Below are 56,895 nucleotides of genomic sequence, written 5' to 3'. Positions count from 1 at the left end.
GTGCGACGTTCCGTCGCTCCCGATCAGCGTGAGTTCGCCATCGAGCGGATCGGCGCCCCACCCTTCGGCGGGTGGCCGCTGCCCGGCGCGCAGCGCATCTTCCTGCGGATCGACGCCGTGCTTGACGTAGCTGCCGCGCGTGCCATGCACGATGTATCGCGGCGCCGCATGGGCAGCGAGCGTGGTGGCGTGCAACACCACGCGCAAAGGCGCGTGGGGGCCGCTTTCGTAGCGCAGCACCGCATGGAAATAGTCTTCGACCAGCGCGCCGTCGCGCAACGCGGCCGTGTCGAGCTGCAGCGTGTCGGGTCTTCCGAAGAGTTGGACGGCCTGGTCGACAAGGTGCGAGCCGAGGTCCACCCAAAGGCCCGACCCCGGCACCGGCTGCTCTCGCCAGCGCTCCCGAACCTCGGGCCGGAAGCGATCGAAATGCGACTCCAGGTACACCGGCCGGCCCAGTTCGCCGCTCGCGAGCAGGTCCTTCAGCGTCAGGTAATCGGCGTCGAAACGCCGGTTCTGATAGACCGCCAGGACACGATTGTTGCGTCGAGCCAACGATTCGAGCTCCCTCGCCTCGGCCACATCGAGCGTGAAAGGCTTGTCCACCACCACGTGCTTCCCGGCCTCCAGGGCCGCCTTGGCGACCGGATGGTGCTGGGCGTTGGGGGTGGCGACCACGACCAGGTCGATGTCCGCACGGGCCACGAGCGCCGCCACGTCCGGGACCACGGCGACGCCGGGCCAGTCCGCGTGGACCTTGTGCGGCTGCGAACTCGCCACGGCTGCGAGTTCGAGCCCCGGAACCGCCGAAAGCACCGGCGCATGGAAGGTCTGGCCAGCAAAACCGTAGCCGACGAGGCCGGCGCGCAACGCTGTGGAAGTCATCTGTGGGCCGCTTTTCGCTCAAAACGGCCAGTATGCGATAATCGCTGGCTCCGCGAAAAGTGCAGCCGGGCGTCCTGCCCAGCGATCCCTTCACCCCGGGACAGCCGCCGACCCAGACCCGTTCGACAGTCGGCGTGCTTGTGGCTCTCGCATCGACCGCGCATTGATTCCAACAGCGCAAAAGGAAACACCATGGCAAAAGAAGGCATCCACCCCAATTACCGCGAAATCCTGTTCGTCGACATGTCGAACGGTTTCAAGTTCGTGACCCGTTCGTGCGCGAACACCAAGGAAATGGGCAAGACCGACGACGGTCGCGAGCTCCCCCTGTTCAAGCTGGACACCACGAGCGAATCGCACCCGTTCTACACCGGTACGCAGAAGTCGGTCGACAACATGGGCGGTCGCGTCGAGAAGTTCCGCAACCGTTTCGGCAAGACCACCGGCGCTGCTTCGAAGTAAAGCACGCGCTTTGGCGTCGAGGGCAGCCCGGTTTACCGCGCTGCCCTTTTTCATTCCGAATCTCCTTTCCCCCTCCTGTCCGCCTTCCGCCCTTTGAACCAGCCCACCCCCGCGATCGTTGCCCAGAATGCCGTGCGCCGGCTGCCGCGCATCGCACTGCTGCTGCTGTGCGCGGCCTACCTGCTGCCGGGCCTGGTCGGGCGCGGGCCGTGGAAGAGCGCCGACATCACCGCTTTCGGCTACATGGCCGAGCTGGCCCGCAGCACCGAAGGCATCGCGCGCTGGTTCGATCCGCTCTTGCTGGGCATGCAGCCCGAGACGCCCGCGCTGGTTCCTTACTGGATCGGCGCCCTGGCGATCAAGCTCGCCCCCGCGTGGCTGAACCCCGACCTGGCCGTGCGATTCGTCTTCGCGCTGCTGCTCTGGGGCACCTTCACCGCCACCTGGTACGCCGTCTACTACCTAGCCCGAACGGCACGCGCGCAGCCGGTGGCGTTCGCCTTCGGTGGCGAGGCACGCCCAACCGACTACGCGCGCGCCATCGCCGATGGCGGCCTGCTCGCGCTGATCGCCTGCCTGGGCCTCGCCCAGCTCGGCCATGAAACCACGCCGGCCCTGGCCCAGGTCTACTTCGCCTCGCACCTGTTCTACGGCGTGGCCGCTCTGCCGTACCGCCGCACAGGCCCGGTGATCGCGCTCGTGGTGGGCACGCTCGGCATGACGCTCAGCGGCGCCCCAACGGTCGGGCTGGCGCTGGCCACCGGCAGCGCGCTCTACATCGCGTACGAGCGGCGCCGCACCGTCAAGGCGGGAGCCGACGCCAGCACCGACGACGGCCCCGGCTACACCCGCGGCGCCCTCCTCACGACGATCGGCGTCACGCTGCTGGCGGCGGCGCTGGTGTTCGGCCTGGGCCTCTCGCAATGGAAGATCACGCTGGACGGCAACTCGCTCGGCGGCGAGATCCGCAGCCAGGCCAAGCTGCTGCTGTGGTTCACCTGGCCGGTCTGGCCACTCGCCATCTGGACGCTCTGGCGCTGGCGCCGGCAGCTCACGGCGCGCCATGTCGCGCTGCCGTTCTGGTTCGCGCTCGTGCCGCTGGCCGCCACCTGGACCACCGACTACTCCGATCGCTCGCTGCTGCTGGCCCTGCCCGCCTTCGCCACGCTCGCGGCCTTCGCGCTGCCGACCTTCCGGCGCAGCGCCGCAGCGCTCATCGACTGGTTCAACGTGCTCTTCTTCAGCGGCCTGGCCGTACTGGGCTGGCTCTACTGGATTGCCATGCTGACCGGCATGCCGCGCAAGCCTGCGGCCAGCGTCGCGCGGCTCGTGCCCGGGTTCGTGGCCGAGTTCTCGCCGATCGCTTTCGTGCTCGCGCTGGCCGCGACCATCGCGTGGTGCTGGCTCGTGCGCTGGCGCACCGGCCGCCACCGCGCCGCGCTCTGGAAGACGCTGGTGCTGCCGGCCGGCGGCACGGCCCTCTGCTGGATGCTGCTGATGACGCTCTGGCTGCCGCCCATCGACTACGCGCGCAGCTACCTGCCGCAGGTGCGCGCCGTCGCCGAGCGCGTGGGCCAGCCTAGCTGCATCGCCGAACTGGCGCTCAGCCGGCCGCACATCGCGGCGCTGCGCCATCACGGCAACTTCAACCTGCAGCCGTTGCTGCTGGGCACCGACTGCCCCTGGCTGGTGGTGAGCCCCGACACGATCGAGCGGCTGCACACCATCATCCCGCTCGAGAAGTGGCGTTTCAGCGGCACCCTTCGCCGCCCGAGCAGCGCGACGGACGACCTGCTCCTCTACCAAAAGATCGCGCCCTGACCCGTGGCGGGCGAACGGGGACTCATCGCACGCCACGCCGGCACGGTGCTGGTCGGCCAGTTGGCCGTGATGGCTTTCGGGGTGACCGACACCATCATCGCGGGCCGCTATTCGGAGCACGCGCTGGCCGCGCTCTCGGTCGGCGCGGCCATCTTCGTGAGCGTGTACGTCTCGCTGATGGGCGTGCTGCAGGCCCTGCTGCCCGTGTGGGCCGAACTGCACGGCGCGGGCCGCGGCGGCGAGGTGGGCCGCTCGGTGCGGCAGTCGCTCTACCTGGCGGGCATCGCCATCGCGGTGGGCATGGTGGCGTTGCTGCTGCCCGGCAGCGCGCTGCGCTGGACCCAGGTGCCGGCGGAGATGCGCGGCGAAGTCGAAACCTATCTCGCGGTGCTTGCTTTCGCGCTGGCGCCGTCTCTTCTCTTTCGCCTCTTCAGCACGCTCAACCAGAGCCTGGGCAAGCCGCAGCTCGTGACCTGGCTGCAGCTGGCGTCGCTGGTGGTGAAGCTGCCGCTGTCGATCTGGTTCACCTTCGGCGGCGCGGGCCTGCCGGCGATGGGCCTGGTCGGCTGCGCCTGGGCCACGCTGTGCGTGAACTGGGCAATGCTCGGCTGCGCGGTCTGGCTGTTGCGCAGCAGCGCCTTCTATCGCGGCTATGCGCTCTGGGAACGCATCGAGCCGCCCGACTGGCACCAGATCCGCCAGTTCGCCCGCCTCGGTGTTCCCGGTGGCCTGGCGGTGCTGGTCGAGGTGACCTCGTTCACACTGATGGCGCTGTTCATCGCGCGCCTGGGCACCACCGCCGCGGCTGCGCACCAGATCGCCTCGAACCTGCTGGCGGTGGCGTACATGATGCCGCTCTCGCTCGCCATCGCGACCAGCGCGCGCGTGAGCTTCTGGCTCGGCGCGGGCGATGCCGCGAAGGCGCGTCGCGCCTGCCGGCTCGGCTTCGAGCTGGCCATGCTGTGCGCGCTGGTCTATGCGGGTGCGATGGTCGCACTGCGCCAGCAGCTCGCCAACGTGTATTCGGACAACCCGGCCGTGATCGCGCTGGCCGCCTCGCTGCTGCTAGCCGTCGCGGTCTATCACGTGGCCGATGCCCTGCAGACGCTTTGCGTGTTCGTGCTGCGCTGCTACCGCGTCACGCTGGCGCCGCTGGTCATCTACTGCGCGATGCTCTGGGGCCTGGGCCTGGGCGGCAGCTACCTGCTGGCCTACCGCGGCCTCGGTCCCTGGGCAGCGATGCAATCGCCGCTGGCGTTCTGGATCATGAGCGCCGGCGCATTGGCGCTCACCGCCCTGCTGTTCGGCGCGCTGCTGCGCTGGACGATGAAGAAGCGGGCCGGCTGAAGCTCACTTCGCGAGCACGCGCGCCTCGCGCACCCGCGCCGCCGGAAACACCAGCGCGAACCGGCTCCCCTTGCCCACCGCACTCTCGATGCGCAGCTCGGCCCCATGCCGCTGTGCGATGTGCTTGACGATCGCCAGCCCAAGGCCGGTGCCACCGGTCTCGCGCGAACGGCTGCGGTCGATGCGATAGAAGCGCTCGGTGAGCCGTGGAATGTGCTCGGCGGCGATGCCGGGCCCGGTGTCCTTCACGGCGTACTCACCGCGCCCGTCGGGCAGCACCCGCCAGCTCACCGCCACCTCGCCGCCACCGGGCGTGTAGCGGATCGCATTGCTCAGCAGGTTCGACATGGCGCTCTGCAATTCGGTCGGCGCACCCGACAGCTCCGACTCGGCATCGATGGTGAACGACAGGCGGTGGCCCAGCGGCGCGAGCCGGCCCGAGAGGCCGCGCCCTTCGTCCTCGCACTGCGCGAGCAAGGCGCGGATGCGAATCCACTGGTTGCCCGAGGGCGACGCGCTGCCCTCCAGCCGCGACAGCGTCAGCAGGTCGTTCACCAGCGTTTCCATGCGGTGCGACTGCTGGCTCATCAGCGAGAGATAGCGCGTGCGTTCGTCCGCATCGAGCGGCAGGTTCTGCAGCGTCTCGACGAAGCCCGCCAGCACCGTGAGCGGCGTGCGGATTTCATGCGACACGTTGGCGACGAAATCGCGCCGCATCGCTTCGGCCTGCTCCAGCGCGGTGATGTCGCGCGTGAGCAGCATGCGGCGGTTGCCCGCGTAGGGATGCACCTGCACCGACAGCCGCACCGGATGGCTGCGCTGGTGCGCATGGCCGGGGCCGGATGCGTCGATGACGACGTCGCGGCTGTAGTTCCAGGAGGCCAGGTAGGCGACGAAGGCCGGGTCGCGCACGAGGTTCGCCAGGTGCTGCAGCAGGTCGCGCTCGGCGTCGATGCCGAATTGGCTGGCCGCCGTCTGGTTGCACCATTCGATGCGGCCCTGCTCGTCGAGCAGGATCACGCCGTTGGGAGACGCCTGGATGGCGGCCAGGAATTCCTGCAGCCGGTCTTCGGCCTGGCGGGTCTGCTGCTCGCGATCGCGCAGCAGCTTGCGAATGCGTTCGGCCAGCTCGCCCCAGACGCCGGGTCCGCGGGTCGGCAGGCCCGCAGCGTCGTTGCGCAGCACCTGCAGCAACCGTTCGGCGCGCCAGGCGTCGAGCGCGAGCCACAGCACCGCGCCCAGCCACGCGCCCAGCCACCCGAACTTCCAGCCAAAAATGCCGACAGCGCCCGCGCCTATTGCGAGGGACGCTATTAAAAAGGTAGCAATTCGGAAGGGCATGGCGGGCGATTATCCGCGCCCGCGGCCAAGAGACGCCACGGCGTTCAAACCGTGACTTGGGCGGTCAGGCGGTAGCCTGCTCCCCGGACGGTTTCGACCATCGGCGCCGCCGCACCCAGCGACTCGCGCAGGCGCTTGACGTGCACGTCGACCGTGCGCTCCTCGATGTAGACGTGGTCGCCCCACACCTTGTCGAGCAGCTGCGCGCGGCTGTGCACGCGCTCGGCATGCTGCATCAGGTAGGCCAGCAGCTTGAACTCGGTCGGGCCGACCTTGAGCGCGGCGCCCTGCCAGGTCACGCGGTGCGTGGAGGTGTCGAGCGCGAGCTCGCCGATTTCCACGCGCTCGGTCACCACCTCGGGGGCGCGGCGGCGCAGCACCGCACGGATGCGGGCCAGCATTTCCTGCGTGGAGAAAGGCTTGGTGATGTAGTCGTCGGCACCGGCATCCAGGCCGGCGACCTTGTCTGGCTCATCGCCGCGCGCGGTCAGCATCAGGATCGGGACGGCCTTGGTGCGCGGGTCCTTGCGCCACTGGCGTGCGAGCTGCAGGCCGCTCTGGCCCGGCAGCATCCAGTCGAGCAGGATCAGGTCGGGCAGGAAGGCGTCGATTTCGCGCTGCGCTGCGGCACCGTCTTCCGACCAGATCGGCTCGAAGCCGTTGTGGCGCAGGTTGACGGCGATCAGCTCGGCGATCGAGGACTCGTCTTCGACGATCAGGACTCGGGGTTTCTTCATGCTTTCTTGAGAGAGTCTTGCTCTCTGTTATTGCAGCGCGGACTCGATCTCCTGCATCGAAGTGTGCCGCACATCGGCGCCCTTGACGATGTAGATGATGAATTCGGCGATGTTCTTGGCGTGGTCGCCGATGCGCTCGATGGCCTTGGCCAGGAACAGCAGGTCCAGGCTCGCGGAGATGGTGCGGGGGTCTTCCATCATGTAGGTGACCAGCTTGCGCACGAACCCGTCGAACTCCTTGTCGATCAGGTCGTCGTCCTTCAGGATCGACAGCGCCGCGGCCGTGTCCAGGCGCGCGAACGCGTCCAGCGCGGTGCGCAAGAGGCCCGAGGCGAGGTCCGCCGCAATGCGCAGCTCGGTCGTGGGCAACTGGCGGGCCGAACCGCTCTCGATGATCGACTTGACCATGCGCGCGATCTTGTTGGCCTCGTCGCCCACGCGCTCGAGGTTGGCGGTGGTCTTGGAGATGGCGATCAGGAGGCGCAGGTCGCGTGCGGTCGGCTGGCGGCGCGCGATGATCGACGAGAGTTCGCGGTCGATGTCGATTTCCATCGCATTGACGCGGTGCTCGGTTTCCATCACGCGGTCGGCTGCCTCGGCGTCGAACTGCAGCAGCGCGTAGACCGCCGTGTGGATCTGCGACTCGACCATGCCGCCGAGCTCCATCACGCGCGACGAGACGCCGTTGAGTTCGCTGTCGAACTGGCTGGAAAGATGTTTCTCGCTCATGGTGTCTCCTTAGCCGAAACGGCCGGTGATGTAGTCCTCGGTTTCCTTGCGCTGCGGCTTGAAGAACATCTGTTCCGTCGCGCCGAATTCGATCAGGTCACCCAGGTACATGTACGCGGTGTAGTCGCTGCAGCGTGCGGCCTGCTGCATGTTGTGCGTCACGATGACCACGGTGTACTCGTTTTTCAGCTCGGCGATGAGCTCTTCGATCTTCGCGGTCGAGATCGGGTCGAGCGCGGAGCACGGCTCGTCGAGCAGGAGCACTTCGGGCTTGATCGCGATGCCGCGCGCAATGCACAGGCGCTGCTGCTGGCCGCCCGAGAGGCCCGAGCCGCTTTGCTGCAGCTTGTCGCGCACTTCGGTCCACAGGGCCGCCTTCTTCAGGGCCCACTCGACGCGGTCGTCCATTTCGCTGGCCGAGAGGTTCTCGAACAGCTTCACGCCGAAGGCGATGTTGTCGTAGATCGACATCGGGAACGGCGTGGGCTTCTGGAACACCATGCCGACCTTGGCGCGGATGAGCGCCACGTCCTGCTTGGAGGTGAGAAGGTTCTCGCCGTCCAGGGCGATCGTGCCCTCAGCGCGCTGCTCGGGGTAGAGCTCGAACATGCGGTTGAAGGTGCGCAGCAGGGTCGACTTGCCGCAGCCCGACGGGCCGATGAAGGCCGTGACCTTGTTCTCGGGAATCTCGAGGTTGATGCCCTTGAGCGCGTGGAATTTGCCGTAGTAGAAGTTCAGGTCCTTGACCGAGATCTTCGAGCGCGACGGTTGTGCGACGGTATTTGGCATTGCGAGCTTCTTCTTCAGTCAGTGTTTGGTGCGCGTGAGGACCCGCGCCAGGATGTTGAGGGCGAGCACGGCGACGGTGATCAGGAACACGCCGGCCCAGGCCAGCTGCTGCCAGTTCTCGTACGGGCTCATCGCGAACTTGAAAATCGTGACCGGCAGGCTGGCCATCGGCTGGCTCACGTCGGCGGTCCAGAACTGGTTGTTCAGCGCGGTGAAGAGGAGCGGCGCGGTTTCACCCGCGATGCGCGCCACGGCCAGCAGGATGCCGGTGACCACACCGGCGCGTGCGGCGCGCAGCGTGATGCTGATGATCACCTTCCACTTGGGCGTGCCCAGGGCGTAGGCCGCTTCGCGCAGGCCCGGCGGCACCAGCTGCAGCATGTTCTCGGTGGTGCGGATCACCACCGGAATCACGATCAGCGCGAGCGCCAGCGCACCGGCCAGGCCCGAGAAGGTCTTGAAGTAGGCCACCACCACCGCGTAGACGAACAGGCCGATCACGATCGAGGGCGCCGACAAGAGGATGTCGTTGACGAAGCGCGTGACCGATGCGAGCCAGCCCTTGGGGTTGTACTCGGCCAGGTAGATGCCGGCCATGATGCCGATCGGCGTGCCCACGAAGGTGGCGAGCATCACCATCACGAAGGAGCCGAAGATCGCGTTGGCGATGCCGCCCACTTCGTTCGGCGGCGGCGTCATCTCGGTGAAGGTGGCGAGCGCGAGGCCACCGATGCCCAGGCGCAGCGTTTCCCAGAGGATCCACACCAGCCAGAACACGCCGAACACCATCGCGGCGAGCGACAGCGTGAGCGCGATCTTGTTGACGCGGTTGCGCGAGGCGAACTTGGCCTGGCGCGTCTCGGTGAGCGCCTTGGCGTTGATAAGGTCTTGCGCTGTGCTCACGACTTGGTTCCTTCGCTCTTCTTCATCTTGGCCAACAGGATCTTGGAAAGCGTCAGCACGACGAAGGTGATGAAGAACAGCACGAGGCCGAGATACATCAGCGCAGCCTGGTGCAGGCCCGCGCCGGCTTCGGCGAATTCATTGGCCAGGGCCGAGGTGATGCTGTTGGCAGCCTCGAACACCGACAGCGAGTTGAGCTGGTTCATGTTGCCGATCACGAACGTGACCGCCATCGTCTCGCCCAGCGCGCGGCCGAGGCCGAGCATGATGCCGCCGATGACGCCGGCCTTGGTGTACGGGAGCACGACCTTGGACACGACCTCCCAGGTGGTGGAGCCGAGGCCGTAGGCCGATTCCTTCAGGAGCGGCGGCGTCACCTCGAACACGTCGCGCATCACCGAGGCGATGAACGGAATGATCATGATCGCCAGGATGATGCCGGCCGACAGGATGCCGATGCCCACGGGCGGGCCGGACACCAGGGCGCCGAGGTACGGCACGCCGGCGAGCAGCTTCTGCAGCGGCTGCTGCACCCAGGTCGAGAGAATCGGGCCGAACACCAGGAGGCCCCACATGCCGTACACGATGGACGGCACGGCGGCGAGCAGTTCGATGGCCGTGCCCAGAGGGCGCTTGAGCCAGTTGGGCGACAGCTCGGTCAGGAAAAGGGCAATGCCGAAGCTCACCGGCACCGCGATCACCAATGCGATGAACGAGGTGGCCAGCGTGCCGTAAATCATGACGAGGCCGCCGTACTCGTTCTGCACCGGGTCCCATACGCTGTTGGTGAGGAAGCCCAGGCCGTACTTCGAAATGGCGGGCCAGGCGCCCGCGACGAGCGACACCAGGATGCCGATCAGCATCGCGAGCGTCAGCAGCGCGGCGCCCTTGGCGGCCCAGCCGAAGATGCGGTCGGCCATGGGGCCGGAACGCGGCGCCTTCACCGGCGGTGGCGACACGGTGGCGCGGCCACGGTCGGCCGCGAGGTCGTACGCGGCGGCAGCAGGAAGAGTGGATGACAAGGGTCGCTCCGGCAAAGACGAAAGCGGCGCGTCCTCGAGCGATGTTCTGCTCATGGATGCGCCGTTCTGGACTGGTGGGTGGATGGCTTACTTGAACGCGACCGGCTTGCCCGATGCGTCCTTCACGTCACCCCATGCCTTGGCGATGGTGGCCTTGACGGCGTCGGGCATCGGCACGTAGTCCAGGTCGTCGGCAGTCTTGTCGCCGCCCTTGTAGGCCCAGTCGAAGAACTTGAGCACGGTGGTCGCGTTGGCGGGCTTGTCCTGCACCTTGTGCATCAGGATGAAGGTGGCGCCGGTGATGGGCCATGCGCCCTTGTCGGCCTGGTTGGTCAGCACCTGGTAGAAGCTCTTGTTCCAGTCGGCAGCGGCAGCGGCGGCCTTGAAGGCGCTGTCGTCGGGCGAGACGAAGTTGCCGGCGGCGTTCTGCAGCTGGGCGTAGGTCATCTTGTTCTGCTTGACGTAGGCGTACTCGACGTAGCCGATCGAGTTGGGCAGGCGGTTCACGAAGGCTGCGACGCCTTCGTTGCCCTTGCCGCCCGCGCCGGTGGGCCAGTTCACGGCCGTGCCTTCGCCGACCTTGGTCTTCCACTCGGCGTTGACCTTGCTCAGGTAGTTGGTGAACAGGAAGCTGGTGCCCGAGCCGTCGGCGCGGCGAACCGGGGCGATGGCGGCGTCAGGCAGGGCCAGCGAACCGTTCAGTGCCTTGATGGCAGGGTCGTTCCACTTGGTGATCTTGCCCAGGTAGATGTCGCCCAGGACCTGGCCGTTGAGCTTGAGCTCGCCCGGCTTGATGCCGGTGATGTTGACCACGGGGATCACGCCGCCGATGACGGTGGGGAACTGCATCAGGCCCTTGGCCTGGAGTTCGTCGTCCTTCAGGGGAGCGTCCGAGGCGCCGAAATCGACGGTCTTGGCTTCGATCTGCTTGAGGCCGGCGCCCGAGCCGACCGACTGGTAGTTGATCTTGACGCCGGTGGCCTTGTTGAAGTCCGAAGCCCACTTGGCGTACAGCGGTGCCGGGAAGCTGGCGCCGGCGCCGGTCACGTCTTGGGCAAGGGCGGGAATGGAGAACAGCGCGGCCACGAGACCGGCGGTTGCAAATTTGAACGTCGTTTTCATGAAGCTTCCTTTAGAAGTAAGAAGTAGTCCCTTTCGGGCTTGGGACGGACTCTAGAAAGCTTGTGTGACATCAATATGACACCCCGCTGTCGAGGGAAAATGCCGGTGTTTCCCTCCCCGGCCGTGTGACGCTGTCACACAACCGTCATGCACCGCGCCTAGCCTTCCCGACCTCGCCGCTGCGCGAATCGGGAGGCGGCGCGCCTGTCACGGCGCTACGATCAAAGACAACACCGCCCTCTCTCAGTACAACTACATGCAAAACGGCACCCGCCTCGCCGCAGTCGATCTCGGTTCCAACAGCTTCAGGCTCGAAATCGGCCAGGTCGACCACGGCCAGATCCACCGCACCGAGTACCTGAAGGAAACCGTGCGCCAGGGCAACGGCCTGGACAGCGCCCGCAATCTCACGACCGAAGCCATGCAGCGCGGCTGGGACGCGCTGGCGCGCTTCGGCGAGCGCCTGGCGGGCTTCAAGCGCTCCCAGGTGCGCGCCGTGGCCACCCAGACGCTGCGCGAAGCGCGCAACCGCGAGGAATTCTTGCTGCGCGCACGCACCATCCTGGGTTTCGGCATCGACGTGATCCCGGGCCGGGAAGAAGCCCGCCTGATCTACCAGGGCGTGGCGCACATGCTCCCGCACACCGACGCCTCCGACAGCGAACGCCGCCTGGTGATCGACATCGGCGGCCGCTCCACCGAAATGATCATCGGCCGCGCGCTCGAAGCCGAACTGGTGGAGTCCTACCGCGTCGGCAGCGTCGCCTGGTCGATGAAGCATTTCGCCGAAGGCCAGTTCACGCCCGCAGCCTTCCGTGCCGCCGAAGTGGCTGCCAAGGCGGTGCTCGACGACGCGCTCGGCAGCTACACGCGCGACCAATGGGACGTGGCCTACGGCGCCTCGGGCACCATCGGCGCGGTCGGCGACGTGCTGGCCGCATCCGGCGCGGAGCCCGGCCTCGTGACCCGCGAGGGCCTGGACTGGCTGCTGGACCGCCTGCTCAAGGCCGGCAGCGCCGACAAATTGCGCATCGACGGCATGCGCGAAGACCGCAAGGCCGTGATCGGCGGCGGCGTGAGCGTGCTGCGCGCGGTGTTCGACCTGCTCGGCATCGAGGAAATGAAAGTCGCCCAGGGCGCTTTGCGCCACGGCGTGCTCTACGAACTGCTCGAGCGCGACGAGAGCGTGGCCGACATGCGAACCGCCACGGTGGCCCGGCTCGCCACGCGCTTCGCGGTCGATGCCGCGCAGGCCAAGCGGGTGGGCGAAGCCGCCGCCGGCCTCTTCGTGCAACTCGCCCCTGCCGCACGCGGCGGCAGCACCTCCAACCGAGCGGGCCGCGCGTTGCGCAAGCTCGGCTGGGCGGCTCAACTGCACGAGATCGGCGCGCTGGTGTCGCACAGCGACTATCACAAGCACGGCGCCTACATCCTGGACAACACCGACGCCCCGGGCTTCGCGGTGAACGAACTGCACGCGCTCGGCCAACTGGTGCTGGGACAGCGCGGCAAGCTGCGCAAGCTGGAAGCGGCACTCGACGACGAGACCTTCGTGATGCAACTGCTCGCGCTGCGCCTGGCCGTCATCCTGTGCCATGCGCGCCGCGATCCCGATCCGCAAGCGCTGCACCTTGCGGCGCTGGGCGCGCGCGCATTCGCCATCGTGTGCGCGCCCGATTGGGCCGAGGCCTATCCGCAGTCGGCGCACCTCCTGCGCGAAGAAGTGCTGGCCTGGCAGAAGACCAACAACTGGCGCGTGGAGTTGAGCTGACCCCCAGCTTTCGCGCACTTCGTGTCGCTTCGCCGTCACCCTTGCAGGGGGCAACACCGACGGTGCGGCAAAGCCGGTTCCGTGGTGTTCGCTGAAAAGACAGCCCCCCTCCTCCCTCCCCCTCCCCCTTTCTTCAAGGGGAGGAAACCTCAGAGGAGTTCGGGCGATTGCACCGTCACCACGACGGTCTGCACGTCGCCGTCGCGCTCCCGCGTGCGGATCCACCACAGCGAGCCTTTGCGCACCGGGCAGCTGTCTTGCTTCAGGCCGAGCAGGAGCGAGATGGCCTGCCCTACCGACGGCTGGTGGCCGATCATCAGCACCACCGACTTGCCGTTGGGCCAGCCGGCCGCGCCCAGCAGCGCCTCGGCCGTGGTGTCGGGCGCCAGCTCGTTGCGCAGCTTGTACTTGCGGCCCAGCGCGAGGGCTGTCTGCTCGCAGCGCCGCGCGGGGCTGCAGATGATGCGGGTGCCGTCGGGCAGTTGCCGATCGAGCCAGCTGGCCATGCGCTTGGCCTGCTTTTCGCCACGTGCGGTGAGCGAGCGCTGCATGTCGTCGCAGCCCTCGGTCCAGTCCTCGGCTTCGGCGTGGCGCCAGAAGATCAAGTCCATGGTCATCGTCTTTCGAACATCAGTTGCTGGATGCATCATCGCGATGCCCTCGTGATGCATAACGGTTCATGAGTGCGGTCTGGGCACCGTGGGCCTCGACGGCGCGCGAGGCGCCCTCTTCGCCCGGGTGCGTGTCGCGGTCCACGCGGGTGTAGATGCCGTCGCCGCCCAGGTCCCAGGCGTCGCGACCGTCGTGCAGGTACGCCACCAGGCACTCGTCGATGAGGCGCTGGCGCAGGCCCGGGTCGGTCACGGGCCAGGCGAGCTCGATGCGCCGCATCATGTTGCGGTTCATCCAGTCGGCGCTCGAGAGGTAAAGCGACTCGTCCTCGCCGTTGCGGAAATAGAAGACCCGCGAATGCTCCAGGAACCGCCCGATCACCGAGCGCACGCGGATGTTGTCGGTGAGCCCCGGCACCTGCGCCGGCAGCGTGCAGGCGCCGCGCACGATGAGGTCGATCTTCACGCCCTTCTGCCCCGCGAGGATGAGCGCGGCGATCAGCGCATCGTCGGTCAGCGCGTTCATCTTGGCGACGATGCGCGTGGGCTCGCCGTTCGATGCAGCCAGGCCCAGCGCGTCGATCTGCGAGACCAGGTTCTTGTGCAGGTCGAAAGGCGCGAGCCACATGCGGTTGAGCTTGGGAAGGCGGCTCTGGCTCGCCAGGTGGACGAACACCGCCTCCATGTCGGCCGTGAGCAGCGGATCGGCCGTGAGGTGGCTGATGTCGGTGTACAGGCGCGCGGTGCGCGGGTTGTAGTTGCCGGTGGAGAGGTGGCCGTAGCGGCGCAGCTGCTTGCCCTCGCGGCGCGTCACGAGCAGCATCTTGGCGTGGGTCTTGAGGCCCACCACGCCGTACACCACCTGCGCGCCGATCGATTCGAGCATCTCGGCCCAGTTGATGTTGGCCTCTTCGTCGAATCGCGCCTTGAGCTCCACCACCACGGTGACTTCCTTGCCGCGGCGCACGGCTTCGCGCAGCAGGTCCATCAGCTCCGAGTCGGCGCCGGTGCGGTAGATGGTCTGCTTGATGGCCAGCACCTGCGGGTCCAGCACCGCTTCGCGCAGGAAGGCAAGCACGCCGTCGAAGCTCTCGAAGGGCTGGTGGATCAGCACGTCGCCGCGCTGCAGGCGCTCGAAGAACGACTGGGCGGGTGACAGCGTGACGGGAAACGATGCGGAATAAGGCGGAAAGCGCAGTTGGGGCTCGTCGATCAGGTCGATCAGCTGCGTGAGCCGCGCGAGGTTCACCGGCCCATGCACGCGGTACAGCGCTTCCGGCGGCAGGTTGAATTGCGCCAAGAGGAAGCTCGCGAGCGATTCGGCGCAACTGGCCGACACCTCCAGGCGCACGGCCTGTCCGTAGTGGCGGTGCTGCAGGCCCTGGCGCAGCGCGGTGCGCAGGTTCTTGACGTCTTCCTCGTCCACCGCGAGGTCGGAATGCCGCGTGACGCGGAACTGCGAGAAGTCGCCCACCTCGCGGCCCGGGAACATGCTCGAGAGGTGCGCGCGCACCACGCTCGACAGCGCCACGAACAGCGTCTTGCCGTCCGACACCTTGGACGGCATCTTGATCAGGCGCGGCAGTACGCGCGGCAGCTTGACGATCTGGATCGGGTTCTCGCGTCCGAAGGCGTCCTTGCCGCCCAGCCGCACGATGAAGTTGAGCGACTTGTTGGCCACCTGCGGGAACGGGTGCGCCGGGTCCAGCCCGACGGGAATCAGCAGCGGGCGCACCTCGCGCTCGAAATACTCGCTCACCCACTTGCGCTGCGCCGGATTGCGCTCGCCGTGCGAAATGATGTGGATGCCGTGCGTCGCGAAGGTCGGCATCAGCTCGTCGTTGTAGAGCGCGTACTGGCGTGCCACCAGCGTGTGCGCCGCCTCGGCCAGCTGCTCGAACGAATCGACGGTGTAGGTGCCCTTCTGGTCACCGGCGCTGCCGGCGATCAAGTGCGGCGCGGCGCGAACCTCGAAGAATTCGTCGAGGTTGGAGGACACGATGCACAGGTAGCGCAGCCGCTCGATCAGCGGGACCTCGGGCCGGTGGGCCCAGTCGAGCACGCGCTCGTTGAAAGACAGGATGCTGTGATCCCGGTCGAGCAGGGTGAACTTGGGCGCCGCAACGGCGAGCGACCGGTCTGCGGAGGCTGGTGACATGGACACAGATTCTGGAGCAAGCGGCACGGGAGCAGACGTAGGCTGAAATATGACAGTGTCGATGTCATTTGTGACAGTTGAATGACGCTCGCGTGACGCCGCATCCCCCGCCTTGTGCGGCTCCATCATGCCCGGAGAGAGGGCGGGCGGCCCGTCGTCAGGACGGACGCCCGCCGGTTTCATGCGCCGAGAAAGTGCTTGCGGTAGCGCGCCGGCAGGTCGTCGATGCGCATCAGCATCGGCAGGTCGGCGGCGTTGAAGTCCGGGTCCCATGCGGGAGCGCCCAGCACCTTGGCGCCCAGGCGCAGGTAACCCTTGATCAGCGCCGGCGGCTCCACGTCCAGGGTGCTGTCCAGCCGCTCGACCGGCAGCGGCAGGCGGGGTTGCACCTGGTACTGGATCGGCGCCATGTGGCTGGCCGAAACCTGCCGCCAGATGCTGGCGGCGGCGTCACCGTTCGTCACGCCGTTGTGTGACATCGGGATGCTCGCGCAGCCGATCATGGTGTCCAGCTTGTTGCGGTGCATGAAACCGGCGAGCGCGCCCCACAGCGCGAGGATCACCCCGCCCTGGCGGTGTTCGGGGTGCACGCAACTGCGGCCCAGTTCGACCATGCGCTCGCGCAGGTCGCGCAGGCGGGTCAGGTCGAACTCGGTGTCGCTGTAGGTGCTGCCGACGCGGCGCGCCTGCGCCGGCGTGAGCACGCGATAGGTGCCGATGACCTGGTTGGAGAGCTCGTCGCGCACCAGCAGGTGTTCGCAGAAATCGTCGAAAAGGTCGATGTCGTGGCCGGCCAGCGGCGAGGAGACGCGGGCGCCCATTTCGCCGACGAACACGTCGTAGCGCAGGCGCTGCGCGGCGCGCACGTCGTCCAGGTGACGGGCCCAGCCGACCGTGATGCCTTGCCTGGCTTCGACGGGCGGGGGAAGAATGACGGCGGGTGCCTGCGGCACCGACACACGGGCCGCGGTCGAAACGCCGGCGGCAGCAACCGTGGGCGCTGGCCACAAGGCCGCGCGCAGCCCGATCTGCGAAAGCGGAAACGTCGGGTTGGGCAGTTCTTTCATGGGGAACCCTTTCTGCCGAGGGAGTCTCCGCACCTGCGATGAAGCCGGCGTGTCAGGAAGATTGCACGCGCATGACGGTGTTACAGCCCGCATGGCGCACTTCGTCGTCTAATGCGGTGGATTCGAGATATGGAGCTTGGACCCATGGCCACCGCAGCAACCGGCACCGACAGCAGCCGCTTTCACCAGACCTTTCCCGTCCTCAGTGACACCGAGATTGCGCGCATCGCGCGCTTCGGCAGCGTGCAGCAATTCGCGCGCGGCGAGCGGCTCTTCACCGCCGGAGAAACCGGCCCCGGCATGTTCGTGCTGCTCAAGGGCGTGGTCTCTGTCACACAGCGCGACGGGCTCGGGCGCGTGGTGCCGATCGTGCGGCAGGGCCCGGGCGAATTCCTGGCCGAAGTCGGCCAGCTGAGCGGCCGCCCTGCCCTGGTCGACGGCCATGCCGACGAAGACGTGGAGGCGCTGCTCGTATCGCCCCAGCAGTTGCGCGCGTTGCTGGTGGCCGAAGCCGACCTGGGCGAGCGCATCACCCGCGCGCTGATCCTGCGGCGCGTCGCACTGATCGAATCGGGCGCGAGCGGGCCGGTGCTGATCGGCAAGCCGCAGTCGGCCGACATGGCGCGGCTGGAGAACTTCCTGCGCCGAAACGGCTATCCCTATCACCTGGTCGATGCCGCCGAAGACCCCGACGCGGCCGCGCTGCTCGATCAATATGGCACCTGCCAGCTGCTGGCGGTGTGCCCCGACGGCTCGGTGCTCGTGAATCCGGCCGAAGACGCGCTGGCCCGGTGCCTCGGCATGGTCGACACCGTCGAGCACAACGAGCTGTTCGACGTGGCCGTGGTCGGCGCCGGGCCCGCCGGCCTCGCCACTGCCGTGTACGCCGCCTCCGAAGGCTTGCGCGTGATCGTGCTCGACTGCCGCGCGTTCGGCGGACAGGCCGGCGCCAGCGCGCGCATCGAGAACTACCTGGGCTTTCCGACCGGCATCTCGGGCCAGGCGCTTGCCGGCCGGGCATTCGTGCAGGCGCAGAAGTTCGGCGTCGAGATGCTGATTCCAGCAAAAGTCGTGTCGCTGGACTGCTCGCGCGAGAACGAGCGCGAAAGCCTCGGCATCGCCCTGGCCGACGGCCGCACGATCCACGCGCGCACGGTGGTCATCGCGAGCGGCGCGCGCTACCGGCGCCCCGACGTTCCGCGCCTGGCCGAATTCGAAGGCCGCGGCATCTGGTACTGGGCCTCGGCCATCGAAGCGAAGATCTGCTCGCAGCAGGAAGTGGCACTGGTCGGCGGCGGCAACTCGGCGGGCCAGGCCGCGGTGTTCCTGTCGCGCCATGCCGCCAAGGTGAACGTGCTGGTGCGCGGACCTTCGCTGGCCGCCAGCATGTCGCGGTATCTCATCGATCGCATCGAGGCCACGCCCAACATCGAGCTTCAGCCCCACACCGAACTCGTGCGCCTGCATGGCGGCTCGGACGAGGGCCTCACGGGCGCGACATGGCGCTGTCACACCACCGGCAACGAGCATGACTGCGCGGCGCGCAACATCTTCTTGTTCGTCGGCGCCGAACCCGAGACCTCGTGGCTCCAAGGCTGCGATGTGGCGGTCGACAAGCACGGCTTCGTGCTGACCGGCGCGGCCGCGAGCAGCGGCTTTCCGGCACGGCCGGCCACGGCGCTCGAATCCAGCGTGCCGGGTGTCTTCGCCGTGGGCGACGTGCGCTCGGGATCGGTCAAGCGTGTGGGCGGCGCGATCGGCGAAGGCGCTGCCGCGGTGGCGCTGATCCACCAGCACCTGTCGCAGACAACGGCCGTGGCCTGATCGATATCTTTTTCAACCGTCATCAATCGAGGAGTTCTTCGGTGCCCATCAAAGCCTGCGACCACGTGCCTTCCACCATCGCGCAACCCCACACGCAGCGCGGCTGCGAGGACTGCCTGAAGACCGGCGACACCTGGGTCCACCTGCGCCTGTGCGTGCACTGCGGTCATGTGGGCTGCTGCGACTCGTCGAAGAACCGACATGCCACGCAGCATTCGCGGGCCGAGGGGCATCCGGTCATCAAGTCCCTGGAACCCGGCGAAGACTGGATGTGGTGCAACACGCACCGGCTTCAGGTGGGCTGAAGGGCGCCGCCGCAAAGGCGAAATTCCCGCCCCGTCACGGGTTTGGAGTGGCACGTATATGCTGCGTCCCTCCCATCACATCCCACCCCTGGAGCCCGCGACATGCCCGCATTGCCCATCGAGGTCTATTCCTGGCCCACGCCCAACGGACACAAGGTCCACGTCATGCTGGAGGAGTGCGGCCTGCCCTACCGCGCGCACCCCGTGAACATCGGCAAGGGCGACCAGTTCGCGCCCGACTTCCTGCAGATCAGCCCCAACAACAAGATCCCTGCCATCACCGACCCCGATGGGCCGGATGGCAAGCCGATCTCGCTCTTCGAATCGGGCGCGATCCTCGTCTATCTCGCGGGCAAGACCGGCAAGTTCCTGCCCACCGGCGACCGCGAACGCTACGACGTGCTGCAGTGGCTCATGTTCCAGATGGGCGGCGTGGGTCCGATGCTCGGCCAGGCGCATCACTTCCGCCTGTACGCGCCCGAAAAGATCGCCTACGCGATCGACCGCTACACCAACGAAGCCAAGCGCATCTACGGCGTGATCGACAAGCAACTGTCGAAGACGAAGTTCATCGCCGGCAAGACCTATTCGATTGCCGACATCGCCATCTTCCCGTGGCTGCGCAGCTGGGAAAACCAGGGCATCACCCTCACCGACTTCCCGCACCTGAAGGCCTGGTTCGACGGCATCGCGGCGCGCCCCGCCGTGCAGCGCGGCGTGAAAGTGCTGGCCGATCTGCGCCAGCCGATCACCGGCGACAAGGAGCGCGAAATTCTTTTCGGCAAGACGCAATACGAGAAACGCTGAGAAAGCCAGGGAGCCGGTCAATATCCGGGCTAGAATAGAAGGCTTGTCGGGGTGTAGCGCAGCCTGGTAGCGCATCTGGTTTGGGACCAGAGGGTCGAAGGTTCGAATCCTTTCGCCCCGACCAAGTTTTCTTTTGAGTGTTCTCGTTTTTGCTTCTGTCCGGCCCGGAATCTGCCCGTAGCTCAGTTGGATAGAGCACCTGCCTTCTAAGCAGGTTGTCGGGGGTTCGATCCCCTCCGGGCAGGCCAATCCCTCATTTCTTGCAGCTCCGCGCTGCCTCGGAACTCGCACTTCTCACAGAAGTGGCGGGTTTTTTTCTTTGCCTCCCGTGATCTCCGGGCGCGGCATCGAATCTCGTATTTCCATTGATCCCGCTGCGGCGGCATCCCGAACCACAGACCGGCCCGGGATTAAAGGCCGCCGGTTCGCGCCTCCTGCCGAGCACCGATCGCGCAAGCGTCGCCCCTTCGGAAAACATCACGACACGCCACGCGCGTTTGGTGCGTATCGGTCACCACCGTGATCCCGTTCGCGAGCCTACCGCCTCGCACCCCTCCTACCTACGATCAACGGCATGCGGCCTTCTGCCGTGATCCGTGCCAGACAACCCCGGGTGTTGAACGGCAATCTGCGGCCACTTGCCTGGCTGCTCTGGCCCGCGCAATCGGGCCGCCCTTTTGGAGATTTCAATATGTTTTCCGTAGATGAAGCCTTGCGCCCCACAGGCCAGTCGTCCAAGGACCTGGTCCCGTCCCGCTACGCGGTGAAGATCGGCGAGATCGACGCGCTGGTGGTCAGCGACGGCGTGCTGCCGCTACCGACCACGACGATGGCAACCAACGCCTCGCCCGCAGACCTGGCGAACTGGCTGGACCTTCAGTTCATGCCGCCGGACAAGTTCGATTGGCCGCTGAACGTGATGGTGGCCCGCAGCGGCGAGCAGACCATCCTCATCGACGCCGGACTGGGCGGCCAGTTCCCGGGCTTCCCGCGCGCCGGGCAGTTCCCCCAGCGACTGGCTGCGGCCGGTGTCGAACTGGAGTCGGTGACCGACGTGATCATCACCCACATGCACATGGATCACGTGGGCGGGCTGCTCGTCCCCGGCATCAAGGAGCGGCTGCGTCCGGACGTGCGCATCCACGTGGCGGCGGCTGAGGTCGAGTTCTGGATCTCGCCCGATTTTTCGCACACGGTCATGCCCAACCCGGTGCCCGAGGTGCTGCGCTCGACCGCCAAGAGCTTCTACAACGTCTACCGCGACAACCTGCGGACCTTCGAGACTACGCGCGAGGTCGCGCCGGGCGTGACGGTCCGCCGCACCGGTGGCCACACGCCGGGGCACAGCGTGGTCGACCTCGTCTCGGGCGGCGACCGACTGCTTTTTGCCGGCGATGCCATGTTCCCGGTCGCTTTCGACCACCCCGACTGGCAGAACGGCTTCGAGCACGACCCCGAGAAAGCGGCCCGTGTCCGCATCGGCCTTTTCAACGAACTCGCCCAGAACCGCGGGCTGCTCGTGGCTGCGCACCTGCCGTTCCCATCCGTCGGCCGGGTCGCGGTCGATGGCGACGTCTTCCGCTGGGTTCCGGTCATCTGGGATTTCTGACGACGTGCCGGCGGCCGGAGCCAAGCCACCGGCCGCCTGATTCTTGCCGGTCGCAAAGCCGGTGGCATCTCTTCCCGCGCAGGATCGGCGCGGCATCCGGTTCGGCCATTGCCGCGCCATCGCGGCCGGGCGGCTTCACGACCAAGCTCGCCCCGTACAGCTGGCGGTACTCGCCAACTATCTGAAGACGCTGCCTCAGGAGGCAGCCGCTGGGTGGCCGAGGCCAGGTCCTGGCCGGCGCAAACCGAGCGCGTCCGTGGTTTCGCAACAGCGCGCAGCGATGCAACATCGCAAGGACCACGAACGATCCTTACCGCCTGCGCAGGCGGGTGCCCTCGCATGACTCGGCAGATATGAAGCCGCACAAGCGCGAAAGCCGAACGTGGTCGGGTATGAGCTGCCCCAAGGTTTGTGCGCCTTCCCAAGTCGCCGAAGTCTTCGCGCTGCCCACCCTATGCCCCATGCGCGACGGGGACTAGCACCATGCCGCGCGGTCCCGGGCTACGATCTCAAACAGATACTTAAGTCCCAACGCATGGAAACCGTCGACCCGATCCGCCGCCCCAGTCAACCACATCGCACCGGTCGCGCCCGGCTCGCGGCGGCGTGAGGCGGTCTGCGCACCGCCCCATCATGCAAGCGCAGCCCGAGGAGCAGCCCGACCTGGCATCGGCGGAAGTCCGCTGGTACTTCGGCGCCTTCGTTCTCTGGGAGGCGCAGCGCCGGCTCGAGCGGGCCGGCGAGGCCGTGCGGATCGGTCCACGCGCTTTCGACCTGCTGCTGCAACTGGTCAAGCGGGCCGGCGAATTCGTGAGCAAGGACGACCTGCTCTCGGCGGTCTGGGCCGGCGTCGTGGTCGAAGAGGCCAGCGTGCGCGTCCACATGTCCACGCTGCGCAAGGCGCTGGGCGAGCCGGGCGAAAGCGACGAATGCAAGGAGTGGATCTCCAACCTTCCCCTGCGCGGCTATCGGTTCAACGGACGCGTGCGGCGCGAGGCGGCCGGCATCTCCAAGAGGCCCGCAGCACCGCCGCCCGACCCCGGCTTCACCCCGCTGCCGGTGCGACTGACCGAGCTCGTGGGGCGCGAAGCCGACGTGGCGGGCGTTCTCGAATCGCTCGAAGCACACCGGCTGGTCACGATCGTGGGCACGGGCGGCATCGGCAAGACCCGGTTGGCGATCCATGCCGCCGAAAGCCATCAGCACATGCACGGCACGGAGATCGCCTTCATCGATCTTTCGTCGCTCATCTCCCAGGATCACGTGCTCGGCACCTTGGCGCGCTGCGTGGGCGTACCCGCCGACCTGCCCGACATCGTCGGGGCCATCACGCAACGCCTGATGGGGCGCACCGTGCTCCTCTTGATCGACAACTGCGAGCACGTGGTGGATTCGCTGGCGCTGCCGATCGCCGGACTGCTTTCGGTGCTGCCCGGCCTGCGCATCCTCGCGACCAGCCGCGAGGCGCTTCGCGTGACGGGCGAATATGTCTTCCGGTTGCCCGCGCTTGCGATCCCCGACGCCGGGCAGATCTCGCTCACCCAGGCGCTGCACTGGCCATCCGTCGAACTGCTCGTCGAGCGGGCGAAGGCCGCCGGCGCAGGTGCGTTCGACGAATCGCACGGCCCTGTGCTGGCGCAGATTTCCAGGCAGGTCGACGGCATCCCCTTGGCCATCGAACTGGTGGCCGCGCGCCTGGGGGTCCAGCCTGTCGCCGACCTGGCGCGCAGGCTGGACGACCACATGCGCCTCTATGCCTTCAGCCGCGCCGCGCTGCCGCGGCACCGGACCCTGGCAGCAGCGCTGGACTGGAGCATCGCGCTGCTGAACGATACGGAGCTGCGGCTCTTTCGCTGGTTGTCGGTGTTCCGCGGCCGCTTCGATGTCGAATCCGCGCTCGGCGTGAGCGCCGGCGGCATGGACACCGAGGTGGCCTTCGACGCGTTGATCTCTCTGGTCAACAAGTCGCTTGTCTTCTTCGACAGCAGCGACGCCGTCGCGCCCTACCGGTTGCTGGACACGACGCGAAGCTACGCCGCCGCGCTTCTCGCGCAGAGCGATGAACGTCCGACGTTGCTGCGGCGCCATGCGGTGCTCATGCGAGATCTCATGAAGGCAGCGGCGGCGGAACTCTCGGACCTGACCGAGCAGGCATGGGCCGACCGGCATGCACACCGGCTGGACGACGTGCGCTTCGCGCTCGAGGTGTGCCTCACGCAGCAGCCCGACGCGAAGATGGCCGCCTCGCTGGTCACGGCTTCCGCGCCGCTGTGGTTTCACCTGGCACAGGTCGTGGAATACCGCGACCGGGTCTCGGCTGCACTCGAGCTTGTCGATCGACAGCCCACGCCCGACACCGAAACGGCGACCTGGCTGAACACGGCGCTGGTCAGCGCCCTGCTCCACACCGGCAAGTCCACGCCGGAGCTGGGTGCCGCCGCGGACCAGGCCCTGGCCGGCGCGCTCGCCGTCAAGGTCCCCGTGCTGGAACTGCAGGCCCGCTGGGGGCGATGCACGTACGACATGTTCCGCGGCGAGTATTCGGCGGCACTGGACCAGGCGCACACGTTGATGGCTGCCGCGCAGTCATGGTCCGACCCTGCAGCGCTCAATCTCGCTCACCGCGTGATGGCGATGTCAAACCACTTCTGCGGCCGCTTCGATGTGGCAAGGGTGCACAGCGAAGCTTCCGTGCGCGTCGGCGGCGGCCTCGGCCACTCCCGGGCCAACATGGTGGGTGTCAACGCCATCGTCGCGGCAAAAGCCATGCTGAGCCGGACCCTCTGGGTGCAGGGGGAAACGGCCAGGGCCCTGGAAGAAGCCAGCGACGCGGTGGCCCGTGCGCAAGCGGCCGGAAAGTCCGTCTCCCTGTGCTCCGCGCTCTATGGCGCCTGCCCGGTCGCGCTGTGGGCGGGCGAGCTCGAGCTCGCCGCCGGGTGGATCCACCTGATGACGGACGAGGCGCGGCGCAAGGGACTGGAGGGCTGGCTGCGCTATGCCGAATGGTTCTCCCAGGGCTTGCAGTTGGGCATCGCGCCCGACCGGGACCGCTACGTGCGCGAAGTGGCCGGCCAGCTCGCGACCTACGACATCCCCCGCCGGGAGATGCTCGCGACCTTCTGCACCGGCTGGGTGGACGACGAGATGATCGCGCGCGTCTCGCGCGGAGAGAGCCCGTGGGTTGCCGCAGAGGTCCTGCGCGCCGCCGGCTGGCGCGCGGAGCAAGAGGCGGCGGCCGACAGGGCAGAGGCCTTCTACCTTCGGGCCATCGAGACCGCCAGGCGACAAGGCGCCATCGCCTGGGAGCGACGCGCCGCGCTGGCGCGGGCCCGCCCGCCGGGCGCAGAGCCAGGTCACCGCTGAGCGACCCCGGCGCGCAATCCTTCCAGCGCGCCGGCCGCACGCAGCTCCCAGGCGAGCGCGCGTTGCGAGCGTGCAAGGGCATGGGCCTGCAGGTAGAGCACCTCGGCTTCGGCCTCGTTGCCCTGCAGTTCCTTGCGCCGACCCGCGGCGCGGCAAACCTCGGCGGCACTCCACTGCCCTTCGCCGCGCATCGCGCGAGCAAGCAGGTCATCGTCCACCCACAGGTCGCAGAACGTGGCCATCATCTCCCTGCGGGGCTCGTCCATGGCCAGGACCTTTGCGGCGACGGCATCGATGTGCTCGCCGCGGTCGTCGACTTCGCCGAGCTTCAATGCGTCGTCGTAGCAAAGGGCCCAGTCGTGCCAGTAGGCAAAGCCCTTGGAGCCGGTCTGCAGCAGCATCGTGTCGATCCATGCGCGGGCCGCGCTCCGTTCTCCGGCCCAGATGGCCATGGGACAGATCCAGAAGAGCGCAACGCACACGGACAGCGCGTGCCCCAGCGCTTCGGCTTCCTCCATGCACCGGATGGCGGTGGCCATGGCCTGACGGCTGTCGCCCTCGATCCACAGCGTCCTGGCAAGAATGGCCATGGCGGTGGTGCGCGCGTCGGGCTGGAACGCATTGGCATGGTTGCGCCGGATCGCGTCGTCCACGTCGGCCGCCGCTTCGGCGTGCGCCCTGGCTTCGGCGAACTCGCCGCAGAAGTGGCTGGCCAGCGCGAGCATCCGGTGCGACAGGTTGCGCGTCACCGCGTTGGTCGAATGGCTCGCGAACTCGCTCAGGATCTGGGCATGCCGCAGTGCCGGCGAGTACGCGCCGCGCGTGATGTTCAGCGCGCAAAGGCCCCATCGCGCCTGGAACTCGAGCGTCTTCACCTTGAATTCCAGTGCGCAGGCCAGCGCCCGCTCGCACGCCTGCGTCATCTCCGGCACCGTGCCGCCGGTGTGCCACAACGCGTTGTAGAGCGCGATCTCCAGCCGCCCGGCAGTCAGGCGATCGGGGACCTTCAGCGCATCGACATGGCCGAGCGCCGCGCGAACGCGATCACGGTATTCGCTGACCTCGGACAAGCGGAACCAGAGCGGTGCCGATGCGACGGTGAGCGCGCCCGCGATCGTCATGTCGTCGTGGTGGCCGATGCAGGCATCCAGCGCCGCACGAACGTCGTCCAGGCAGCCGCGGTAGCGCTGCGTCCAGGCATCGGCGTCCAGCGAGGCCAGGTCCGCGGTGGCGACCCCCATGAGGTCGAGCATGAAAAGGGCATGGCTTTTCGATACGGGGTCCCGCTCGCCTGCCTGCACGAGCAGCACCTGCGCGTAGCTGCGGGTGGTGTCGAGCAGGCGGTACGGCGAGTCTGCCGCCTGGTCGGTGTCGTACACCACGAGCGACTTGCTCGCCAGGCTCAGCAATGCGTCGGAGGCCACGTCGGGGTCCAGCGCACTGGACGCCACGCTCAGCGCCGCCTCGATGCCGAAATACGCGCGGAACACCGACAGCCTGCGAAACAGCAGCAGCTCCGCGTCGCCGAGCAGCCCGATGCTCCAGTCCAGCGTCGCCGCGAGCGTGCGGTGCCTTGCCAGTGCAGCCCGCCCGACCGTCGAATGCAGGCGCATGTGATCGTCGAGCCTGAATGCCAGGTCGCTCACGCGTTGCGAGCCCAGGCGGGCAGCGACCAGCTCGATGGCCAGCGGTATGCCGTCCACCTGCTGGCAGATCCGAGTCAGCGGACCGCTGCTGGCGTCGTCGAATGCGCTGGCGCCCGCGGCCTCGGCTCTCTCGACGAGCAGCTGCACCGCCGGCGATCGCAGCGCATGCGCCAGCGAGCCGGTCGAGAACTGCTGGACCGCCAGCGGCATCAGTCGAAAGACATGCTCGCCGCCCACGCGAAGCACCTCGCGGCTGGTGGCAAGGACCTGCAGCCCGGGCAACGCCGCAAGGAACCTGTCCAGGAGCGGAGAGAGCCGCTCGATGACGTGCTCGCAGTTGTCCACCAGCAGCAGCATCGCCTGGCCTTCCAGGCGCTGGACGATCGCCTGCTCGATGTCCGGCACGCCGCCGCGCACGCCGATGGCCCGCGCCATCGTCGTGAGCACGTGGTCCTGCGATGTGAGGGGCGCGAGATCGACGAAGCCGATGGGGGCCTGCCGCCGTTCCCGGTAGAGCGCCGCAACGCAGATGGCAACGCTGGTCTTTCCCACGCCGCCGGGCCCGGCGACCGTGACCAGCCGGCTCTCCGCAAGCATGCCGAGCAGCCGCTCGACTTCCACCTCGCGCCCCACGAGCCTGGACAGGCGTGCGGGCAACGCGGCGGGAGCATCCCATTGCGGCGCTTGCGCCACCTGCGCGGCAACGGCCGACGGCACGAAGTCGCAGTGCACCCGTCCCAGGAAGCGATAGCCGCGCAGCGGAATGTTGGCGATCCACTCCACGCAGCCGTCTTGCGGACCGGGCGGACCCAGAGCCTTGCGCAGGATCGACATGTGGACCCGCACGCTCGCCTCCTCGACCACCACGTCCGGCCAGACGGCCGCGAGCAGCTCGTCCTTGCCGATCACTTCACCGGCCCGCCCCACGAGCGCGACCAGCAGGCCGAGTGCGCGCGATCCGAGCCGCAGCGGCTGCCCGTCGCGCTCCAGGCGTTGCTCGCCTTCCCACAGTGCGAAGGCGCCGAAGCGCCAGCGGCGAACTTCAGACACGGACCAGCCCGCGCTGCGTCGCCTCGACCGCCACCTGCACCCGCGAGGCGACATGCAGCTTCTCGCAGATCCGGGAGACGTGTGCCTTGACGGTGTTGGCCGAGATGTCCAGCTTGCGGGCGATGCCCTTGTTGCAATCGCCCTTCACCAGGAAGCGCAGCACGTCCTCCTCCCGCGCGGTGAAGCCCGTGCGCGGCGTGCTGCGCCTGAGGAGCGTCTTCGTGCGCTTGCAGAGATAGAGAGGGCCACCGCGCGCCACGTGGCGAATGGCCTCCATCAGTTCGGCCGGGTCCGCGTCCTGGAGCAGATAGCCGTGCGCCCCGCTGGCGATCGCCTGCATGACCTCGCCTTCCTTGTCCTTCCGCGTCACCACGACGACGCGCGGCACGCGAAAGCCGCCGGCCACGCCCGGCTCATTCAATGCCGATGCCGCGGCGAGCAGGCTCAGCGCGCAGGCGTGGTCGGCCACCACCACGTCCACGATGCCTTCGTCGGGCGCGTCTTCCGCCTGCACGTGCAGACCGGGCTCGTGGCCGATGAGCGCGACGAGGCCGGCCATGGCGAGCGGGTCGCCGTGGCACACGCGCACCTGTAGTTCGACGGCGCCGTTCATGGCGATGCCTCCAGAAGCAGCCCGCGGCGAAAGGCTTCGCCGATCGCTGCGGTCCGCGTCGGCTCTCCGAGCTTGCGCAGGATCGCCTTCACATGGGTCTTGACGGTGCCTTCGCCGATGCCCAGGCGCCGGCCGATGCCCTTGTTGGCCAGGCCTTCGGCCATGAGCTGGAGCACCTCGAATTCGCGGGCGGTCGGCACGGCAGCCGAGAAGTTGTCCAGCAACTGGTCGGCCACAGGGCAGGACAGGTACCTGCGGCCGTCCGCAACGCAGCGCACCGCTTCAGACAGCTCCTCGGCCGAGCAATCGTGCAGGAGGTAGCCGCGCACGCCGGCGTCCACGGCACGGCGTATCTGCCACCCGGTGCTCTGGTCCGTGACCACGAGGAACGATTTCGACGAAGCGCCGCTGCGGTCGGACGAAACATCCGCCGCCTTCTGGACGCCGGTTGCGTAGTCGGTGACGAGCACGTCGGCGGTGTCGTCTGCGCCATCGACGCCGGGGAGCCCGGATCGAACGACGAAGTCGGCGCGCGAGCGCAACAGCGATGCGATGCCGGCGGCCACGTACGGGTCGCGGTGTGCCACCGCCACATGGATCTGCCTGGCCTGGGTCGGCGCGGTCATGGGCTCAAGTCCTTCTGGAAGTCATGGGAGGAAGTCTGTTCAACAGGCGATCCCGTCGCCAGTTAAACCGTGTCAAGCCTTGTTAAGGGTCGGGATGCGCCAACGACTGCACCACGATGTCCCTGGAGGCGGACGCATCCGGACGCATCGCGCCCCGGCAGCGCCCGAGCGCGTCGCAGAGCACGACGATGGCGCTTGCGGGCATCGGCTGCAGCGACTCGGAGGCGGCAATCACCGCACCGGCGCCGACCGCGGCCGTCACGGCGACGGCGCAGGCGACGTTCTTGAGCCCTTCGAGCCAGGCCCTGCGAGGAGGCAGCGGGATCTTCATGGCGTACGGGGCGTCGGGGCACGAGGGGCGATCGGCCTCAGGGCTGCGCCGCTCCGGCCGCATCGGCGGCTTCGACGATGAGCCGGCTCACCAGCTTCGGCTGCGAAGTCATGACCACGTGCGAGGCGCCTTTGACCACGACCGTCTTCTTCGACTTCGCACGCTCGGCCATGAAGGCCAGCGCCGCAGGCGGAATGTTCCTGTCGCGGTCGCCGTAGATGAACCACGAGGGCACGTTCTTCCAGGCGGCGGCAGGGGCCGCCTCGCCCAGGGCACCCTCGGTGATGGGGCGCTGCGCCACGGCCATCAGGTGGGCGAGCGCCGGTGGCACGTCCTCGGCGAATTGCTTGGCGAACTTGTCCTGCTGGATGTAGAGATCCTTGGCGCCGTCCGGCAGGAGCACCGGCGCGGCCAGCGTCGGGGCGAGCGTGCTGCCGGGAAACTTGCCCGACAGATCGGCCGCCGATTCGCCCACCTCGGGCGCGAACGCCGCAACGAAGACCAGCGCCTGGACGTTGGGCTTTCCGACCGCCGCGGCGGAAATCACGGAGCCGCCGTACGAATGCCCGACCAGCACGACCGGTCCGAGGATGGAGCCTACGATGGCCGCCACATAGTCCGCATCGGACTTCACGCCGCGCAGCGGATTGGCAGCCGCGACAACGGGAAAGCTGCGCGCACGAAGGTCGCGCGCCACGTCGTTCCAGCTGGCCGATTCGGCGAACGCGCCGTGCACCAGTACCACGGTGGGCTTTGCCGGCCGCGCGCCCGAGGTGGCCGCGCCTGCAGGCGCCGAGAGGTGCAGCGCCACGATGCCGATGGCGGTGAATGCGCGTGCGAGGCTGGACAAATTCTTCATGCTGATTTCCTTGGGTGAATGGATGGCCTGACTTGAAAGTTCGCAACCCGTGCGGGATGCGTGGCGAGCGAGAGGTGCAGACACATGGCCTTCGCTCGTCGTGAACATCGGTTGGCGGCTACGGCGCGACTCAACACACGCCAGCGGCGTCGCCCCCGTGCGCAAGGGCGCTCGCGCACGCCTGAGCAAGCGTCAACGGCCCGGAATTCGGCGAGCCGCCTGCCGAGCAGATGTCCTGCACGAGCGGTGGCGCGCCGATGGCCACGGTGGCAAACCGGAGTTCCGCATTCGCCGTCTCACCGCCCGCGACCGCGCAGGCCGCCGCGATGGCCAGCAGCGAAACCGTCATGTAGCCCATGCTCCAGGCGCGGTCCATGGCACCTCGCGGCGCGGCGTCGGCGGCCGCTTGCAATGCCAGCTCGCGTGCCTTGAGCGTTCGGCGCGGTGCGCCCGATCGACCGAGGGAATGGATGCGCTGCGTCATGGTGATTCCTCGAGGGCGCCGTGGCCCTGGCCCCAGGACGGCTGGGCTCCGGTTCGCGAACATCGCGGCACGGTACGAATCCTAGTTTTCGCATCTCGGTTGCGGTAGTCATGCGGGAGGTACTGCCGTGTTGCTTGCGAGGCATCAATGCGCCGCGCACCGTCAGGCGCTTCGATGAAGAGGAAGCCACACGTTGAACTCGGCGCCGCGGCCCGGCCCCGCGGAGGTCGCCTTCACGAAGCCGCCGTGAGCGACCGCGAGGCCGTGCACCAGCGCAAGACCGATGCCCAGCCCGCCGCGCGAGGCGCTCTCCCCCGACGCGCCCTGGCTGAACAGGCCGAAGACATGCGGCAGGAACTCGTGCGCGATGCCGCAGCCGCTGTCCGCCACCGCGAGCCGGGCAAAGCCGTCCTCCGAGGAAAGGCGCACCTGGACCTCCGCGCCGGCGGGCGAGAACTTCATCGCGTTGTCCAGCAGGTTGCCGACGATCTGCTCCAGCCGCACCGGATCGGCATGGCAGATCAGCGGATCGGCCCCCTGCATCTGTGCGCGGATGCGCCCCGAAGGCCAGCGCGCACCCAATGCGGCAACAAGATCGAGCGCGAGCGCGCCGAAGTCGACTTCCGCGCAGCGCAGCGCCAGCTTGCCGGTTCGCACGCGCGAGAAATCGAGCAGGTCGTCGATGAGTCGCGCCTGGCTTTCGATGGCGCGCTGCATCGCCTGCGCGATGCCCTGCAGTTGCAGAGGCGCCGCCGGCGCGGGCAGGCGCTGCAGCAGGCTGGCGTTCATCTGGATGACATTCAAGGGCTGCCTGAGCTCGTGCGAGATGACGGCCAGCGCCCGGTCCCGGGTTGCGCAGCGCAGGCTCGTTGCAGAGCGAATGTCGCGCGGGGTCTGGGAGGCGGCTTGCGCGCTCCCTGAGTGAGAAAGCTTCACGAGGAATCCGTGCTTCTTGATGCGGCCACCCCGGATTCATCGCGACGAGGGGCCTCGGTGATGAACGACGTTGTTCTCTGGTTCTCGCGACCGGACCGATCGTAGGCAGCCGCGTTCACCGGCAGAAGATCGCTCCGGCGGCGCACCGTGTTGCCGGCCGAACACCAATCGCCGCGGGCCACGGCGGCACATCGTTCGATATTTCCGGACTCTTCGTTCACGGCAGGCGGGTTCCGAAACGCCCGCGCGTCGCATCCAATAGCTCCCATCGCCGGCAGCGCGGCCATCGGCCTTCGAACGTGCAGGGCGCAGACAGCGATCGCTGTCACAGAACACCGCGTCCGGCCGTCTTGCATCTCCAGGGGGCACTTCACCCGGCCGGCTGACAGGTCTCCCATCGCGCGGCCCGAACGGCCGCGGCCCTCATCTTCCCGAACGGATCGTCGAATGAAAAAACTTGCGCTCGAGACATCTCCCATCGCGGGCAAGCGGACCGTCGCGATCGGACGCTGCGCGGCCCTGCCTAGCGCGCAAGCACTGCGAGGGCCGTCAAGTGGGTGACATGTACGACATCGCGGCCCGCTCCCTGCCGCCGGAAACTCGCGGCGGCGCCACGCAGGGACCGGGCGAGGTTCGCTGGCGCTTCGGCGCATTCGTCCTCTGGGAGACCCAGCGCCGGCTAGAGAAGCTCGGACAAGGCGTACGCCTGGGTTCGCGCTCGTTCGAGCTGCTGCTGCAATTGCTCAGGCGCGTGGGCGAAGTCGTGGGCAAGGAGGAACTGCTCTCCACGGTCTGGGCCGGCGTGGTGGTCGAGGAGTCGAGCGTCCGGGTCCACATCTCCGCGCTTCGCAAGGCACTGGGCGAGCCGGAAGACGGCGACGACTGCAAGGAATGGATATCGAACGTCCCGCTGCGCGGCTACCGGTTCAACGGCGCGGTTTCCCGCGAGCAGGTCGGCATCCCGGCTGAAGGCAGGCCGCTGGATACGGCCTTGCCCTCGCCGTCGTTCACGAAACTGCCGGAGCGGCTGACCCGGCTCGTCGGCCGCGACGCCGACATGGAGCGCGTTCTGGCGGCGCTCGCCACGCGCCGGCTGGTCACGATCGTCGGCGCCGGCGGCATCGGAAAGACCCGTGCCGCGATCCGTGCGGCCGAATGCCATGCGGAACGCACCGACATGCAGCTGGCCTTCGTCGATCTCTCGCCGCTGGTCTCGCAGGCCCATGTGGCGAGCACGGTCGCGCGGTCGCTCGGCGCTCCGGCGGACACCACCGACACCACGCGGGCCATCCTCCAGCGGCTGGCGGGCCGGCATGCACTTCTGCTGATCGACAACTGCGAGCACATGCTGGACTCGCTCGCGCTGCTCATCACCGAACTGCTCGGCGCCCTGCCCGGCCTGCGCATCCTCGCAACCAGCCGGGAGGCCATTCGCATCGAGGGAGAACATGTCGAGCGGCTGTCGCCGCTCGCGGTGCCCGGTGCCGAATGCGCCGCCCTGGCAGAAGCCATGGCATCGCCCGCGGTCGAACTCCTGGTCGAGCGTGCCAAGGCCGCGGGTGCCCGCGCCTTCGAGGATGCGGACGGCCGGCTGCTCGCCGCGATCGCGAGGCAGGTGGACGGCATTCCGCTGGCCATCGAGCTGGTGGCGGCACGCCTGGGCGTCCAGCCGATCGGCGATCTCGCGTTCCGGCTGAACGACCACATGCGGCTCTACTCCGCGGGCAGCCGGGCCGCCCTGCCGCGGCACAGGACGCTCGCGGCGGCGCTGGACTGGAGCATCGCGCTGCTGGACGACGCGGAGCTGCGGCTCCTTCGCCGGCTCTCGGTCTTCCGGGGACGCTTCGATGTCGAGTCGGCGCTGAGCGTCACACAGGCGGACATGGACCCGGAAGCGGCGTTCGACGCATTGATCTCGCTCGCCAACAAGTCGCTGGTGTCGTTCGACAACAGCGACGCCGTCGCACCGTACCGGCTGCTGGACACGACGCGAAGCTACGCCGCGGCGCTTCTGGCGCAAACCGACGAAGGCCCGGCGCTGCGGCGGCGCCACGCGCTCTTCATGCGCGACCTGATGAGCGCGGCGACGTCGGACTCGGGCGAGCTCACGATGCAGGCCTGGAACGCGCGCTACGCGCACCGGCTGGACGACGTGCGCAGCGCACTGGACGCCTGCCTGGCGCAACACCAGGACTGGGAGACCGGGGCTGCGCTCACCATCGCGTCGGCGCCCTTGTGGTTTCACGTCTCGCAGGTCGAGGAATACCGCGACCGGGTCATCGCCGCGCTTGCGTGCTTCGAGCCACCGCCGGGCCCGGGCATGGACACGGAGACGGAGACGGAAGCCTGGCTGCAGATCGCGCTGGGCAATGCGCTGTGGCACACACGCGGACCGGTCCCGGAGATGGGCGCCGCCTACGATCGGGCGCTGGCGGTCGCCATGTCGACCCGGTCCGTCATGCTGGAGCTCCAGGCCCGCTGGGGCGTCTGCGTGCTGCATGCGAGCCGCGGCGAATACGCGGCCGCCCTGCACCACTCGCAGGTGCTCTTCAAAATCGCGCATTCTTCCCCGGACCCGGCCGCGCTGAACCTGGCGCATCGAATGACCGCGCTGGCGAGCCACTTCTGCGGAGACTTTGCCGCGGCGGGTGAAGGGGCCCAGGCGGCGATCCTCGTCGGCGACGCCGTGCGCCAGACGCGCGCCAACCTGTTCCAGTTCGATGCCGCCGTCGCATCGAACGCCCTGCTGGCCCGCACGCTCTGGCTCCAGGGCGATGCGGCGAAGGCCATGGCCACCGCCACCCGCGCCGTGGCCCTGGCCGAGGCGGGCGGCAATGCGCTGTCGCTGTGCTTTGCGCTGTTCGGCGCATGCCCCGTGGCCTTGTGGTCGGGCGAAGTGGAGCTGGCGCGCAAATGGGTTCGCATGCTGCTGGACGAGGCCCAGCGCCGAGGGCTGGAGTACTGGCACCAGTGGGCGCACTGTTTCGCGCTGGGCCTGGAGGCGAGCACCGCGGACGACCGGGACCGCCATGTCAGACAGGTCGCGCAGCAACTCGCCGCTTTCGACGCACCGCGCAAGGAAATGCTCGTGACCTTCTGCACCGATTGGGTCGACGACGCGACGATCGCGCAGGCCGACGCCGGACGTGGCCAATGGAGCGCGGCCGAGACCTGGCGCGCCGCGGGCCGGCGCTGCGAGCAGCGGGGCCTGGACGACGAAGCCGAGGCGTTCTACCGGCGCGCCGTCGACACCGCCAGGCGGCAAGGCGCACTGGGATGGGAGTTTCGCGGGGCGATCGACCTCGCCAGGCTGTGGGTGCGTCTTGGCCGGACGAAAGACGCGCTCGAGGTGCTGGACGGTATCTGCGGGCGCGCGGTACCTGGCGGCGACCACCCCGGCCTTGCGCAAGTCCGCGCGCTGCGCAACGAGCTCTCCCGGACCTGAAAGGCTGCGCGCCGGGCGGCAACGGGCGGCCGGCCATAACAAACCTTGACAGGGCTTAACTGGCCCCGGCATGGCTTTGCGCGCAGAGTGGCCGCTTCGCTTTCATGAGGGGCCCAGGACGCCTGGCCCCTCGAACCGAGAAGCCGCCCCATGACAACCTCTGCCCTTCCCTCCCCCCCGTCCATCCCCCTCACGCCGCGCGCGGACCCGCTGGCCTCCAGCTTCGCCACAAGCTATGCGGGGGTGGTCGCCTTCATTGCCGTGGTCACCGAAGGCAGCTTCGCGCGGGCCGCCGACCGCCTGGGTATCGGCCGTTCCGCCGTGAGCCGCAGCGTCCAGAAGCTGGAAGACCAGTTGAACGTCCGGCTCTTCCTGCGCACCACGCGAAGCACGACGCTCACGCGCGAAGGCGACCTCTTCTACGCCAACTGCCACACCGGTGTCGACCGCATCGTCCAGGCGGTCGAAGAGATGCGCGACCTGCGGCAGGGCCCGCCGCGCGGGCACCTGCGCATCAGCTCGGCGGTGGGCTTCGGACGCCGGGTGGTCGCGCCGCTGCTGGGCGAGTTCCGCGCCACCTACCCGGAAGTCACCATCGACCTGCTGCTGAACGACAAGCCGACCGACTTCACCTCGGACCGCGTGGACATCGCGTTCCGCAACGGCCGCATGGAAGACGCCCAGATCATCGCCAAGCAGATCATCCCCATGCAGTTGCTGCTCTGCGCCTCCCCGGCCTACCAGGAAGCCCACGGGCTGCCCGCCACCGTGGAGGCGCTGGCCGGCCACGAGTGCATCAACTTCCGCTATTCCTCGGGCCGCATCTCCGAGTGGGAGTTCAAGGTCGGCGGCCAGCCGCGCAAACTCGTGCCGCAGGCCAAGCTCACCTACAACGACGCCGACCTGGTGCTGCAGGCCGTGCTCGACGGCCACGGCATCGCCCAGCTGCCGGGCTACCTGGCATGCGAATCGCTGAGAACCGGTGCGCTGGTGCCGTGCCTGGTCCAGTACGCCCCCGACGACAGCGGCCACTACATCTGCTATCTCAGCCGGCAGCACCTGCCTTCGCGCATGCGCGTGTTCATCGACTTCATGACGCTGAAGATCCGCGCGGCCGACCTGGACTGCCTCACCGAGCTCGGCGCAAAGCCGGAGGCGGAAACCGCGATTGGTGCCGCCGCGACAACAGCGTGAGTCCTTGCGCGGGCCTACCCGCGCGCAGGGGGTGAACCTACGATTTGAACCACGCCACGGCCTCTTGCCCACCGCATGCGAACCGTGGTCCGACGCTTCAACTTTCACCACCAGGAAACCCATGAAGACCACGCAGAACCCTTCACGCCGCCACCTGATCGCAACCGGTGCGGCAGTCGCCACCGGCACCCTCGCCTTCGGCATGCAGGACGCAGCCGGCGCAACCACCCGCGACCGTTCCAGCCAACCTCATCGGAGCACTTCCATGACGAGCAACACCATCACCACCAAGGACGGCACCCAGATCTACTACAAGGACTGGGGCGAAGGCCCGGTGGTCACGTTCTCGCACGGCTGGCCGCTCAATGCGGATGCGTGGGACGGGCAGATGCACTTCCTGGCGCGCAACGGCTTTCGCGTGATTGCGCACGACCGGCGCGGGCATGGCCGCTCGAGCCAGTCTTCGTCGGGCAACGACATGAACGGCTACGCCGACGACCTCTCGGCGCTCTTCGAGGCCCTGGACCTGAAGAAGGCCACGATGGTCGGCCACTCGACCGGCGGCGGCGAGGTGGCGCGCTACATCGCACGCCATGGCAGCAAGCGCGTGGCCAAGGCCGTGCTCATCGGCGCGGTGCCACCGATCATGGTGAAGTCGGCGGCGAACCCCGAAGGCCTGCCCATCGAGGTGTTCGACGGCATTCGCGCCGGCGTGGCCGGTGACCGCTCGCAGTTCTACAAGGACTTTGCAATCCCGTTCTACGGCGCCAACCGGCCGGGCGCCAAGGTGTCGCAGGGCATCCTCGACCACTTCTGGCTCCTGAGCATGCAATGCGGCCAGAAGAACTCCTACGAATGCATCAAGGCCTTCTCGGAAACCGACTTCACCGAAGACCTCAAGAAGATCGACGTACCCACCCTGGTCATGCACGGCGAGGACGACCAGATCGTGCCCATCCACGATTCGGCGAAGAAGTCCGTACAGCTCATCAAGGGCGCCAAGGCGATCTACTACCCCGGCGCGCCGCACGGGCTCACCGCCACGATGCAGGACAAGGTGAATGCGGACCTGCTCGCATTCCTCAAGAGCTGAACCGAGAACAGGAACGACCGTCCCCCACCTTGCACCATGCTGAATCTATTGCTGCAAACCACGATCGAAGGAGACCCGGACGACTGGAACATTTCGCGCTTCAGTCGGCTCGGCTCGTTTCTCTCGCAGCTGCAGGACGACGAGGGGCAGCCCGCCTTCCGCGTCACTGCGCGCGACCGCGCACCGCGCTCGGGCCCCGACCCCGTGCTCTCGACGCTGGACGAATCGGACTTCGACCAGCTCTGGCTCTTCGCCGTCGATGTCGGCGACGGCCTGACGCCGGAGGACTGCGCGAGCATCGGCAGGTTCCGGCGTCGCGGCGGCGGCCTCATGGTCACGCGCGACCACATGGACCTGGGCAGCTCGATCTGCAACCTGAGCGGCATCGGCGCCGCGCACCATTTCCACAGCCGCAACTGCGAACCCGATGCCGCGCGCCACTGCATGGACAACCCGTTCTCGGCCAACATCTCCTGGCCCAACTACCACTCGGGCGCGAACGGCGACTACCAACGCATCCGCTCGGTCGGCAGCATCCATCCGGTGATGCGCGACAGGCGCTCGGCAACCGGCGTGATCCAGTACCTGCCCGCGCACCCGCACGAAGGCACCGTCAGCGTGCCGCCCGGCGACTCCAGTTGCCGCGTCGTCATGGAAGGCCAGAGCTCGATGTCCGGCAGGCGCTACAACATCGCGGTCGCGTTCGAGCGCTCCGAGAACGGCGGCAGGGCCATCGCGCAGTCGACCTTCCATCACTTCGCCGACTACAACTGGGCCCCCTCGGCCGGCTGTCCCTCCTTCGTGACCGAGCCCGCCGGGGACGGCATCGTCCGCTTCCCCGAGGCGCTCCGCTCGACGAAACAGTACGTGCGCAACATCGCCTTCTGGCTCAACGCCTGAACAGGCCCCCGAGGAAAAAAACAATGCACGACCCGCTACGGATCACCACCTCCGGCGGGGGCTTCCCCGCGTACGTCGCTCGTCCGCAGAAGCTCCCCGCACCGGCCATCGTCGTCGTCCACGAGGTCTTCGGCGTCAATGCCGACATGCACCAGTCGTGCGACGAGCTCGCGGCGCAAGGCTACCTGGCCGTCTGCCCCGACCTGTTCTGGCGGATCGCGCCGGGCGTCGACCTCTCCGACCGGACGGAGGCGGAACGCGCGCGGGGCCTGGCGCTGTACAACGCCTTCGACCTCGATGCCGGCGTGAACGACATCGCCGCCACCATGCAGGCCGTCCGCGGTATGCCGGGTGCGACGGGCAGGGTCGGCGTCGTCGGCTACTGCCTCGGCGGCCTGCTGACCTTCCTCACCGCCGCGCGTGTGGGCACCGACGCGGCGGTGGCCTATTACCCCGGCAATGCGGACAAGTACGCCCGGGAGGCAGACCGCATCGCCGGCCCGTTGATCGTTCACCTCGCGGAGAAGGACGAATACATCCCGGCCGATGCACAACGGGAAATCTCCTCCGCCCTGGCGAACCGTCCGCAGGTCCAGGCCTACAGCTATCCCGGTTGCGCCCACGCCTTTGCACGGCACCGCGGCATCGGTTACGACGCCGACGCGGCGGCGCTGGCCAACGGCAGGACCGCGGCCTTCCTGGCACGGCATCTGCAGAAGGGTTGATCCTCCCGCGGGCAGTCGGCAGCGACGGCCTTCTCCGGTGAAAATCGGCGGACGGCCCGAGGCTGCCCTTGCGGCGCGGTGAGCTCCCAGGGCCGGTCGCTTCTTCCGGTCCCGCGGGCCTCACTTGATGGAGTCAACCATGCTGCGTCTCTATGACAGTCGTCTATCGGGCAACTCATGGAAGATCCGCATCCTCCTGAGCCAGCTGGGGCTGGCATACGAACGCATCACGCTGGACCTGCAGAAAGGCGAGACCCGCGACCCCGCGTTTCTCCGCATCAGCCGCTTCGCGCGCGTGCCGGTTCTCGTGCTGGAAGACGGTCGCCCGATCGTGGAGTCGGGCGCGATCCTGCTGCACCTGGCCGAGGGCACGCCCTACCTGCCCGACGACCCGTACCTGCGGACCGAGGTCATGGGCTGGCTCTTCTTCGAGCAGGCCGACCTCCAGAAAGCCATCGCCATCCCGCGCGTGCTTCACCTTCGTGGCCTTGCAGAGGAGAAGCGGCACGACATCGACCGGCTCCACGCCGACGGATACCCCGGCCTCGAAAAGCTGGACCGGTGGCTGATCGGGCGCACATGGCTCGTGGGCGAGCGCTACACCGTCGCCGACCTCGCGCTCTCGGCCTATGTCTCGCTGGCGGGGCAAGGCGGCTACGACATGGCGCGCTTCGCCGGCATCCGCGACTGGCTGGCACGCGTGCACGGCCAGCACGGCTGGGTGCGCCTGATCCCCGAAGACCGCCCCGCGGCCGACGCCTGACGCGCGCCTGCGCCGAGCTCCGGCCGCAACCACCGCGGTGGCCGTGCCGCGGATCGTTCGAAATTCCGGGACCGTGCGTACAAGCTCCGACGCCTTCTCAATCGCCAGCGGGCTCCCTACGATTTGCCTGCGTCCAACCTGAAACGGATCGGACGCCAAACCCGCTCATGGATTGTTGGTTGGTGTGCCTGCCGCGCAGGCGGATGAGGAATGTGATGACGAGTCGTGCCTCCCTGATCGAAATGACCGCCGCCGCGCGCGCCGCCATCGCGGACCCCGCCCGCATCGCCATCGTGGGCGGCCGCACCGAACCCAGGTTCGAGCTCTTCCATGCGGCCAGTTCGCTGTGCTCGCAGAAGGTGCGCACGGTGCTGCACGAGGAGGCGCTTTCGTATCGCTCCAACGACATGCTGATCCTGAGCACCATGGGGAGCGAGGGGCTGGTTCCGGCCGAGCACTACAGCCCCGCCTACATCCGCCTGCGCCTGGTCGCCGCGCGCGAGTTGAACCGCGCGTACGTCAGCGGCTACAGCGGACGGACCTCGGTGGAAACGGAGGGCTTCGATCCCTGCGTCGTGCCGCTGCTCGTCGACCATGAGGCCGGACGCGTGATTGCCGATTCGCAGCGCATCTGCGTCTATCTCGATGGCGTATCACGCGCGCCGCTCCAGCTCGTTCCCGAAGCGCCCGATGCGCGCGCCGAGGTGATGCGCCAGGTCGGCATCGTCGACAGGATTCCGAACGGCGCCCTGCTCTACGGCTTTCATCCGGACGCGGACCTGCGGCCCGAGGCGCTCAAGGCGTCGATGCGGACGGTCTACGACTACAAGGTCATGGCGCTCGAGCGCCTGATCGCCGACAACGCGGGCGAACCCGAACTGGTGGCGGCCTACCGCGCCAAGGTCGTGAAGGAAAGCGGCGGCAAGAAGGTGTGCCACGACCCGGCCTTCCAGCGCGCCGCACGCGGGCAGACGAAGCAGTTGCTGGCCGGCCTGGAGCGCGACCTGGCCGCGGGTTCGTTCGGCTGTTCGAACGGGCTCGCCTTCTCGCTCGCGGATGTGTTCTGGGGCGTGAACCTCGTGCGCCTGAGCTACCTCGGGCTCTCGTCGATGTGGGACGCGCTGCCCCGGGTCACGCGCTACTGCGACGAACTGGCCAGGCGGCCTTCGCTGTGCAGCGAAGCCATCCAGGCGTCGCTCGATTCGTTGCCGCACTCCCGCTACATGGATGCCATTGCGGACTGCCGGGCCGAAGCCACGGCCTGATGTTTCTCGCGGCGTAGCACGCCCCCGCCGCTCGCGGCGCCATTTGCCACCGATCCACTCGCCCGTCACTTCGTGATGGCGGACGAGTTCGCCCCATGACCCTTCCTGAACACGGAGCCAAGCCTTGAACGCCGTTCGCCAGCCATCCAGCGTGGTCCCTCGCGCACCCGGTCTTCGCCGCGCGCTCGAAGCCCTTGCCACGCGGCGCATCACGGTCTCCGGCCTGATCGAGCAGGCACTCGACGCGGCGGAGGCCGGCAAGCGCGAGCTGCACGCGTTCGCCGCCATCGACTGGGACGGCGCGCTCCGGGCCGCGGCGGAAAGCGAGCGACGCTATGCGCAAGGCCGGCAACGGCCGCTGGAGGGCCTGGCCATCGGCGTCAAGGACCTGATCGACACCCGGGGCATCGAGACCAGCTACGGTTCGGCCGCCTACCTGGGGCATCTTCCAACCTTCGACGCCGACATCGTGCGCGCCTTGATCGAGCGCGGCGCCATTCCCATCGGCAAGACGACCACGCACGAATTCGCATGGGGCGTGACGACGGCCAGCGCCACCTTCGGCGACGCGTTGAACCCGCTGGACCGCACACGCATTCCCGGCGGCTCCAGCGGCGGTGCCGCCGCCGCCATTGCCTACGGCGCCGTGGCCGCCGGCCTCGGCACGGACACCGGCGGGTCGGTGCGGATTCCGGCCGCGCTGTGCGGGGTCGTCGGCTTCAAACCCACGTTCGGCGCGCTGCCCACGCGCGGCATCTTTCCGCTGGCGCCGACGCTGGACCATCCCGGCTTCCTGGGCGCGACGGTCGACGACATTGCATTGCTTGCGAGCGCCTTCCACATCGAGGTGCCGCGGAACGCCGCGCGTCCGCACGCGCGGCTGGGCGTCATCCGCGAGATCGCACCCGTGCCGTTGAGCGCCGAAGTCGCGGCTGCATTCGACGGCGCCGTCGCAAGGCTCGCGGCGATCTTTGCGTGTTCGACGCTCGATGCGCCCGCGCTGTTCGAGGGCGTCTTCGAGGCCTTCGCGCACATCGTCCTCACCGAAGGCGGCGCGGAGCATTTCCGTCGCAACGACCCCGATCGCATCGCCGCGCACTACGGCCGCGAGACCATCGACAGGCTCGAGCGCGCCAGGACGATGACGCTGGCCGACTACGCACGCGCGCAGCAGTCGCGGCGCGACTTCACCGCCCGGCTGCACCGCGCCATGTCTGCGGTCGACTTCCTCGTGCTGCCGACCTGCCCCTGCACCGCGCCGCGGGTGAACCAGGCATCGATCGACATCGGCAACTGGTCGGGCACGGTCCGGGAGGCGCTGATGAACTACACCGCGCCGTTCAACGTCGCGGGCTTCCCCGCCATCTCGATCCCGCTTGCGGCGCGCGGCGGCGCGCTTCCCGCGGCCCTGCAGATCGTGGCAAAGCCGGGCGGCGATGCGGCGCTCCTGCAGATCGCGCTGCAGATGGAACAAATGCTGCGCCCGGTGGCCAAGACCACCCCGGCGCGCTGAAAGACCCCACACCACCAGGAGCACGAAGTGAACGACACCCCTACCCTTCAGAACGCCGGGCATCCCGCGCCCGCGGTCGCCGCGGCCGGCCAGACGCCCTACAGCGCATGGATGCAGACCGACACGCTGCACTCGCTGCAGCGCACGGTGAGCGACCATCCCGGCGAGCACGCCTGGATCGTCCACGTGCAGGTGTCCGAGCTCTACTGGATGCTCATCGTCAAGGAGATCCAGACGGCGCAAGCATTCCTGCGCGCGGACAACCTGCCGCAGGCCTGGCGCACGCTGCTGCGGGTCGTTGCGCACCATGCGCCGCTGGAGGCCATCTGGCGCTCGATCGACTGGATGACGCCGAACGACCTGCTCGCGATCCTGTCCCGCGCCGTCGCCACGCACGGCAAGGACACGGCGCTGCAGGGGTGGACCTACCGGCACATGGTGTACCTGCTTGGCATCAAGGAGGCCGAGCACCTGCAGCACTTCGAGCCACAGCCCCATCGCCGGGAGCAACTGGGCAAGGCGCTGGCCGAACCCAGCCTTTACGACGACGTGCTCGCCTTCCTCCGGCGCAGGGGGATGAACGTCCCGGCGGAGGTGCTCGCGCGCGACCTGAGCGCGCCCTACAGCCCGAGCAAGGACGTCGAGCAGGTCTGGCGACAGATCTACGCCGACCCGAACGCGAACATCGAACTCCAGCAGCTCGGCGAGACCTTGGCCGACATTGCCGAGGGGTTCTGCAACTGGAAATTCCGGCACCTGATGGCAACGCGGCGAACCTTCGGCGCGCGGCCGGCGTACTTCGGCACCGAAGGCGTCGCGTGGCTCGCGCCGACGATGGACGAGATTCCTTTCCCCGAACTCTGGTCGGCGCGCACCTTCATCGGCGACCCGCCGCCGGTGTGCCCGCACATGGCCAGGCAAGGGAAATGAGCGCACCGATCGTTCGCGATTCCCGGACCGAGCGTGCAGGAATCGGGGTCTTCTCAGGCGCCGACGGCGTACCTACGATTTCCCTCGACTTCGCGGTATTCAGCTAATTCCAAAACCGAACTTTGAAAGAAGCCCATGTCAGCCAACCTACTGATGGAGATCCTGGAAATGAATTCGACACCCGCCATCGACGACCTCATCCGGGAGCGACGCAGCAAGCGCGGCTTTCTCGACCGCCCCGTTCCCCTGGACATGGTGAAGGACATCCTGTCGACGGCGAGCTATGCCCCCAGCTCGAGCAACACGCAGCCCTGGCGCTGCTATGTCGTGACCGGCGAAGCCCGCGACCGCGTCACCAAGGCGGCAGTGGCGGAATTCCGCGCCAACCATGCGACGCTGGCGCCGGAGTACCCCTTCTTTCCCCAACCGCTGCACGACCCGTACGTGAGCCGCTTCAACACCTTCCGCGGCCAGCTCGGCGATGCGCAAGGCGTGCACCGCAGCGACAAGACCGGACGCCTGCGCGACGTGGAGCGGCAGTTCCTGTTCTTCGATGCACCGGTGGGGATCATCTTCACGATGGACCGCCGCCTCGAATGGGCCAGCTTTCTCTGCTACGGCTGCTTCCTGCAGAACGTCATGCTGGCCGCCAAGGCGCGGGGCCTGGACACCTGCCCGCAGCAGATCTGGTCGCTGCAACACCACGTCTTGCGCGCGGAGCTCGGCATCCCGCAGGGCGAGATGGTGATCGCTGGCATGTCGATGGGCTGGGCCAACAACAGCATGCCGGAGAACTGCATGACCCTGCAGAAGCTGCCGCTCGAACATTTCGCTTCTTTCACTCACTAGCAGGCAACTGCATCCATACAAGGGCACTCACATGTCGATCATCAAGGGCTTTCACCACCTGACCGCCTGCGTCAGCGGCGCGCAGGAAGACGTGGACTTCTACGTCAAGCTGCTCGGCCAGAGTCTCGTCAAGAAAACGGTGCTGCTGGACGGCGAGGAGCCGGTCTACCACCTCTACTACGGCAACGCGCAGGGCGATGCGGGCACGCTGGTCACCTCGTTTCCCTTCAAGCAGAAAGGCGTGAAGGGGCGCCGCGGCTCGGGCCAGATCAAGGTCATCAACTACTCGGTGCCTGCGGGCTCGCTCGATTTCTGGCGCGAGCGCTTCAGCGCGCGCGGCGTGACCTTCGACGAGGCCGTCGTCGAGCGCTTCGGCGAGCAGCGCCAGCGCTTCCTCCATCCCTGCGGCATCGAGTTCGACCTGGTGGCTTCGGCGAACGACACGCGCCCGCCCTGCACGGCCGACGACATTCCGGTGGAGTTCGCGATCCGGGGCGTTCACAGCATCACGCTGTCGCTGCGCGAGGTCGATGAATCCATCATCTTCATGAAAGAGGCGCTGGACTTCCACTACGCCGGCCAATCCGGACCGCACCACCGCTTCGAGGCCGCCGACGGCAAGCCCGGCACCATCGTCGAATTCGTGCACGAACCGGACCGCCTGCAGGGCTCGTCGATCTACGGCGAAGGCACGATCCACCACGTGGCCTTCGCGGTGGACAGCGTCGAGCAGCAGATGCAGATCAAGGAAAAGCTGATGTCGATGGGCCACATCGACACCTCCGAATCGGTCAACCGCAATTACTTCCGCTCGATGTATTTCAAGATGCCGGGCGGCGTGATGTTCGAGGCGGCCACCACCGACATCGGCTTCGCCATCGACGAGGAGCCCGGCCATTTCGGCGCCGAGTTCCAGCTGCCGCCGTGGCTGCGCGACCGCAAGGACGAACTGCTCGCGCGCCTGGAACCCATCGCCGTCTGACGGACGGCGCGAGACCTCATTCCCCTTTCTTGCTTTCCGCATCCATACACAGGCAACCCATGTCCAAACCCAAGGTTCTCATCGCTTTCTATTCCCGCAACAGTTCAACCGAGCTTCTTGCCAAGGCCGTCGCGCAAGGCGCCATGGCCGAAGGCGCGGAAGTGCGGATTCGCCGCGCGCGGGAGTTCGTCGCGCCGGAGGTCATGCGCCAGGTGCCCGAGTGGGCCGAGCGCGCCAGCGAGATGAACGCCAAGTACGAAGCCCCGACCGAGGCCGATGCCGAATGGGCGGACGCCATCGTCTTCGGAACGCCGACGCGCTTCGGTTCCATCTCCGCGGAGCTCAAGGCCTACATCGACTCGCTCGGCGGCCTCTGGTTCCAGGGCAAGCTCAACGGCAAGGCCGGCTCGGTGTTCGGCTCGACCTCTTCCCGGCACGGCGGCAACGAGGCGACCTTGCTGTCGCTCTACGGCCCGATGGCGCACCTGGGCCTCATCATCGTGCCGCTCGGCTACGCCGATCCGGCGATGTTCGCTGCAGGCACGCCTTACGGCGCGACGCACGTCTCGAACAGGGACTCGGTGATGCCGGGTGCCGAGGACCTCGCCGTGGCAACGTACCAGGGCCGGCGCGTCGCCTCGGTCGCACGGTCGCTGCGCGTTGCGCAGCCGGAGGCGCAAGCAGCCTGAAAGGCCGGGACGCGGGGCGAAGAAGACATGGCGGGCCGCGGGCGGCTGGCGGTATCCTCGGCGCAGCCCTGTCGCTGCCACGCGGCCAGCCTGCTCTCTCACTAGGGTTCCGATGCTGGATCTGAAGGATGTCTTCTATTTCGTGCAAGTCGTCGACCGCGGAGGCTTCACCGCCGCCGGGTCGGCCCTTCGCCTTCCGAAGTCGACGCTGAGCCATCGCGTCCAGGAGCTCGAGGGCTACCTGGGTGTGCGGCTCCTCAACCGGACGTCCCGCCAGTTCGGCATGACCGACATCGGCAAGGAGTTCTACCAGTACGCGGTCGCGATGCTGCACAGCTCCGACGTCGCCGAAGAGGCGGTGCGCCAGCGCCTGGCCGAGCCCAGCGGCGTGATCCGGCTGACCACGGCCGTGGAGATCGCGCAGTTCGCGCTTCGCGAGATTCTTCCGGTCTTCATGAACCGGTATCCGAAGGTGCGCGTCGTGGAGATCGCGACCGACCGGTACGTGGACATCGTGGGCGAAGGTTTCGACCTCGCGATACGCGGGCACACGGCGTCGCTGCAGAACTCCACGCTGGTGCAGCGCGCGCTCGCCAACGTTCCCTGGTACCTGTTCGCAGGGCCCGGATACCTCGCGCAGATGGGGGTGCCCGAAAGTCCCGCGGACCTTGCGCAGCACGCGACCATCGCAATGGTGCGCAACGGGCCGCAGCAGTGGCTGCTGAAGGGGCCGCACGACGAGGAACTCGTCATGCCCATCGACCCGCGCTTCCAGAGCAACAACATGGTGGCGCTGAAGGAAGCGGCGTGCGCGAACCTGGGCATCGCCGCGCTGCCGGGCTACATCTGCCGCTCGGAGTTGAGGGACGGCACCTTGCGGCAACTGCTGCCCGACTGGTCGGCGGCGGACGCACGCATCTCGGCGCTGATCCCGTTTCGCACCGGGCTCCTTCCCGCAGTGCGTTCGCTGGTCGATTTTCTTGCCGTGGAGATGCCGGTCGTCACGGCATTCGACCACCCCCGCTCGTTCGAGTGAGTCGCCCCGCGCGGGGCGCGATCATCGGGCCGCATCGTCCACACGCATGGACGCTGCGTCTGGCAAAGAGCGGCTTGTGAGCACAAGGTGAAGGACCTATCTTTTCGGCCTTGACTTCCACAAGGCCGACCGAGATGAATCACTTGAATTGCTTGCCGCAGGATGGCGTTTTCTGGGGCCAGCACATCCTGCAGGGCGCCGTGGCCAGGCTGGGCGACCACGGCATCCATCGGCCGATCACGTTCACGGTCGAACCGCTGGAAAAGCTCTACCAAGGCTGCGTGCAGCCCAACCTGAAGCAGGCCGTGGGCAGCTTCATGGACTTGCCGGCGCACGTGCCGGACGTGGCGGTGCAAGGCGGCCTCGATGCCTGCCTACGCGCCGAGGCCGGGTCGATCGTGGCGCTGGGCGGCGGCTCGGTGCTCGACGCGGCCAAGGCGGTGTCCCACCTGCATCACGAGAAGACCGGGCGCTACCTGCCGATCGCGGCGCTGCCGACGACGCTCTCGGGTTCGGAGTTCTCCCACTACTTCGGCATCACCGAGACGGATGGCCCCGAGAAATTCAAGCGCAGCTACGCGGTGCGCGAGACCGTGCCCAAGGTCGTCGTGATCGACCCCGTGCTGGTGTTCGACACGCCGCGTGCGCTGCTGCTCTCCTCCGCGATCAAGGGCATGGACCACGCGGTGGAGGGCATGCGCAAGGTCACGAAGGAGCACCCGCACGCGATCATGGCGGCGAGCGGGCTGGAGCGGTTTCTCCAGGTCCTGCAGAAGTGGCCGCAGGCCATGACCACACGCGAGGCCCTGGACAAAGGGCTCGTCGCGCCCGAGGACCTGCTGCAACTGCAGCTGGCGGCCTGGCAGTGCTATTTCTCGCCGGCTTCGGTCATCTATGGCCTGAGCCACCGCATCGGCCACATCCTGGGCGGCACCTTCGGCCTGCCGCACAGCGCGACCTCCTGCATCACCCTGGCGCCCGTGATCCGCGCCTGCGCCGAGTTCTATGGCGACAAGCTCGCCATCTTCGGCGCGCGATCCGCCCAGCAGGATGCCGCGACGCAGCTGGCCGACCGCATCGCAGGCGTGGTCGCCTCGCTGGGCCTGCCGGACCGCATCGGTGCCTTCGACCTCGACAAGGCGCAGTTGCCGGAGGTGGCCCGGCTGTTGAAGAAGAACTACCCCAACGAGGTGGCCGACCTGGGCAACAACGCGAGCGTCAAGCTCGACGCGCTGCTCGAGAGCCTCTGGTAGACCGAGGGTGCGGGGCGGGAGGATGAAGGCCGCATTGCGGCCTGCTGCGCGACCAAAGGGAGGACGCCGGCTCTCTCTTCTGGCGCATTCGCTCCGGGCGAGGTCTTCCTACGCTTGGGTGGATGTCAAACGTCCTCTTCCATACGAACCACACCGCGCCCTCCCGCCGCGGACGCCAGGCCGCCGCGCTGCTCGGCATCGCAATCAGCCTGTCCTTCACCGGCCATGCCGCTGCGCAAGGGCTGACTCATCCCTCCTCTGCCTTCGTGCAATCCGGCTCCGCGCAAGGAACCAGAGTGTTGACCGTCGGCCTCGCCTGGGACCTGCCCTATCGCTGGAAGCTGGGGCCGGGCGAACTGGGCAGCTACCTGGAGGCCTCCTACGCGTACTGGCAGATCCAGTCGTCAGACCGGGCCGGGCTCTCGCACCTGTCGCAATTCGCGTTGATCCCGGCGCTTCGCTACCGCCCGGCGGACGGCGCTTCGCCGTGGTTCTTCGAGGCCGGGCTCGGGCTGACCGCCACCTCGTCGGTCTACAGGACGCGGCAGAAGAGCTTTTCGACGAGCTTCAACTTCGGCACGCACCTGGCGGTGGGCCGCAGCTTCGGCGAGCAGCGCCAGCACGAGGTCTCGCTGCGCCTGGAGCATTTTTCGAACGCGGGCATCAAGCATCCGAACCCGGGCGAGAACTTCGTCCAGATCCGATACGCCCACAGGTTCTAGCCGCACCGCGTACGGCCCGAAAGGGAGAGACCGGCGTCCGACGATCGGCCGATGGCACGACAGCACCTGCGGCGCAGAGTCTTCCTGTTCCTCCACCCATTCACGAACTCAAGAATTCATCAAGGAAACACCATGAGCTCTCCCCGCCTCCCCTGGACCCAGATCGCCCCGAAGCCCTACCAGGCCATGGCCAGCGTCGGCACGGCCATTTCCAAATCGACGCTGGGCGCGAAGCTCACCGAGCTGGTGGTCACGCGCGTCTCGCAGATCAACGGCTGCGCGTTCTGCCTGGACATGCACGCGCGCGAACTCCGGCGGCTCGGCGAGAGCTGGCAGCGCATCAACAGCATCGCGACCTGGCGCGAAGTGGACTTCTACGACAAGCGCGAACGCGCGGCGCTGGAGTGGGCGGAATCGCTCACGCGCATTGCCCAGCCGCACGGCGACCACGACAGTGCGTTCGAGGCGCTGAAGACGCAGTTCGACGACCAGGAGATCGTCGAGTTGAGCTGGGCCATCGCGAACATCAACGCGTGGAACCGCATGGCCATCGGCATGAAGGCGCCGCCGTCCGACCAGCCGTTGAACTGAGCGCGCTCACCCCTCCAGCCGCCGGCGCGCCAGACAGCGCGCCGGCGGCTTTTTCCATGGCCCTCTTCCCGGCATGCGAATCGGCGAACGCCGCCGCATTCATTGCCCGCACACCGCACCGCTCCGGACTTTCATGCGCCCTCCAGAAACCGACATTTCCCCGACCCGCGCCGCGCTCCTCATCGCCGGCATCCTGCTCATCGCGGCCAGCCTCAGGGCACCGATCACCGCGCTCGGCCCCTTGCTCGGGCCGGTCCGCGACAGCTTCGCGCTGAGCGCCTCGCAGGCCGGGCTGCTGACGACATTGCCGCTCCTCGCCTTCGCGCTGGTGTCGCCGATCGCGGCGCCCATCGCGCACAGGTTCGGCCTGGAGCGCGTGCTCTTCGCGTCGCTGGGCCTGCTGCTCGCCGGCATCGCCGTGCGCTCGATCGGCACCGTGTCGGCGCTCTATGCGGGAACCTGCGTGATCGGTGGCGCGATCGCCATCGCCAATGTCCTGCTGCCCAGTTTGCTCAAGAGGGACTTTCCGCACCATGTGGCCAGGCTCACCGCCTGCTATGCGCTGGCGATGATCTCCGCCGCAGGCATCGCCTCGGCCGTCGCGGTCCCGCTGGACCATGCGCTCGGCGCCGGATGGCCGGCCTCGCTGGCCACTGTCGCGGTGCTGCCGCTCGCCGCCGCGTTGGTGTGGCTGCCGCAACTGCGCTTTCGAACGGTTTCGGCGCCTGGCCTTTCGACGGGTGCGCCGGGCGCATCGGTGTGGAGGGCATCGCTGGCCTGGCAGGTCGCGGGGTACCTGGGCCTCACCTGCTTCATCTACTTCGCGGCGATCGCATGGCTGCCTTCGATCCTGCAGGAGGCCGGCTTCTCGAGCGCGCGCGCCGGCACGCTGCACGGATGGATGCAACTGGCAGGAGCCGTGCCGGCGCTGCTGCTGATGCCGCTCCTGCACCGCTTGTCCGACCAGCGCTGGATCGCGTTCGCATCGCCCGCCCTCAGCGCCTGCGGACTGGCAGGGCTGCTGCTCCTGCCCGCGCTGACACCGCTCTGGGTCTTCGCCTTCGGCATGGGCATGGGGTCCGCGTTGATCCTGAGCCTGGCCTTCGTGGGCCTGCGCGCCGGCAGCCAGCAGATCGCCGCGGCGCTGTCCGGCATGTCGCAGTGCATCGGCTACCTGCTGGCGGCCGTCGGCCCGACGCTGGTCGGTTTCCTCCACGAAGCCGCAGGGAACTGGACGATGCCGCTGGCAGCGTGCCTCGGGTTGTGCCTGGCGATGTGCGCGCTCGGGCTGTCGGTCGGACGGGCGGTGCATATCGGCCAGTGAGATCGGCCAGCGATACCCGCGGGTGATTGGTTCACCCGCGACAACACGGTGCGGCCCTGCGCAGGCCTACCGCCGCGATGCCTGGCTCCCTAGCATCGACCGTTCGCAAGCCTTTCTCGCAACGTCGCAACGCAGAGCCGGCCATCCCGCGAAAGCGCGGCGGCTCGCTTTCAACCCAACGGACATCCCATGAAGCCCCACCACTCGTCCCGCGCATGCTCCCTCGCCGCACCGATGGGGAGCCCGTCATGAGACTCTCGCTGGAATCCACTCTCCCGTCGCGCGAGCAGGGCTGTGCAACGTCGAGCGCCCTCGCCCGCTGGTACGCCGAGCATCCCACCGTGCGGCGCCTGTGGGCCATACGCCCCGTGGACGAAAGCATGCTGCGCGTCATCGTGATGCTGGAACCTTCGCTGGACGGCGACGAGATCAGCCCGGCCTGGATGGCGCACGGCAGCCGCTGGCTGCGCGACCTGCGCGAGCGGCTGGCCGGCGCCGTGCAGCTCGAACGCATCGACGGGCCGCTGCCCGACGAGTTCGAGATCGACGGCGAAGGCGTGGTTCTCTCGGCGCTGTGCTGGCGCGACTCGACGGCACTCGAAGCCTGAGCGCTTCGATCGCCTTCTTCGCCACCCCACCATGGCCCGGGCCATCGCGCGCATCGGACGCGACCATTACTGCACGCAGGTCGAGCTCGGCAGCGGCCACGCGCTCGTCGCGGACGAGCCCTCCTACCTCGGTGGCGAAGGCATGGGCGCTTCGCCCTACGAATTGCTGATCGCGGGCCTGGGCGCGTGCACCGCCATCACGCTGCGCATGTATGCGGACCTCAAGCGCTGGCCGCTCGAATCGGTGCGGGTCGACCTGCATCTTTCCCGCGAAGACAACGTGACGGTGATCCAGAGGTCGCTGCGCATCCACGGGCTCGACGATGCCCAGCGCGCGCGGCTGGCCGACATCGCCGAGCGGACGCCGGTGACCCTCACGCTCAAGTCCGGAATTCCGATCCGCACGCAACTGCTCTAGGCGCCAATGCGCGATTGGTGCTTCGCGGACAACACCGTGATCCGCCCCGCATGGCTACCGCGCCAGGACGCCCGATCCTACGATTCATCCACCGCACCAACGAAGGAAAAGCATGATCAAGATTGCAGGAGGCATCGGCCTCGCACTGATGTTCGCCGCAGGCGCGGCGATGGCGCAACACGCACCATCGCACGCCACGCCACAAGACGCCAAGGTAACGCCGCTCCTGACCAAGGAGATGAAAGACATCCCCGGCAAGGAAGTGCTGATGATCACGGTGGACTACCCGCCCGGCGCCGCCGACCCCGTGCACCGGCACGACGCCCACAGCTTCGTCTACGTGCTCGAAGGCTCGATCGTGATGGGCGTGAAGGGCGGCAAGGAAGTGACGCTCAAGCCCGGCGACACCTTCTACGAAGGCCCCGACGACATCCACACCGTGGGACGCAACGCGAGCAAGACCAAGCCTGCGAAGTTCGTGGTCATGCTCGTGAAGAACAAGGGTGCCGAGTTCTTCGTTCCGGTGAAGTGACCCACAGTTTGCCTTCCACCCGCCGCCACGAAGATGACGGGTGTCAGATCGCCGAGGCGGCTGTAATGAGGCGTGCACTTTCCACCCGTTCGTGCACGGGACAGACTCACGTCGGCGCGGTGTCCCCGCGTAAATCCGACCAGCAACACGGCGACGCGGCGGGTGGACGGCATCCCCTTGCTTCCTTCGAACGGAAGCGGACAGGACCCATGCAATGAAACTCTTCTACATGCCCGGCGCCAGTTCACTGGCAGACCACATCGTGCTCGAGTGGTCGGGCCAGCCGTACGAGACGGTCCGCATGGACCGCGGCAGCATCAAGACGCCGGAGTACCTGGCGCTCAACCCGACCGGCGTGGTTCCGATCCTCGTGGACGGCGACTTCACGCTGACCGAGAACGTCGCCATCCTCGGCTACCTCGCGGACCTGTACCCGCATCTGCAGCTGGCGGGCGACGGCTCGCCGCGCTCGCGGGCGGAGGTCATGCGCTGGCTGGGCTTTCTGAACTCCGATGTCAACAAGGCATTCAGGCCGATCTTCTTTCCCGAGCGCTACCTTCCCGACGATAGCGTGGCGGCGCAGCTTGCCGCCACGGCGCGCGGCCATGTGCGCGAATACCTCGGGCGGCTCGATGCGCAGCTCGAAGGCCGCGACTGGCTCACGGGCCGGCGCTCGATCGCGGACGCCTACCACTTCGTGATGCTGCGCTGGGCCATCGGTACCAAGGTCGGCCTGCACGGCTTCGAGAACCTCTCGGGGTTCGTGCGGCGGATGCATGCCGACGACGGCGTGCATGCCGCGCTCGTGATGGAGGAAGGCCTCGCGCCGCGCTCCGGGCGCGCGCACAGCGCACCCGACCAGCTGATGCGCCTGAACGAACGCATCCGCAACAACCTCGCCACCACGCTGAAGGCCGAAGTGCTCGGGACGGTGGCGTACAGCGAAGGCGACGGCCCCGAGCTCGAAGTGCGCCGCGGCCTCGTGGAAATCGAGATCGCGCGGATGGACACGGTGTTCAGCTGGCAGGACGAGAACTACCGCGCGCAGGCCGCCATTCCTTTCCGGAATTTCTCGCGCTACGTCAGCGACGGCGCGATCCTGCTCGATCTGTAGACGCGGGCACCAAAGGAGCAGACACCATGAAGATTTCCGTCCTCACCGCCCATCCGTGCACGGAGGTGCGCGCATGACAGCCGGCTGCACGCACCTGGACCAGATCCACCCCGTCGCGCCGGGCACCCAAGGCTGCGAGGAATGCCTGCGCTCGGGCGGCCGCTGGGTCCACCTGCGCATGTGCCTCGTCTGCGGCCACGTCGGCTGCTGCGATTCGTCGCAGGGCAAGCACGCGACCGGCCATTTCCACGAGACCGGCCACCCGGTCATTCAGTCCGCGGAGCCCGGCGAATCCTGGCGATGGTGCTATGTCGACCGGAAGTTCGTCTGAGCATCGGGTGCGATGCGGCCGCCCGCTCCGATCTTCCAACGCAGCGGCTGAGCCACATGCGACAAAGCCCGCCATTCACTGGCGGGCTTTTTGTTGAAGGGCATCGACAAGTCTGCAGCGTCACTCGGGCGTGCCGCCGGGAACGGGCTTGCGGCGGTTCGGCTTGCGCTCGTCGCGCGTCTGGTGGCGTTTCTCGCCGGCAACGGCCGCCACATCGGTCCCGACCGATCCGCCTTCGGCGGTCCTGGACGTGTCCCCCGAAGCCGGGGCGACCTTGCCCTGCGCCTTCGCCGCCACCTTGGCCTGCGCTCGCACCTGAGGCTTGCTGTCGGTGATGGCCTGTCGTTCCGACGATTGCGCGAAGACGCCCGTCGCTGCCAGAACGGCAGCCGTCATGACGGTGATGTGCTTGATCATTTGATTGGCTTTCCGAAAGTGAATGGAGGACGCCGCGTTGCCGCGAGCGTCAAAAAAATTCTAGGACGCCACCGCGCCGCATTTCACTTTCGACTGGTGCCATTTCGGAAACATGCCGAGCCCCCGAACGGATTGTTGCGCGATGGGCAACACCGTGAAGCCCCGTGCATGGCTACCCGCGACGACCGCCCGTACCTACGCTACCTGCTGTCTCCGCGATCTTCGCAAACGGACGACTCAGCCGCCTCTGAGTCCAGGCATCCGCCACCCATTCCAGGAGTTAGTCATGACCCAACGCGTCAACTATGTCGAGCAATCGCCCGAACTCTTCAAGAAGTTCGTCGAGTTCCTCAACGCCATCAAGGAAGGCGTCATCGAGGAGTCGATCCGCGACCTGGTGTCGATCCGCACCTCGCAACTCAACGGCTGCACGTTCTGTCTCGACATGCACGTCAAGCAAGCCAAGATCCACGGCGAGCGGGAGCTGCGCCTCTATCACCTGGCCGCGTGGCGCGACTCGACGCTGTTCATCCCGCGCGAACGTGCGGCACTGGCCTGGACCGAAGTGCTCACCAAGCTGCCCGAGCAAGGCGTGCCCGACGAGATCTACGAGCGCGTGCGCACGCAGCTGTCGGAGAAGGAAATCTCCGACCTCACTTTCCTCATCATGTCCACCAACGCATGGAGCCGCCTGAACATCGGCTTCAAGAGCGTGCCCGGCGCCTCCGACAAGGTCTTCGGCCTGGACAAGGCAAAGCTCGCCTGATCCGCGCAGCAGGCATCCGTTCCCTCACCCATCCGGCCCGCGGGCCACAAGGAAAACCATCATGAAGATCGTTGTCATCGGCGGCTCCGGCCTCATCGGCTCGAAGGTCGTCAACAAGCTTCGCGACGCCGGCCACGAGGTCGTCGCCGCATCGCCTGCATCGGGCGTCAACACCATCACCGGCGAAGGCCTGGCCGAAGCGCTGCAGGGCACGCAGGTGGTGCTGGACGTGGCGAACTCGCCTTCGTTCGAAGACAAGGCCGTGCTCGAATTCTTCGAGACCTCGGGCCGCAACCTGCTGGCCGCGGAGGCGGTGGCCGGCGTGAAGCACCACGTCGCGCTGTCGGTGGTCGGCACCGACCGGCTCTCCGAAAGCGGCTACTTCCGCGGCAAGATCGCGCAGGAAAAGCTCATCCGCGAATCGAAGATCCCCTACACCATCGTCCACTCGACGCAGTTCTTCGAGTTCCTGGGCGGCATCGCGCAATCGGGCACCGACGGCGACACGGTGCACCTCTCGCCTGCCTTCGTGCAGCCGATCGCATCGGACGACGTCGCGGCCGCCGTGGCCGACTACACCCTGGGCGCACCGGTGAACGGCGTGGTCGAGATCGCCGGCCCCGAGCGCGTTCGCCTGTCCGACCTGGTGCAGCGCTTTCTCGCCAAGACCAACGATCCGCGCAAGGTCGTGCAGGACGTGCATGCGCGTTATTTCGGCGCGGAGCTGAAGGACGACACGCTGGTGCCCGGCGCCAACCCGCGCATCGGCGCGCTCGGCTTCGACGCCTGGTTCGCGCTGCCCAAGCCGGCTCGCTGAAGCAACGCCCGCCCCCCCGGCCGCTCAGAAAGCGGCCGGGGGTTCTGCCGCAAGGCTCTCCTCTTGGAATCCTGGTGACCCCATGCCCGACAGTTCCGCAATCTCCACACTCGCCTCGACGAACCTGGCCGACGTCAGCCGCGGGCGCTACGTTCTCGACTCCGCACATTCGCAGGTGCTGTTCAGCGTGTCGCATTTCGGCATCTCGACCTATTTCGGCGAGTTCACCGCGCCCGGCGGCACGCTCGAACTTCCGCTGTCGCCCAACGACAGCGCCACGCGGCTCGCCGTGTCCGTGCCAGTGTCCAACGTGAAGACCACGAGCGGCATCCTGGACAACGAACTCAGGAGCCGCGACTGGCTGGATGCGGAGCGGTTTCCGTCGATCGCCTTCGACTTCGCGGCACCCCTTTCCCTGGCGGAGAACTCGTTCCAGGTGACCGGCGCACTCTCCCTGCATGGCGTGGCGCGCAGCTTCACGTTCGACGTCGACTTCGTCGGTGCCGGCGTGAATCCGGCCAAGCAGGTCTACACGATCGGCTTCGACATCCGGGGCCGCATTCGCCGCAGCGACTACGGCGTGACCGCCGCGCTCCCGATGATCGGCGACGAACTGCACCTCATCATCAGCGCGGCCTTCGAGCTCGAAGCCCCGGCCGCCTGAACGGGCCCTTCCCCGCCATCATCGAACAGAAGCCTGGAATGCCGACGCAGAACGACACAGCCACCGTCTTCGCAACCGAAGCCGCGCACGCGCAACCGGGTCCGTTGCAGCCCCCGCCCGTCACGCTGCTGGACAAGTACAAGGGGCAGGAATTCGAGGCGATCTATTCGACGGCCGTCACGGTGAGCGGCGGCGAGGCGGAACACGGGCGTGCCTCCGGCGTGGCGCGCTCCGAAGACGGCAACCTGAATGTCGACCTGCGGCTTCCCACCGAGCTCGGCGGTGGCGGCGGCGGAACCAATCCGGAGCAGCTCTTCGCGGCCGCCTATGCCGCGTGCTTCCATGGCGCGCTGAACCTGCTGGCTGCGAAAAGGAAGATCCCTGTTCACGACGCCACCGTGCAGGTGTCCGTCGCGTTCGGGCGCGATCCCGTCGACGGGCTCTTCATGCTCACCGCCGATGTCCGCGTCGATCTGCCCGACGTCGAGAAGGGCGTGGCCGAGGAGCTGGTGCGCAACACGGAAAGATTCTGTCCGTACGCGAAGATGGCCAGGAACGGCATCGCCAGCGTCGTTGCCCTGGCGGCCTAGGAACCCCACCCCACCGCGGCGCCCTTTCGCCGCCCCCCTCTCCGCGTTGAGAAAATTCCCATGAGCGATGCATTCGATACCCCGAAGAAAACCCCGCTGACCACCGCCTTCGGCGCGCCCGTGGTCGACAACCAGAACAGCCTCAC

General features: G+C 67.7%; 55 protein-coding genes and 2 tRNA genes (1 of these 57 only partly in view). 37 read left to right on the top strand and 20 right to left on the bottom strand.

The genetic code is table 11. The features are described from left to right. Positions 1-885 carry the 5' portion of an oxidoreductase gene (locus RT97_RS08285; protein WP_042578305.1) on the bottom strand. 183 nt of this gene lie to the left of the window's left edge, so 885 of the gene's 1,068 nt are visible here — the first part of the coding sequence; the start codon lies at positions 883-885; the stop codon falls past the left edge of the window. A gap of 192 nt (positions 886-1,077) precedes the next feature. Here RT97_RS08285 and RT97_RS08280 point away from each other — a divergent pair, with 192 nt between their 5' ends. From RT97_RS08280 to RT97_RS08270, 3 genes are all read left to right on the top strand, one after another. Next, positions 1,078-1,347, top strand: a complete 270-nt coding sequence (locus RT97_RS08280; protein ID WP_007836661.1) for a type B 50S ribosomal protein L31 — start codon at positions 1,078-1,080, stop codon at positions 1,345-1,347. A 93-nt stretch (positions 1,348-1,440) separates the two neighbouring features. After that, entirely contained in the window at positions 1,441-3,168 is a 1,728-nt protein-coding gene (locus RT97_RS08275) for a membrane protein (protein WP_042578304.1), read from the top strand. A 3-nt stretch (positions 3,169-3,171) separates the two neighbouring features. Next, positions 3,172-4,515, top strand: coding sequence for an MATE family efflux transporter (locus RT97_RS08270; RefSeq protein ID WP_042578303.1), 1,344 nt, complete (start codon positions 3,172-3,174; stop codon positions 4,513-4,515). A gap of 3 nt (positions 4,516-4,518) precedes the next feature. On the opposite strand, the gene phoR is transcribed toward RT97_RS08270, so the two are convergent. Genes phoR through pstS form a run of 7 tightly spaced genes read right to left on the bottom strand, consistent with a single transcriptional unit; the run spans position 4,519 to position 11,158 of the window. After that, on the bottom strand, positions 4,519-5,856 hold the full coding sequence (gene phoR, locus RT97_RS08265) for a phosphate regulon sensor histidine kinase PhoR (protein ID WP_080898230.1): 1,338 nt from the start codon (positions 5,854-5,856) through the stop codon (positions 4,519-4,521). 44 nt (positions 5,857-5,900) lie between these two features. Continuing rightward, positions 5,901-6,593, bottom strand: coding sequence for a phosphate regulon transcriptional regulator PhoB (gene phoB / locus RT97_RS08260; protein ID WP_042578302.1), 693 nt, complete (start codon positions 6,591-6,593; stop codon positions 5,901-5,903). Between the two features lie 27 nt (positions 6,594-6,620). Next, entirely contained in the window at positions 6,621-7,322 is a 702-nt protein-coding gene (phoU, locus tag RT97_RS08255) for a phosphate signaling complex protein PhoU (RefSeq protein ID WP_013540927.1), read from the bottom strand. Between the two features lie 9 nt (positions 7,323-7,331). Then, on the bottom strand, positions 7,332-8,111 hold the full coding sequence (pstB, locus tag RT97_RS08250; protein ID WP_021007056.1) for a phosphate ABC transporter ATP-binding protein PstB: 780 nt from the start codon (positions 8,109-8,111) through the stop codon (positions 7,332-7,334). A gap of 18 nt (positions 8,112-8,129) precedes the next feature. Next, on the bottom strand, positions 8,130-9,014 hold the full coding sequence (gene pstA, locus RT97_RS08245) for a phosphate ABC transporter permease PstA (protein WP_080898229.1): 885 nt from the start codon (positions 9,012-9,014) through the stop codon (positions 8,130-8,132). After that, positions 9,011-10,090, bottom strand: coding sequence for a phosphate ABC transporter permease subunit PstC (gene pstC / locus RT97_RS08240; RefSeq protein WP_155403766.1), 1,080 nt, complete (start codon positions 10,088-10,090; stop codon positions 9,011-9,013). Before pstC ends, pstA begins: the two co-directional genes overlap by 4 nt. Positions 10,091-10,123: 33 nt before the next feature. Then, the gene (pstS, locus tag RT97_RS08235; protein ID WP_042578301.1) at positions 10,124-11,158 is read right to left on the bottom strand and encodes a phosphate ABC transporter substrate-binding protein PstS; all 1,035 of its coding nucleotides are present in this window, start codon (positions 11,156-11,158) and stop codon (positions 10,124-10,126) included. A 256-nt stretch (positions 11,159-11,414) separates the two neighbouring features. Here pstS and RT97_RS08230 point away from each other — a divergent pair, with 256 nt between their 5' ends. Then, the gene (locus RT97_RS08230; protein WP_042578300.1) at positions 11,415-12,929 is read left to right on the top strand and encodes a Ppx/GppA phosphatase family protein; all 1,515 of its coding nucleotides are present in this window, start codon (positions 11,415-11,417) and stop codon (positions 12,927-12,929) included. 149 nt (positions 12,930-13,078) lie between these two features. Here RT97_RS08230 and RT97_RS08225 read toward each other — a convergent pair whose 3' ends face one another. From RT97_RS08225 to RT97_RS08215, 3 genes are read right to left on the bottom strand one after another with little or no spacing between them, the layout of a single operon-like run. Continuing rightward, positions 13,079-13,540 carry a SixA phosphatase family protein gene (locus RT97_RS08225; protein WP_042578299.1) on the bottom strand — a complete coding sequence of 154 codons (462 nt, stop codon included), beginning with the start codon at positions 13,538-13,540 and terminating at the stop codon, positions 13,079-13,081. Positions 13,541-13,559: 19 nt separating this feature from the next. Continuing rightward, entirely contained in the window at positions 13,560-15,881 is a 2,322-nt protein-coding gene (gene ppk1 / locus RT97_RS08220) for a polyphosphate kinase 1 (protein ID WP_042578298.1), read from the bottom strand. Continuing rightward, the gene (locus tag RT97_RS08215) at positions 15,878-16,765 is read right to left on the bottom strand and encodes a GNAT family N-acetyltransferase (protein ID WP_042578297.1); all 888 of its coding nucleotides are present in this window, start codon (positions 16,763-16,765) and stop codon (positions 15,878-15,880) included. Before RT97_RS08215 ends, ppk1 begins: the two co-directional genes overlap by 4 nt. 144 nt (positions 16,766-16,909) lie before the next feature. Here RT97_RS08215 and RT97_RS08210 point away from each other — a divergent pair, with 144 nt between their 5' ends. From RT97_RS08210 to RT97_RS08180, 7 genes are all read left to right on the top strand, one after another. Continuing rightward, positions 16,910-18,589, top strand: coding sequence for an FAD-dependent oxidoreductase (locus RT97_RS08210; RefSeq protein ID WP_155403765.1), 1,680 nt, complete (start codon positions 16,910-16,912; stop codon positions 18,587-18,589). Between the two features lie 41 nt (positions 18,590-18,630). Further along, positions 18,631-18,894, top strand: a complete 264-nt coding sequence (locus RT97_RS08205; protein WP_042578295.1) for a UBP-type zinc finger domain-containing protein — start codon at positions 18,631-18,633, stop codon at positions 18,892-18,894. Positions 18,895-18,996: 102 nt separating this feature from the next. Then, entirely contained in the window at positions 18,997-19,701 is a 705-nt protein-coding gene (locus tag RT97_RS08200) for a glutathione binding-like protein (protein WP_042578294.1), read from the top strand. Positions 19,702-19,748: 47 nt separating this feature from the next. Next, a tRNA-Pro gene (locus tag RT97_RS08195) sits at positions 19,749-19,825 on the top strand. Positions 19,826-19,872: 47 nt separating this feature from the next. Continuing rightward, a tRNA-Arg gene (locus RT97_RS08190) sits at positions 19,873-19,949 on the top strand. A 443-nt stretch (positions 19,950-20,392) separates the two neighbouring features. Next, positions 20,393-21,310, top strand: coding sequence for an MBL fold metallo-hydrolase (locus tag RT97_RS08185; RefSeq protein WP_042578293.1), 918 nt, complete (start codon positions 20,393-20,395; stop codon positions 21,308-21,310). Positions 21,311-21,943: 633 nt separating this feature from the next. After that, positions 21,944-24,673 carry an ATP-binding protein gene (locus RT97_RS08180; protein ID WP_042578292.1) on the top strand — a complete coding sequence of 910 codons (2,730 nt, stop codon included), beginning with the start codon at positions 21,944-21,946 and terminating at the stop codon, positions 24,671-24,673. Here the strand turns inward: RT97_RS08180 and RT97_RS08175 are convergent. The 8 genes from RT97_RS08175 to RT97_RS33395 form a co-directional block, all read right to left on the bottom strand. Further along, positions 24,664-27,369 carry an ATP-binding protein gene (locus RT97_RS08175; RefSeq protein ID WP_042578291.1) on the bottom strand — a complete coding sequence of 902 codons (2,706 nt, stop codon included), beginning with the start codon at positions 27,367-27,369 and terminating at the stop codon, positions 24,664-24,666. The two genes, RT97_RS08180 and RT97_RS08175, sit on opposite strands and share 10 nt — an antisense overlap. Beyond that, positions 27,362-27,982, bottom strand: coding sequence for a response regulator transcription factor (locus RT97_RS08170; RefSeq protein WP_042578290.1), 621 nt, complete (start codon positions 27,980-27,982; stop codon positions 27,362-27,364). The genes RT97_RS08175 and RT97_RS08170 overlap by 8 nt, the downstream gene beginning before the upstream one ends. After that, positions 27,979-28,608, bottom strand: coding sequence for a response regulator transcription factor (locus tag RT97_RS08165; protein ID WP_042578289.1), 630 nt, complete (start codon positions 28,606-28,608; stop codon positions 27,979-27,981). The genes RT97_RS08170 and RT97_RS08165 overlap by 4 nt, the downstream gene beginning before the upstream one ends. 82 nt (positions 28,609-28,690) lie before the next feature. Then, entirely contained in the window at positions 28,691-28,939 is a 249-nt protein-coding gene (locus tag RT97_RS08160; RefSeq protein WP_155403764.1) for a hypothetical protein, read from the bottom strand. A 37-nt stretch (positions 28,940-28,976) separates the two neighbouring features. Further along, entirely contained in the window at positions 28,977-29,798 is an 822-nt protein-coding gene (locus RT97_RS08155) for an alpha/beta fold hydrolase (protein ID WP_042578287.1), read from the bottom strand. Between the two features lie 130 nt (positions 29,799-29,928). After that, the gene (locus tag RT97_RS08150; RefSeq protein ID WP_253278182.1) at positions 29,929-30,282 is read right to left on the bottom strand and encodes a hypothetical protein; all 354 of its coding nucleotides are present in this window, start codon (positions 30,280-30,282) and stop codon (positions 29,929-29,931) included. Between the two features lie 162 nt (positions 30,283-30,444). Next, positions 30,445-31,218 carry a sensor histidine kinase gene (locus RT97_RS08145; protein ID WP_080898227.1) on the bottom strand — a complete coding sequence of 258 codons (774 nt, stop codon included), beginning with the start codon at positions 31,216-31,218 and terminating at the stop codon, positions 30,445-30,447. Then, positions 31,215-31,439: a hypothetical protein gene (locus RT97_RS33395; protein ID WP_172672174.1), complete on the bottom strand. Its 225-nt coding sequence runs from the start codon at positions 31,437-31,439 to the stop codon at positions 31,215-31,217. The genes RT97_RS08145 and RT97_RS33395 overlap by 4 nt, the downstream gene beginning before the upstream one ends. Before the next feature lie 341 nt (positions 31,440-31,780). On the opposite strand from RT97_RS33395, the gene RT97_RS08140 reads away from it, so the two are divergent. From RT97_RS08140 to RT97_RS08035, 22 genes are all read left to right on the top strand, one after another. After that, positions 31,781-34,663, top strand: a complete 2,883-nt coding sequence (locus tag RT97_RS08140; RefSeq protein WP_042578285.1) for an ATP-binding protein — start codon at positions 31,781-31,783, stop codon at positions 34,661-34,663. A gap of 150 nt (positions 34,664-34,813) precedes the next feature. After that, a complete protein-coding gene (locus RT97_RS08135) occupies positions 34,814-35,857 on the top strand; it encodes a LysR family transcriptional regulator (protein ID WP_042578284.1) in 1,044 nt (347 codons plus the stop codon). Positions 35,858-35,978: 121 nt separating this feature from the next. Further along, positions 35,979-36,950: an alpha/beta fold hydrolase gene (locus RT97_RS08130; RefSeq protein WP_042578283.1), complete on the top strand. Its 972-nt coding sequence runs from the start codon at positions 35,979-35,981 to the stop codon at positions 36,948-36,950. Positions 36,951-36,986: 36 nt separating this feature from the next. Continuing rightward, a complete protein-coding gene (locus tag RT97_RS08125; RefSeq protein WP_042578282.1) occupies positions 36,987-37,850 on the top strand; it encodes a hypothetical protein in 864 nt (287 codons plus the stop codon). A 23-nt stretch (positions 37,851-37,873) separates the two neighbouring features. Beyond that, on the top strand, positions 37,874-38,575 hold the full coding sequence (locus RT97_RS08120) for a dienelactone hydrolase family protein (protein WP_042578281.1): 702 nt from the start codon (positions 37,874-37,876) through the stop codon (positions 38,573-38,575). Between the two features lie 139 nt (positions 38,576-38,714). Further along, complete coding sequence (locus tag RT97_RS08115) at positions 38,715-39,338, top strand: glutathione S-transferase family protein (RefSeq protein WP_052810605.1); 624 nt, start codon at positions 38,715-38,717, stop codon at positions 39,336-39,338. A gap of 215 nt (positions 39,339-39,553) precedes the next feature. Further along, positions 39,554-40,603: a glutathione S-transferase family protein gene (locus RT97_RS08110; RefSeq protein WP_042578279.1), complete on the top strand. Its 1,050-nt coding sequence runs from the start codon at positions 39,554-39,556 to the stop codon at positions 40,601-40,603. Positions 40,604-40,727: 124 nt separating this feature from the next. Continuing rightward, complete coding sequence (locus RT97_RS08105; protein ID WP_042578278.1) at positions 40,728-42,116, top strand: amidase; 1,389 nt, start codon at positions 40,728-40,730, stop codon at positions 42,114-42,116. A gap of 27 nt (positions 42,117-42,143) precedes the next feature. After that, positions 42,144-43,046 (top strand): tryptophan 2,3-dioxygenase, encoded by a 903-nt coding sequence (locus RT97_RS08100; RefSeq protein ID WP_042578277.1) that lies wholly within the window; start codon positions 42,144-42,146, stop codon positions 43,044-43,046. Positions 43,047-43,214: 168 nt separating this feature from the next. Beyond that, complete coding sequence (locus RT97_RS08095; RefSeq protein ID WP_042578314.1) at positions 43,215-43,895, top strand: nitroreductase; 681 nt, start codon at positions 43,215-43,217, stop codon at positions 43,893-43,895. Positions 43,896-43,926: 31 nt separating this feature from the next. Then, positions 43,927-44,877, top strand: a complete 951-nt coding sequence (locus RT97_RS08090; RefSeq protein ID WP_042578276.1) for a ring-cleaving dioxygenase — start codon at positions 43,927-43,929, stop codon at positions 44,875-44,877. Positions 44,878-44,936: 59 nt separating this feature from the next. After that, a complete protein-coding gene (gene wrbA, locus RT97_RS08085) occupies positions 44,937-45,566 on the top strand; it encodes an NAD(P)H:quinone oxidoreductase (RefSeq protein WP_042578275.1) in 630 nt (209 codons plus the stop codon). Between the two features lie 112 nt (positions 45,567-45,678). After that, positions 45,679-46,602, top strand: a complete 924-nt coding sequence (locus tag RT97_RS08080) for a LysR substrate-binding domain-containing protein (protein ID WP_042578274.1) — start codon at positions 45,679-45,681, stop codon at positions 46,600-46,602. 134 nt (positions 46,603-46,736) lie between these two features. Then, a complete protein-coding gene (locus RT97_RS08075) occupies positions 46,737-47,855 on the top strand; it encodes an iron-containing alcohol dehydrogenase (protein ID WP_042578273.1) in 1,119 nt (372 codons plus the stop codon). A 299-nt stretch (positions 47,856-48,154) separates the two neighbouring features. Then, positions 48,155-48,577, top strand: coding sequence for an acyloxyacyl hydrolase (locus RT97_RS08070; RefSeq protein ID WP_253278181.1), 423 nt, complete (start codon positions 48,155-48,157; stop codon positions 48,575-48,577). 132 nt (positions 48,578-48,709) lie between these two features. Further along, positions 48,710-49,168, top strand: coding sequence for a carboxymuconolactone decarboxylase family protein (locus tag RT97_RS08065; RefSeq protein ID WP_042578271.1), 459 nt, complete (start codon positions 48,710-48,712; stop codon positions 49,166-49,168). A 133-nt stretch (positions 49,169-49,301) separates the two neighbouring features. Further along, entirely contained in the window at positions 49,302-50,492 is a 1,191-nt protein-coding gene (locus RT97_RS08060) for an MFS transporter (RefSeq protein ID WP_042578270.1), read from the top strand. 248 nt (positions 50,493-50,740) lie between these two features. Beyond that, the gene (locus RT97_RS08055) at positions 50,741-51,100 is read left to right on the top strand and encodes a hypothetical protein (RefSeq protein ID WP_253278180.1); all 360 of its coding nucleotides are present in this window, start codon (positions 50,741-50,743) and stop codon (positions 51,098-51,100) included. A 31-nt stretch (positions 51,101-51,131) separates the two neighbouring features. Next, positions 51,132-51,518, top strand: coding sequence for an OsmC family protein (locus tag RT97_RS08050; RefSeq protein ID WP_042578269.1), 387 nt, complete (start codon positions 51,132-51,134; stop codon positions 51,516-51,518). 112 nt (positions 51,519-51,630) lie between these two features. Further along, positions 51,631-52,050: a cupin domain-containing protein gene (locus RT97_RS08045; protein ID WP_042578268.1), complete on the top strand. Its 420-nt coding sequence runs from the start codon at positions 51,631-51,633 to the stop codon at positions 52,048-52,050. A 214-nt stretch (positions 52,051-52,264) separates the two neighbouring features. Further along, positions 52,265-53,164 carry a glutathione S-transferase family protein gene (locus RT97_RS08040; protein ID WP_042578267.1) on the top strand — a complete coding sequence of 300 codons (900 nt, stop codon included), beginning with the start codon at positions 52,265-52,267 and terminating at the stop codon, positions 53,162-53,164. A gap of 73 nt (positions 53,165-53,237) precedes the next feature. Continuing rightward, positions 53,238-53,495, top strand: a complete 258-nt coding sequence (locus RT97_RS08035) for a ubiquitin carboxyl-terminal hydrolase 14 (RefSeq protein ID WP_042578266.1) — start codon at positions 53,238-53,240, stop codon at positions 53,493-53,495. Positions 53,496-53,615: 120 nt separating this feature from the next. Here RT97_RS08035 and RT97_RS08030 read toward each other — a convergent pair whose 3' ends face one another. Next, the gene (locus RT97_RS08030; protein ID WP_042578265.1) at positions 53,616-53,912 is read right to left on the bottom strand and encodes a hypothetical protein; all 297 of its coding nucleotides are present in this window, start codon (positions 53,910-53,912) and stop codon (positions 53,616-53,618) included. 286 nt (positions 53,913-54,198) lie between these two features. Here RT97_RS08030 and RT97_RS08025 point away from each other — a divergent pair, with 286 nt between their 5' ends. From RT97_RS08025 to RT97_RS08010, 4 genes are all read left to right on the top strand, one after another. Further along, the gene (locus tag RT97_RS08025; protein ID WP_042578264.1) at positions 54,199-54,678 is read left to right on the top strand and encodes a carboxymuconolactone decarboxylase family protein; all 480 of its coding nucleotides are present in this window, start codon (positions 54,199-54,201) and stop codon (positions 54,676-54,678) included. A 61-nt stretch (positions 54,679-54,739) separates the two neighbouring features. Further along, positions 54,740-55,495: an SDR family oxidoreductase gene (locus tag RT97_RS08020; protein ID WP_042578263.1), complete on the top strand. Its 756-nt coding sequence runs from the start codon at positions 54,740-54,742 to the stop codon at positions 55,493-55,495. An 82-nt stretch (positions 55,496-55,577) separates the two neighbouring features. Continuing rightward, positions 55,578-56,159: a YceI family protein gene (locus RT97_RS08015; RefSeq protein WP_042578262.1), complete on the top strand. Its 582-nt coding sequence runs from the start codon at positions 55,578-55,580 to the stop codon at positions 56,157-56,159. Positions 56,160-56,197: 38 nt separating this feature from the next. After that, positions 56,198-56,749 (top strand): Ohr family peroxiredoxin, encoded by a 552-nt coding sequence (locus RT97_RS08010; RefSeq protein WP_042578261.1) that lies wholly within the window; start codon positions 56,198-56,200, stop codon positions 56,747-56,749. Positions 56,750-56,895: the final 146 nt, after the last annotated feature.

Source organism: Variovorax paradoxus (assembly GCF_000834655.1).
GTDB lineage: Bacteria > Pseudomonadota > Gammaproteobacteria > Burkholderiales > Burkholderiaceae_C > Variovorax > Variovorax paradoxus_F.
Note: the sequence above shows the minus strand (reverse complement) of the source record. Positions and strands in the feature narration are given on the sequence as shown.

Coding starts and splice junctions, on each gene's coding strand:
- RT97_RS08280 (WP_007836661.1), top strand. CDS start 1,078: ATGGCAAAAGAAGGCATCCACCCCAATTACCGCGAAATCCTGTTCGTC.
- phoR (WP_080898230.1), bottom strand. CDS start 5,856: ATGCCCTTCCGAATTGCTACCTTTTTAATAGCGTCCCTCGCAATAGGC.
- phoB (WP_042578302.1), bottom strand. CDS start 6,593: ATGAAGAAACCCCGAGTCCTGATCGTCGAAGACGAGTCCTCGATCGCC.
- phoU (WP_013540927.1), bottom strand. CDS start 7,322: ATGAGCGAGAAACATCTTTCCAGCCAGTTCGACAGCGAACTCAACGGC.
- pstB (WP_021007056.1), bottom strand. CDS start 8,111: ATGCCAAATACCGTCGCACAACCGTCGCGCTCGAAGATCTCGGTCAAG.
- pstC (WP_155403766.1), bottom strand. CDS start 10,090: ATGAGCAGAACATCGCTCGAGGACGCGCCGCTTTCGTCTTTGCCGGAG.
- pstS (WP_042578301.1), bottom strand. CDS start 11,158: ATGAAAACGACGTTCAAATTTGCAACCGCCGGTCTCGTGGCCGCGCTG.
- RT97_RS08230 (WP_042578300.1), top strand. CDS start 11,415: ATGCAAAACGGCACCCGCCTCGCCGCAGTCGATCTCGGTTCCAACAGC.
- RT97_RS08225 (WP_042578299.1), bottom strand. CDS start 13,540: ATGGACTTGATCTTCTGGCGCCACGCCGAAGCCGAGGACTGGACCGAG.
- ppk1 (WP_042578298.1), bottom strand. CDS start 15,881: ATGAAACCGGCGGGCGTCCGTCCTGACGACGGGCCGCCCGCCCTCTCT.
- RT97_RS08215 (WP_042578297.1), bottom strand. CDS start 16,765: ATGAAAGAACTGCCCAACCCGACGTTTCCGCTTTCGCAGATCGGGCTG.
- RT97_RS08210 (WP_155403765.1), top strand. CDS start 16,910: ATGGCCACCGCAGCAACCGGCACCGACAGCAGCCGCTTTCACCAGACC.
- RT97_RS08200 (WP_042578294.1), top strand. CDS start 18,997: ATGCCCGCATTGCCCATCGAGGTCTATTCCTGGCCCACGCCCAACGGA.
- RT97_RS08185 (WP_042578293.1), top strand. CDS start 20,393: ATGTTTTCCGTAGATGAAGCCTTGCGCCCCACAGGCCAGTCGTCCAAG.
- RT97_RS08180 (WP_042578292.1), top strand. CDS start 21,944: ATGCAAGCGCAGCCCGAGGAGCAGCCCGACCTGGCATCGGCGGAAGTC.
- RT97_RS08170 (WP_042578290.1), bottom strand. CDS start 27,982: ATGAACGGCGCCGTCGAACTACAGGTGCGCGTGTGCCACGGCGACCCG.
- RT97_RS08165 (WP_042578289.1), bottom strand. CDS start 28,608: ATGACCGCGCCGACCCAGGCCAGGCAGATCCATGTGGCGGTGGCACAC.
- RT97_RS08160 (WP_155403764.1), bottom strand. CDS start 28,939: ATGAAGATCCCGCTGCCTCCTCGCAGGGCCTGGCTCGAAGGGCTCAAG.
- RT97_RS08155 (WP_042578287.1), bottom strand. CDS start 29,798: ATGAAGAATTTGTCCAGCCTCGCACGCGCATTCACCGCCATCGGCATC.
- RT97_RS08150 (WP_253278182.1), bottom strand. CDS start 30,282: ATGACGCAGCGCATCCATTCCCTCGGTCGATCGGGCGCACCGCGCCGA.
- RT97_RS08140 (WP_042578285.1), top strand. CDS start 31,781: ATGTACGACATCGCGGCCCGCTCCCTGCCGCCGGAAACTCGCGGCGGC.
- RT97_RS08135 (WP_042578284.1), top strand. CDS start 34,814: ATGACAACCTCTGCCCTTCCCTCCCCCCCGTCCATCCCCCTCACGCCG.
- RT97_RS08130 (WP_042578283.1), top strand. CDS start 35,979: ATGAAGACCACGCAGAACCCTTCACGCCGCCACCTGATCGCAACCGGT.
- RT97_RS08125 (WP_042578282.1), top strand. CDS start 36,987: ATGCTGAATCTATTGCTGCAAACCACGATCGAAGGAGACCCGGACGAC.
- RT97_RS08120 (WP_042578281.1), top strand. CDS start 37,874: ATGCACGACCCGCTACGGATCACCACCTCCGGCGGGGGCTTCCCCGCG.
- RT97_RS08115 (WP_052810605.1), top strand. CDS start 38,715: ATGCTGCGTCTCTATGACAGTCGTCTATCGGGCAACTCATGGAAGATC.
- RT97_RS08110 (WP_042578279.1), top strand. CDS start 39,554: ATGACGAGTCGTGCCTCCCTGATCGAAATGACCGCCGCCGCGCGCGCC.
- RT97_RS08095 (WP_042578314.1), top strand. CDS start 43,215: ATGAATTCGACACCCGCCATCGACGACCTCATCCGGGAGCGACGCAGC.
- RT97_RS08090 (WP_042578276.1), top strand. CDS start 43,927: ATGTCGATCATCAAGGGCTTTCACCACCTGACCGCCTGCGTCAGCGGC.
- wrbA (WP_042578275.1), top strand. CDS start 44,937: ATGTCCAAACCCAAGGTTCTCATCGCTTTCTATTCCCGCAACAGTTCA.
- RT97_RS08080 (WP_042578274.1), top strand. CDS start 45,679: ATGCTGGATCTGAAGGATGTCTTCTATTTCGTGCAAGTCGTCGACCGC.
- RT97_RS08075 (WP_042578273.1), top strand. CDS start 46,737: ATGAATCACTTGAATTGCTTGCCGCAGGATGGCGTTTTCTGGGGCCAG.
- RT97_RS08065 (WP_042578271.1), top strand. CDS start 48,710: ATGAGCTCTCCCCGCCTCCCCTGGACCCAGATCGCCCCGAAGCCCTAC.
- RT97_RS08060 (WP_042578270.1), top strand. CDS start 49,302: ATGCGCCCTCCAGAAACCGACATTTCCCCGACCCGCGCCGCGCTCCTC.
- RT97_RS08055 (WP_253278180.1), top strand. CDS start 50,741: ATGAGACTCTCGCTGGAATCCACTCTCCCGTCGCGCGAGCAGGGCTGT.
- RT97_RS08050 (WP_042578269.1), top strand. CDS start 51,132: ATGGCCCGGGCCATCGCGCGCATCGGACGCGACCATTACTGCACGCAG.
- RT97_RS08045 (WP_042578268.1), top strand. CDS start 51,631: ATGATCAAGATTGCAGGAGGCATCGGCCTCGCACTGATGTTCGCCGCA.
- RT97_RS08040 (WP_042578267.1), top strand. CDS start 52,265: ATGAAACTCTTCTACATGCCCGGCGCCAGTTCACTGGCAGACCACATC.
- RT97_RS08035 (WP_042578266.1), top strand. CDS start 53,238: ATGACAGCCGGCTGCACGCACCTGGACCAGATCCACCCCGTCGCGCCG.
- RT97_RS08030 (WP_042578265.1), bottom strand. CDS start 53,912: ATGATCAAGCACATCACCGTCATGACGGCTGCCGTTCTGGCAGCGACG.
- RT97_RS08025 (WP_042578264.1), top strand. CDS start 54,199: ATGACCCAACGCGTCAACTATGTCGAGCAATCGCCCGAACTCTTCAAG.
- RT97_RS08020 (WP_042578263.1), top strand. CDS start 54,740: ATGAAGATCGTTGTCATCGGCGGCTCCGGCCTCATCGGCTCGAAGGTC.
- RT97_RS08015 (WP_042578262.1), top strand. CDS start 55,578: ATGCCCGACAGTTCCGCAATCTCCACACTCGCCTCGACGAACCTGGCC.
- RT97_RS08010 (WP_042578261.1), top strand. CDS start 56,198: ATGCCGACGCAGAACGACACAGCCACCGTCTTCGCAACCGAAGCCGCG.